The sequence below is a fragment of the Sphingomonas sp. 3-13AW genome, from assembly GCF_049311085.1.
GTDB lineage: Bacteria > Pseudomonadota > Alphaproteobacteria > Sphingomonadales > Sphingomonadaceae > Sphingomonas.
In genome coordinates, this window is sequence record NZ_JASNVZ010000015.1 from 1 (window position 1) to 56,977 (window position 56,977).

At 66.7% G+C, this 56,977-nt stretch carries 51 protein-coding genes, 2 tRNA genes and 1 pseudogene (1 of these 54 cut by a window edge); 32 read left to right on the forward strand and 22 right to left on the reverse strand.

Annotated elements, in window-relative coordinates; all coding sequences use genetic code 11:
* Window positions 1–212 precede the first annotated feature (212 nt).
* From QP045_RS14775 to aat, 5 genes are all read left to right on the forward strand, one after another.
* The gene (locus QP045_RS14775; protein ID WP_422515762.1) at window positions 213–674 is read left to right on the forward strand and encodes a DUF3597 domain-containing protein; all 462 of its coding nucleotides are present in this window, start codon (window positions 213–215) and stop codon (window positions 672–674) included.
* Window positions 675–687: 13 nt separating this feature from the next.
* A complete protein-coding gene (locus QP045_RS14780) occupies window positions 688–1,107 on the forward strand; it encodes a hypothetical protein (RefSeq protein ID WP_422515763.1) in 420 nt (139 codons plus the stop codon).
* Window positions 1,108–1,271: 164 nt separating this feature from the next.
* A complete protein-coding gene (locus tag QP045_RS14785) occupies window positions 1,272–1,625 on the forward strand; it encodes a hypothetical protein (protein WP_422515764.1) in 354 nt (117 codons plus the stop codon).
* 152 nt (window positions 1,626–1,777) lie between these two features.
* A complete protein-coding gene (locus tag QP045_RS14790; RefSeq protein ID WP_422515765.1) occupies window positions 1,778–2,161 on the forward strand; it encodes a hypothetical protein in 384 nt (127 codons plus the stop codon).
* A gap of 91 nt (window positions 2,162–2,252) precedes the next feature.
* Window positions 2,253–2,999 (forward strand): leucyl/phenylalanyl-tRNA--protein transferase, encoded by a 747-nt coding sequence (aat, locus tag QP045_RS14795; protein WP_422515766.1) that lies wholly within the window; start codon window positions 2,253–2,255, stop codon window positions 2,997–2,999.
* Window positions 3,000–3,034: 35 nt separating this feature from the next.
* Here the strand turns inward: aat and QP045_RS14800 are convergent.
* The 5 genes and pseudogenes from QP045_RS14800 to QP045_RS14820 all read right to left on the reverse strand — a co-directional run.
* A pseudogene (locus QP045_RS14800) lies at window positions 3,035–3,268 on the reverse strand (DUF2155 domain-containing protein); the annotation flags it as partial.
* A gap of 206 nt (window positions 3,269–3,474) precedes the next feature.
* Window positions 3,475–3,867 carry an NADH:ubiquinone oxidoreductase subunit NDUFA12 gene (locus QP045_RS14805; protein ID WP_422515767.1) on the reverse strand — a complete coding sequence of 131 codons (393 nt, stop codon included), beginning with the start codon at window positions 3,865–3,867 and terminating at the stop codon, window positions 3,475–3,477.
* 84 nt (window positions 3,868–3,951) lie between these two features.
* On the reverse strand, window positions 3,952–4,455 hold the full coding sequence (locus QP045_RS14810; RefSeq protein ID WP_422515768.1) for a DUF192 domain-containing protein: 504 nt from the start codon (window positions 4,453–4,455) through the stop codon (window positions 3,952–3,954).
* Window position 4,456: 1 nt separating this feature from the next.
* Entirely contained in the window at window positions 4,457–5,041 is a 585-nt protein-coding gene (locus QP045_RS14815) for a cold-shock protein (RefSeq protein WP_422515769.1), read from the reverse strand.
* Window positions 5,042–5,106: 65 nt separating this feature from the next.
* Window positions 5,107–5,649 (reverse strand): regulatory protein RecX, encoded by a 543-nt coding sequence (locus tag QP045_RS14820; protein ID WP_422515770.1) that lies wholly within the window; start codon window positions 5,647–5,649, stop codon window positions 5,107–5,109.
* 131 nt (window positions 5,650–5,780) lie between these two features.
* Here QP045_RS14820 and QP045_RS14825 point away from each other — a divergent pair, with 131 nt between their 5' ends.
* From QP045_RS14825 to nusG, 5 genes are all read left to right on the forward strand, one after another.
* Window positions 5,781–7,514: a fatty acyl-AMP ligase gene (locus QP045_RS14825; RefSeq protein ID WP_422515829.1), complete on the forward strand. Its 1,734-nt coding sequence runs from the start codon at window positions 5,781–5,783 to the stop codon at window positions 7,512–7,514.
* A 91-nt stretch (window positions 7,515–7,605) separates the two neighbouring features.
* Window positions 7,606–7,681 (forward strand) — tRNA-Trp (locus QP045_RS14830).
* 274 nt (window positions 7,682–7,955) lie between these two features.
* On the forward strand, window positions 7,956–8,534 hold the full coding sequence (locus QP045_RS14835) for a YqaA family protein (protein WP_422515771.1): 579 nt from the start codon (window positions 7,956–7,958) through the stop codon (window positions 8,532–8,534).
* Window positions 8,535–8,717: 183 nt separating this feature from the next.
* Entirely contained in the window at window positions 8,718–8,915 is a 198-nt protein-coding gene (secE, locus tag QP045_RS14840; RefSeq protein ID WP_422515772.1) for a preprotein translocase subunit SecE, read from the forward strand.
* A 10-nt stretch (window positions 8,916–8,925) separates the two neighbouring features.
* Window positions 8,926–9,462 (forward strand): transcription termination/antitermination protein NusG, encoded by a 537-nt coding sequence (gene nusG / locus QP045_RS14845; protein WP_229363680.1) that lies wholly within the window; start codon window positions 8,926–8,928, stop codon window positions 9,460–9,462.
* Window positions 9,463–9,573: 111 nt separating this feature from the next.
* Here the strand turns inward: nusG and nikR are convergent, their stop codons facing one another.
* Window positions 9,574–10,044 (reverse strand): nickel-responsive transcriptional regulator NikR, encoded by a 471-nt coding sequence (gene nikR / locus QP045_RS14850; RefSeq protein WP_422515773.1) that lies wholly within the window; start codon window positions 10,042–10,044, stop codon window positions 9,574–9,576.
* A gap of 103 nt (window positions 10,045–10,147) precedes the next feature.
* On the reverse strand, window positions 10,148–12,211 hold the full coding sequence (locus QP045_RS14855) for a TonB-dependent receptor (RefSeq protein ID WP_422515774.1): 2,064 nt from the start codon (window positions 12,209–12,211) through the stop codon (window positions 10,148–10,150).
* Window positions 12,212–12,550: 339 nt separating this feature from the next.
* Between QP045_RS14855 and QP045_RS14860 the strand changes: the two genes are divergently transcribed.
* The 5 genes from QP045_RS14860 to QP045_RS14880 all read left to right on the forward strand — a co-directional run bounded on the left by QP045_RS14860 (window position 12,551) and on the right by QP045_RS14880 (window position 18,220).
* Window positions 12,551–12,886, forward strand: coding sequence for a DUF6481 family protein (locus QP045_RS14860; RefSeq protein ID WP_422515775.1), 336 nt, complete (start codon window positions 12,551–12,553; stop codon window positions 12,884–12,886).
* Window positions 12,883–13,566 carry a spermidine synthase gene (locus QP045_RS14865; RefSeq protein WP_422515776.1) on the forward strand — a complete coding sequence of 228 codons (684 nt, stop codon included), beginning with the start codon at window positions 12,883–12,885 and terminating at the stop codon, window positions 13,564–13,566. Before QP045_RS14860 ends, QP045_RS14865 begins: the two co-directional genes overlap by 4 nt.
* Window positions 13,567–13,753: 187 nt before the next feature.
* Entirely contained in the window at window positions 13,754–14,185 is a 432-nt protein-coding gene (gene rplK / locus QP045_RS14870) for a 50S ribosomal protein L11 (RefSeq protein WP_422515777.1), read from the forward strand.
* A gap of 4 nt (window positions 14,186–14,189) precedes the next feature.
* Window positions 14,190–14,882: a 50S ribosomal protein L1 gene (gene rplA / locus QP045_RS14875; protein ID WP_422515778.1), complete on the forward strand. Its 693-nt coding sequence runs from the start codon at window positions 14,190–14,192 to the stop codon at window positions 14,880–14,882.
* 251 nt (window positions 14,883–15,133) lie between these two features.
* Window positions 15,134–18,220, forward strand: coding sequence for a TonB-dependent receptor domain-containing protein (locus QP045_RS14880; protein WP_422515779.1), 3,087 nt, complete (start codon window positions 15,134–15,136; stop codon window positions 18,218–18,220).
* Window positions 18,221–18,298: 78 nt separating this feature from the next.
* Here QP045_RS14880 and QP045_RS14885 read toward each other — a convergent pair whose 3' ends face one another.
* The gene (locus QP045_RS14885) at window positions 18,299–18,862 is read right to left on the reverse strand and encodes a L,D-transpeptidase family protein (protein ID WP_422515780.1); all 564 of its coding nucleotides are present in this window, start codon (window positions 18,860–18,862) and stop codon (window positions 18,299–18,301) included.
* Window positions 18,863–19,284: 422 nt separating this feature from the next.
* Between QP045_RS14885 and rplJ the strand changes: the two genes are divergently transcribed.
* Together rplJ and rplL are read left to right on the forward strand one after the other, a co-directional pair.
* A complete protein-coding gene (gene rplJ / locus QP045_RS14890; RefSeq protein WP_125960767.1) occupies window positions 19,285–19,806 on the forward strand; it encodes a 50S ribosomal protein L10 in 522 nt (173 codons plus the stop codon).
* 54 nt (window positions 19,807–19,860) lie between these two features.
* On the forward strand, window positions 19,861–20,241 hold the full coding sequence (rplL, locus tag QP045_RS14895; protein ID WP_422515781.1) for a 50S ribosomal protein L7/L12: 381 nt from the start codon (window positions 19,861–19,863) through the stop codon (window positions 20,239–20,241).
* A gap of 209 nt (window positions 20,242–20,450) precedes the next feature.
* Here the strand turns inward: rplL and QP045_RS14900 are convergent, their stop codons facing one another.
* A complete protein-coding gene (locus tag QP045_RS14900) occupies window positions 20,451–21,752 on the reverse strand; it encodes a hypothetical protein (protein WP_422515782.1) in 1,302 nt (433 codons plus the stop codon).
* Between the two features lie 373 nt (window positions 21,753–22,125).
* Here QP045_RS14900 and rpoB point away from each other — a divergent pair, with 373 nt between their 5' ends.
* The 5 genes from rpoB (at window position 22,126) to QP045_RS14925 (ending at window position 32,518) form a co-directional block, all read left to right on the forward strand.
* Window positions 22,126–26,271: a DNA-directed RNA polymerase subunit beta gene (gene rpoB / locus QP045_RS14905; RefSeq protein WP_422515783.1), complete on the forward strand. Its 4,146-nt coding sequence runs from the start codon at window positions 22,126–22,128 to the stop codon at window positions 26,269–26,271.
* 73 nt (window positions 26,272–26,344) lie between these two features.
* Window positions 26,345–30,610, forward strand: a complete 4,266-nt coding sequence (gene rpoC, locus QP045_RS14910) for a DNA-directed RNA polymerase subunit beta' (RefSeq protein ID WP_422515784.1) — start codon at window positions 26,345–26,347, stop codon at window positions 30,608–30,610.
* A 194-nt stretch (window positions 30,611–30,804) separates the two neighbouring features.
* Window positions 30,805–31,260, forward strand: a complete 456-nt coding sequence (locus tag QP045_RS14915; protein WP_422515785.1) for a hypothetical protein — start codon at window positions 30,805–30,807, stop codon at window positions 31,258–31,260.
* A gap of 16 nt (window positions 31,261–31,276) precedes the next feature.
* Window positions 31,277–32,017 carry a TorF family putative porin gene (locus tag QP045_RS14920; RefSeq protein WP_422515786.1) on the forward strand — a complete coding sequence of 247 codons (741 nt, stop codon included), beginning with the start codon at window positions 31,277–31,279 and terminating at the stop codon, window positions 32,015–32,017.
* Between the two features lie 90 nt (window positions 32,018–32,107).
* Window positions 32,108–32,518: a low affinity iron permease family protein gene (locus QP045_RS14925; protein WP_422515830.1), complete on the forward strand. Its 411-nt coding sequence runs from the start codon at window positions 32,108–32,110 to the stop codon at window positions 32,516–32,518.
* Window positions 32,519–32,585: 67 nt separating this feature from the next.
* On the opposite strand, the gene QP045_RS14930 is transcribed toward QP045_RS14925, so the two are convergent.
* Entirely contained in the window at window positions 32,586–34,088 is a 1,503-nt protein-coding gene (locus tag QP045_RS14930) for a S10 family peptidase (protein WP_422515787.1), read from the reverse strand.
* 80 nt (window positions 34,089–34,168) lie between these two features.
* Entirely contained in the window at window positions 34,169–36,040 is a 1,872-nt protein-coding gene (locus QP045_RS14935; RefSeq protein ID WP_422515788.1) for an ABC-F family ATP-binding cassette domain-containing protein, read from the reverse strand.
* Window positions 36,041–36,139: 99 nt separating this feature from the next.
* Between QP045_RS14935 and QP045_RS14940 the strand changes: the two genes are divergently transcribed.
* Genes QP045_RS14940 through QP045_RS14950 form a run of 3 tightly spaced genes read left to right on the forward strand, consistent with a single transcriptional unit; the run spans window position 36,140 to window position 38,770 of the window.
* Window positions 36,140–37,099 (forward strand): cation diffusion facilitator family transporter, encoded by a 960-nt coding sequence (locus tag QP045_RS14940; protein WP_422515789.1) that lies wholly within the window; start codon window positions 36,140–36,142, stop codon window positions 37,097–37,099.
* Between the two features lie 4 nt (window positions 37,100–37,103).
* Window positions 37,104–38,276, forward strand: coding sequence for an NAD(P)/FAD-dependent oxidoreductase (locus tag QP045_RS14945; protein WP_422515790.1), 1,173 nt, complete (start codon window positions 37,104–37,106; stop codon window positions 38,274–38,276).
* Window positions 38,240–38,770, forward strand: coding sequence for a DNA-deoxyinosine glycosylase (locus QP045_RS14950; protein ID WP_422515791.1), 531 nt, complete (start codon window positions 38,240–38,242; stop codon window positions 38,768–38,770). The genes QP045_RS14945 and QP045_RS14950 overlap by 37 nt, the downstream gene beginning before the upstream one ends.
* 7 nt (window positions 38,771–38,777) lie before the next feature.
* Here QP045_RS14950 and QP045_RS14955 read toward each other — a convergent pair whose 3' ends face one another.
* A complete protein-coding gene (locus tag QP045_RS14955; RefSeq protein WP_422515792.1) occupies window positions 38,778–38,951 on the reverse strand; it encodes a hypothetical protein in 174 nt (57 codons plus the stop codon).
* A 163-nt stretch (window positions 38,952–39,114) separates the two neighbouring features.
* Between QP045_RS14955 and QP045_RS14960 the strand changes: the two genes are divergently transcribed.
* The 3 genes from QP045_RS14960 to QP045_RS14970 all read left to right on the forward strand — a co-directional run bounded on the left by QP045_RS14960 (window position 39,115) and on the right by QP045_RS14970 (window position 44,248).
* Entirely contained in the window at window positions 39,115–40,524 is a 1,410-nt protein-coding gene (locus QP045_RS14960; RefSeq protein WP_422515793.1) for a L,D-transpeptidase family protein, read from the forward strand.
* Between the two features lie 146 nt (window positions 40,525–40,670).
* On the forward strand, window positions 40,671–43,175 hold the full coding sequence (locus QP045_RS14965; RefSeq protein ID WP_422515794.1) for a TonB-dependent receptor: 2,505 nt from the start codon (window positions 40,671–40,673) through the stop codon (window positions 43,173–43,175).
* Between the two features lie 71 nt (window positions 43,176–43,246).
* Window positions 43,247–44,248: a nuclease gene (locus tag QP045_RS14970; RefSeq protein WP_422515795.1), complete on the forward strand. Its 1,002-nt coding sequence runs from the start codon at window positions 43,247–43,249 to the stop codon at window positions 44,246–44,248.
* Between the two features lie 78 nt (window positions 44,249–44,326).
* Here the strand turns inward: QP045_RS14970 and QP045_RS14975 are convergent.
* Window positions 44,327–44,401, reverse strand: a tRNA-Val gene (locus QP045_RS14975).
* A gap of 74 nt (window positions 44,402–44,475) precedes the next feature.
* The gene (gene cpdR / locus QP045_RS14980; RefSeq protein WP_422515796.1) at window positions 44,476–44,853 is read right to left on the reverse strand and encodes a cell cycle two-component system response regulator CpdR; all 378 of its coding nucleotides are present in this window, start codon (window positions 44,851–44,853) and stop codon (window positions 44,476–44,478) included.
* 96 nt (window positions 44,854–44,949) lie between these two features.
* Between cpdR and QP045_RS14985 the strand changes: the two genes are divergently transcribed.
* Window positions 44,950–45,792: an N-formylglutamate amidohydrolase gene (locus QP045_RS14985; RefSeq protein ID WP_422515797.1), complete on the forward strand. Its 843-nt coding sequence runs from the start codon at window positions 44,950–44,952 to the stop codon at window positions 45,790–45,792.
* A 278-nt stretch (window positions 45,793–46,070) separates the two neighbouring features.
* Here QP045_RS14985 and QP045_RS14990 read toward each other — a convergent pair whose 3' ends face one another.
* Both QP045_RS14990 and QP045_RS14995 read right to left on the reverse strand, forming a co-directional pair.
* Window positions 46,071–46,841 (reverse strand): SapC family protein, encoded by a 771-nt coding sequence (locus QP045_RS14990; protein ID WP_422515798.1) that lies wholly within the window; start codon window positions 46,839–46,841, stop codon window positions 46,071–46,073.
* Window positions 46,842–46,871: 30 nt separating this feature from the next.
* The gene (locus QP045_RS14995; RefSeq protein WP_422515799.1) at window positions 46,872–48,317 is read right to left on the reverse strand and encodes an FAD-binding oxidoreductase; all 1,446 of its coding nucleotides are present in this window, start codon (window positions 48,315–48,317) and stop codon (window positions 46,872–46,874) included.
* Window positions 48,318–48,395: 78 nt separating this feature from the next.
* On the opposite strand from QP045_RS14995, the gene QP045_RS15000 reads away from it, so the two are divergent.
* The 3 genes from QP045_RS15000 to QP045_RS15010 all read left to right on the forward strand — a co-directional run bounded on the left by QP045_RS15000 (window position 48,396) and on the right by QP045_RS15010 (window position 50,614).
* Window positions 48,396–48,863 (forward strand): hypothetical protein, encoded by a 468-nt coding sequence (locus tag QP045_RS15000; protein WP_422515800.1) that lies wholly within the window; start codon window positions 48,396–48,398, stop codon window positions 48,861–48,863.
* A gap of 87 nt (window positions 48,864–48,950) precedes the next feature.
* Window positions 48,951–50,378, forward strand: a complete 1,428-nt coding sequence (locus QP045_RS15005; RefSeq protein ID WP_422515801.1) for a DEAD/DEAH box helicase — start codon at window positions 48,951–48,953, stop codon at window positions 50,376–50,378.
* Window positions 50,379–50,389: 11 nt separating this feature from the next.
* Window positions 50,390–50,614, forward strand: coding sequence for a DUF1289 domain-containing protein (locus tag QP045_RS15010; RefSeq protein ID WP_422515802.1), 225 nt, complete (start codon window positions 50,390–50,392; stop codon window positions 50,612–50,614).
* Between the two features lie 13 nt (window positions 50,615–50,627).
* Here QP045_RS15010 and QP045_RS15015 read toward each other — a convergent pair whose 3' ends face one another.
* The 6 genes from QP045_RS15015 to QP045_RS15040 all read right to left on the reverse strand — a co-directional run.
* Window positions 50,628–51,254, reverse strand: a complete 627-nt coding sequence (locus QP045_RS15015; RefSeq protein ID WP_422515803.1) for a glutathione S-transferase family protein — start codon at window positions 51,252–51,254, stop codon at window positions 50,628–50,630.
* A gap of 42 nt (window positions 51,255–51,296) precedes the next feature.
* On the reverse strand, window positions 51,297–52,175 hold the full coding sequence (locus QP045_RS15020; protein ID WP_422515804.1) for a dienelactone hydrolase family protein: 879 nt from the start codon (window positions 52,173–52,175) through the stop codon (window positions 51,297–51,299).
* 125 nt (window positions 52,176–52,300) lie between these two features.
* Entirely contained in the window at window positions 52,301–52,978 is a 678-nt protein-coding gene (locus tag QP045_RS15025) for a DUF1013 domain-containing protein (RefSeq protein WP_422515805.1), read from the reverse strand.
* A 140-nt stretch (window positions 52,979–53,118) separates the two neighbouring features.
* A complete protein-coding gene (locus QP045_RS15030) occupies window positions 53,119–54,891 on the reverse strand; it encodes a putative bifunctional diguanylate cyclase/phosphodiesterase (protein WP_422515806.1) in 1,773 nt (590 codons plus the stop codon).
* A 66-nt stretch (window positions 54,892–54,957) separates the two neighbouring features.
* The gene (locus tag QP045_RS15035; RefSeq protein WP_422515831.1) at window positions 54,958–56,631 is read right to left on the reverse strand and encodes a flotillin family protein; all 1,674 of its coding nucleotides are present in this window, start codon (window positions 56,629–56,631) and stop codon (window positions 54,958–54,960) included.
* Between the two features lie 35 nt (window positions 56,632–56,666).
* Window positions 56,667–56,977, reverse strand: the 3' portion of a protein-coding gene (locus QP045_RS15040) for an OB-fold-containig protein (protein WP_422515807.1). The gene runs 307 nt beyond the window's last position; 311 of the gene's 618 nt are visible here — the last part of the coding sequence; its start codon lies beyond the right edge, outside the window; its stop codon occupies window positions 56,667–56,669.

Consider the following 56,977-nt stretch of genomic DNA (forward strand, 5'->3'; position numbering starts at 1 on the left):
CCCATGCCGCCTGCAGCACCGCCCCCGCCGCCGCCGCCTCCGCCCGCTCCGCCACCGGCGCCGGTTCTCCCGCGTTCGCCCGCCGCGATCTGGAATCGGGAGCCCTGCCCCATCGCCGACAGCGACGGCGCGCCGCCCCGGCACGACGGGCGCGGTGAACTCCCCCCGTCCCCGGACGTTAATCTGGATAAGCTTCATCACGGGGACGAACCATGAGCATCTTCGGAAAGATCAAGACGGCCGTGTTCGGCAAGGACGGCGGCCCGTTTGGCGACAATTATTTCGGCCAGAAGGATCGCGCAGCGGCCAAGGCCGAGACCGTCACCCAGACCAAGACCGTGCCGGTCCATATTCCCGATCCCGTGCCCGGCACCAACGTGCCCCCGCAGACCACCGGCGCCGAGCCGACCAGCGGCCAGCCCGTCGATGTCGAGGCGGTGCTGAAGGCGCGCGAGGCCAGCCACCCCGGCCTCAACTGGCGCACCTCGATCGTGGATCTCATGAAGCTGCTCGACCTCGATTCCAGCCTTGAGAACCGCAAGGAGCTTGCAACAGAGCTCGGCTATACCGGTGCCAAGGACGGGTCGGCAGAAATGAACATCTGGCTGCACAAGGCGGTGATGCGCGAACTGGCGGCGAACGGCGGCACCGTCCCGGCTGATTTGCGCGACTAACGGAGAAGAAGGAATGGATAGCAGGAAGCTCAGCTTCGGCCTTGGTGTGTTCAGCCTCGCATTGGGGGCTGCCGAACTTCTCGGCGCACGCCGCATCGCCCGTTCGCTCGATGCGGACGGGCATGAGGGGCTGGTGCGGGCCTTCGGCGCGCGGGAAGTGGCGGCGGGCATCGGCCTGCTTCAGGCGCCCGCCCATTCCGCGCGCATGTGGAACCGCGTCGTCGGCGATGCGATGGACCTGACCGCCCTCGGCCTCGCCGCCACCAAGAGCCCGCGCAACCGCGCGATCTGGGGCGCGGTCGCCTTTGTGGTCGGCGCCATCGCGATCGATACCATCGCCGCGCTGGGGCTGGAGGCGAACGGCAGCAAGATCCTGCCCCGTCGCCGCGGCGGCGATCTCGACCACGACGACACCGCGACCGCCGGCGCCTGATCCGTCGGCTTCCGCTTCGCCCGCGTCCGTGCTCCTGCAGGGGGTACGGGCGTGGCGGGCGGCTGGCGGCGATGATGGCGCCTGCCTCGCGGGCACGCGCAACTCCGGAACCCCGCTCCCGCCCCGGCGGTTGGAACGGGCAAGACAAACCAGGAAGGACTTTCATGGCCAAGGCCAACGCTCCCCATCGTCCCACCCCCGCGCGCCCGCGCCTCCTCACCGCCGGCATCGGCCTGCTCGGGGTCGCGCTGGGTCTTGGTGGCTGGCTGTTCGCGCGTCAGCAGCGGGAGGTTCGCGCCGGCGACGTCGGCACCGGCGAGCATGTCCCCGTCGACCTCGCCCTCGACAAGCCGCATCCCGGCCCCAACGATCGCGCGCCAGAGGCATTCCGCCCCGATCCCACCGCGCCGGTGCCGCCGGGCGAGCGCGAGGCGCTGCGCCCCGCCACCGGCCCTGCCCCGACCCTGGTGCAGGATCGCGGCAGCATGCGCAGCCAGACGGGCAGCAGCAACGCCTGATTGCCGCACCAGCGAAGGGTACCGCTCCCACCGGGCGTGCCCTTCGTTCCCTCGGGAGGGCGGTCTTGTAATGTTGCGGTACAGCAATGACCGTGTTTTGTTATCTCCTAACGCTTGACGGGGGGTGCCGCATGCGCGAAGCAATCCCCGCTATGAAATCCACCCTGATCCAAACTGCCGCTGCGGCCCTCGCGCTTACCCTTCTCGCGGGCTGCGAACAGAAGACCGAGACCGTCGATGGCCGCGCGCCGGACCCGATGGCTTCCCAGCTCGCCAACGCAGCGCCGGTGGAACTGCCGCCTGCGGTCAAGGCGACCAGCACATTCCGCTGCAAGGACAACACGCTCGTCTACGTCGACTTCTTCTCGGGCGACAAGCTGGCCAACCTGCGCACCGAAAAGGGCGGCACCGCCGTCGCGCTCAAGGCTGAAAACGCTGGCGATCCGCTCGTTGCCGACGGCTACAGCCTGACCGGCGATCCCAAGGCGATCACCCTCACCCGCCCGGGCAAGCCGGCGCAGAGCTGCAAGGCCTGACCGGCCTTTCTTCCACCCGATGATCCGGGGCCGGTGGCAGCGATGCCGCCGGCCCTTTTCCTTTGTCGCTTCAAGGGTCTAGGCTCGCGCGATGGCCGGTCTCGCCCAACTCGATCCCCAGACTCTGCTGCGCGCCTACGCCATGGGCGTCTTCCCCATGAGCGACCACCGCACCGCCGAATCCGTCTATTGGGTAGAACCCCGCCGCCGCGGCATCCTCCCGCTCGACGGCTTCCACTGCTCGCGCTCGCTGCGAAAGACGATCGCCAGCGACCGCTTCCGCGTCACCACCGACCAGGCATTCGCCCGGATCGTCCAGCTCTGCGCCGAATCCGCCGCCGATCGCCCGGAAACCTGGATCAACGGCCCGATCGAGGACGTCTTCCTCCAGCTCCACGAACTCGGCTTTGCCCATTCGGTGGAATGCTGGGACGGCGATCGCCTCGTCGGCGGCCTCTACGGCCTCGCCCTCGGCCGCGCGTTTTTCGGGGAAAGCATGGTCAGCCGCGCCACGAACGCGTCCAAGGTCGCGCTCGCCTGGCTCGTCGCCCGCCTGCGAGTCGGCGGCTTCACCCTGCTCGACTGCCAGTTCCAGACCGACCACCTCGCCACGCTCGGCGCGGTGGAAATCGACCGCGCGGATTATTCGGTGCTGTTGGAAGCCGCGCTCGGCGCCGGGTTCACCGGTTCGCTCGGCGCAGCCGGAGCCGGCGCGGACGATTGGTCTGCCGACTTCTTCGCGCTGGAACGCGTGGCCGCACCGCCGCCGCCCGCCGGCACCGTCTCCGGCCCGGTTTCCGGGAAAGTCATCGTGCAGCTCTTGGGCCAGACGTCATAGATCGGGTGCTGGACGACGTTCAGCGATGGCCGTTCCTTGAACAACCAGCCCGAGAAAGCGCGGCGCCATTTGCGATCGCTACCGCGCACGTCCATCTGCACGAACGCGCCGGTATATTGCTCCTGCTCCCACGGCGCCGTGCGCTCGCAGGCACGTAAGCGCACAACGACATCGCCGATCCGCCGCGCCTCGCCCGGCTTCATGGTGATGTCGCGCGTGTCGCCGTTGCGCTTGTTGAGGAAGCCGATCACCGCAACCCGCTCCGCCATCGGCGTCGCACCCGGCACGGCAACGACGTCGCCGCTCGCCGCGACACTGACGACGTCGGCGGCAGGCGCCGCTCCGTCGCTCTCGAACGCCACCGCGTCCGGGTCGGGAGAACCGGCGCTACGCTCGCTACCGGGACGCAACAGGAACCAGGCCGCTGCCGCTACCAGTACTGCCAGTACCAGCCCGATCAGGGCCAGGCGGCGATTCACGCGTCGGGGCTCCACGCCTCATAATCGCCGGTTGCGCGCACGCGTTGACCGCCCTGGTCGAGCGCGCCCGGCGGCCGCCATGCGAGCGGCGTTCCGGTGTGGTTGCTCTCGGGCGGCTTTTCCCACGGACGGACCGGCGGCAAGACGTCGTCCGGCAAGCCGTCGATCTGGTGGTGCAGCCAGCTGAACCACTCGGGCGGGACCCGGCTCGCGTCATTGCTGCCCGAATAGATCACCCAGCGGCGGGGCTGGCCGTTCGTATCGCGGCCGCCCTCATAATAGACGTTGCCGAGCGAATCGGTGCCCATCTTTTTCCTGCTGCGCAGTGCAAGCGTGGTGCCGATGGTGGCGCCGTCCCACCAGGTGAAGATCGATTTGAGCATGCCCATGTGCTGCCGCTTACCCCTGCCGACGCTTGCCAGCAACCGGCTTCGCACCTGCGCGCCCGCGAAAGCCGTGGATCCCGTGCCGCATCATTTGGCGGGAACGTCCTTCCACTGCACCTTGTCGCCCTCGGCGATGCCGAGTTCCGCCGCGCGTCCGCCCCGAATCTCCAGGACCGCGCTCACCGGTTCACGCGACGCGACCGGCGTTTCGGAGAAGGGAATGGTGTTCTCGACCAGCGTGGCGACCGTGCCGTCGGGGCGAATGAACAGGATGTCCAGCGGCGACGGCGTGTTCCTCATCCAGAAGCTCGCGACCTTCGGCGCACCGCCACCTGCAGGATAAGGCGCGAACAACATTCCACCGTCCGCGGGAATGTTGGTCCGGTACATCAGCCCGTCCGCCTGCTCCTTGGCGGTCCGAGCGACCTCTACGTTGAAGCGGTGGGTACCCCCTGCGCTCTCCACCGTCACTTCCGTGCGCACCAGTCCAGCGGCGGCGGAATTGCCGGCTTCACCGCCGTTGCTCGTGCATGCCCCGCATAGCGACATCGCCGCTGCGACCAGCATCGCCTGCACGCTCTTCTTGATCACGCTATGCCCTCTCGACGACTACGGCGAGCAAACCACGCTCGCCCTCCACAACCCGCGCCTGAATCGGCTGTTCGGGTTCCAGTTCCTCGATACCACCGCGGCGCAGCGTTTCCATATGCACGAACACATCGGCCCCGTCGCGCTGGCGCAACAGGAAGCCATAGCCCTTCAGACGGTTGAACCATTTGACCGAAACCGGCTCGAAATCCCCTGCTGATGCGATCAGGTCGGTGCGATCCGTGCGGGGAGCGGGTCGCGGACGCCGCTCTTCCACGGCTTCGGAGAGGTCGATCGCAAGAATCTCGCGGGCCTGCATGCCGCGTTGCCGCTGTGTTGCGAGGCAATCGACCCGCGCCCCTTCCGGCAGAGTACGGCGTCCGTGCGTTTGCAGCACGGAGAAATGCACCAGCACGTCGCCATGCGCCGGATCATCCGCGACAATGAAGCCAAAGCCACGCGTCACATCGAACCATTTGACGACACCAGACACGGCGATGGCCACATCGGCCTCACCGGTCTCCACCCCATGATCTTCGCGCGCCTCGCCTTCGCGGTCGAGCGGTGCGCGCTGCGGTTCTGCACGCATGTCTTGTTCCCCCGAAGAAAGACCTATCACAGCTCCCGGCGCGATGGCGATGTTTTGTTTCGAGACTAGGCTTCGAATAGAAATGCCGTGTCTTCCCCGGGCGTAAGGCGCACGATTCGCCATGCCAGTGGGGGCGCGTGCCCTGCGCGAACCATGGCCCCGACTTGCTTTCGCATGAGTTCCTGCTCCGCAGCGGTTGTCGAAAATGGCCCTATTCTTCGGCGCTTGGCGAACTGCAGCGCGATTTGGACGGCCTCGGACGGAGATGTGGCCGCGGCCGCGTCCACATCCTCTGCCTCCACCCCGGCGTGCCGCAACGCCTCTGCTACCCGGCGCGCACCAAGGCCCCGTCGGCCCATTGAAGCAGCCTTGCTCTCGGCGAAGACACGGTCGTCGACATAGCGCAGCTCCGCCAGGCGTTCCGCCAGCGAATCGATCGGCGGAGCCTCCTCCCCTTCCCAGCCGCGCTCGCGCAGCTTACGGGCAAGATACTGACGCAACCGTGCTCGCGTGGTCGCGTAGCGCTCGACGTATCGCAGCGCCAAACGCTCCAATGCACCTGCATCGAGCGGCTTCGGCGAAGCGGTGGGGCGGCGAGCGTAGGACATGCGCCATGTTTGTGCCACACTAGGCAGTGATTTTGAACGGGATTGCGGTGACGCTGGCCGTCGTGCCTACGCGCGCTGGATGGCGTGCCGTCGCCGCAGGGAGGGCGCTTTTTTTGACGAAGAACACCGATATGGAAGCTATGGCACAGGGCGGCACGCCCACGAAGGATACGCTGCCGCGCCGCTTTGCCGACTTCGATACGTTGGGCGAGGCGCTGGATTACGCCGCCACCGGTGTTCGCGGACTGAACTTTCATGACGCGCGTGGCACGCTGGTGCGCGCCTATACCTATGCCGAGCTTCGCGAAGATGCGCTGGACCAGGCGCGCCGCCTGCTTGCCGCCGGCGTGCGCCCGCAAGAGCGGATTGCGCTCGTGGCAGAGACCGGTCCCGAGTTCGCGAGCCTGTTCTTCGGCGTAATCTATGCCGGCGCGTGGCCCGTGCCGCTGCCGCTGCCCACCTCGTTCGGCGGCCGCGAAGCCTATGTCGAGCAGTTGCGCGTGCAGCTTTCCAGCTGCGACCCGCGCATGCTGATCTTCCCGCCGGAGCTGGCGCAGATGGCAGCGGAAGCCGCACGTCTCGCCGGCGTCGAGGGCATCGACTGGTCCGAGTTCAGCATGCGTGCCGCCCCTGAAGCGCCGCTGCCGACCGCGCGGGGCGACGACATCGCCTATCTGCAATATTCCAGCGGATCGACGCGCTTTCCCCACGGGGTCGCGATCACCCATCATGCGCTGCTCAACAATTTGGCCGCGCACAGCCATGGCATGGAGGTCGTCGAGGGCGACCGCTGCGTTTCGTGGCTGCCCTGGTATCATGACATGGGGCTCGTCGGCTGCTTCCTGTCGCCGATCGCGAACCAGGTTTCGACCGATTACCTCAAGACCGAGGATTTCGCGCGCCGGCCGCTGGCATGGCTGGACCTCATCAGCCGCAACCAGGGGACGACCCTCTCCTACTCGCCGACCTTCGGCTACGATATCTGCGCCCGCCGCATGTCGAGCCAGACCAAGGCGTCGGACCGCTTCGACCTGTCGCGCTGGCGCGTGGCGGGCAATGGCGCCGACATGATCCGCCCCGACGTGATGCAGAGCTTCGTCGACGCGTTCGGCGACGCGGGCTTCCAGGCATCCGCCTTCCTGCCGAGCTACGGCCTCGCCGAAGCCACGCTCGCGGTGTCGATCATGCCCCCGGGCGAGGGCATCCAGGTCGAGCTGGTCGAGGAGACCGAGCTGTCCGGCGGCGACCGTGCGGGCGATCGGCCGCAGCGGTTCCGCGCGATCGTCAACTGCGGCAAGCCCGTGCGCGACATGGTCGTGCAGATCCGCGAGGAGGACGGCACCCCGCTGCCTGAGCGCGCGATCGGCAAGGTCTGGTGCAAGGGCCCGTCGGTGATGGTCGGCTATTTCCGCGACGACGCCGCGACCGAGGCGTGCATGTCCGACGGCTGGCTGGACACCGGCGACATGGGCTACATGTCCGAAGGCTATGTCTACATCGTTGGCCGGGCGAAGGACATGATCATCGTCAACGGCCGCAACCACTGGCCCCAGGACATCGAGTGGGCGGTGGAGCAGCTCCCGGGCTTCAAGGCCGGCGACATCGCTGCCTTCGCCATCACGACGCCCGGTGGCGAGGAAACCCCGGCGGTGCTGGTCCAGTGTCGCGCATCCGACGATGCAGAGCGCCAGCGCCTGCGTGAGGAGATCCGGGAGCGCGTGCGTGCCGTGACCGGCATGAACTGCGTGATCGAGCTCGTCCCGCCGCGCACCCTGCCGCGCACCAGCTCGGGCAAGCTCAGCCGTGCCAAGGCGCGCAATCTCTACCTCAATGGTGAGATCAAGCCCTACGATATCGCCGCCTGACACCCCTGACTGCCGGTCTTGGCAGTCACTGTTCGCCTTTTCCCGCTTGGGCCTTGCCCCGGGGCGAAACGGCGGATAGAGGGCGGGCAATAGGAGTGTAGCTCAGTTGGTAGAGCATCGGTCTCCAAAACCGAGGGCCGTGGGTTCGAGTCCCTCCACTCCTGCCAGCATCTTCCGCCGCCTCGCCTGAGGCGGCGGCAAGAGCCTCCCCGCAAGCCTATCGAGAAGCAGCGACAGATCCCGGCGCCTGTGTGCAGGTGCGGCAGTTTGTTCCTGTGGGGTGCGTAAGCGACTGCTTCCCCGCCGTGCCGCGGCCTCCATTCGTCCAGCCACCGCTTGCCCGCGTTCGCGCCGCAGCTTAGGAGGTCCGGGTCCTTCGCAGTTGCGAAGGGTTCCCTGGCAAGCCCTTCGGCGTGCCGCTAGCCCTTCGGGACTTCGTCGATGTTTCGCGCGCTCTACGACTGGACGCTTCGCCTCGCCAATCACCGCCACGCGGTCCGCAGCCTTGCGGTGGTGTCCTTTTGCGAAAGCTCCTTCTTCCCGATCCCGCCCGACGTGGTGCTCGTGCCCGTCGTCCTTCAGCACCGCGAGCGCGCCTATCGGATCGCCGCGATCTGCACGATCGCGTCGGTGCTGGGCGGCATCATGGGCTATGCGATCGGCTACTTCCTGTGGGACAGCCTGGGACAGTGGCTGATCCGCGTCTACGGCCTGCAGGACAAGGCCACCGAGTTCCACGATTGGTACGCCAAATGGGGCGCCGCGATCATCCTGATCAAGGGGCTGACCCCGATCCCGTTCAAGCTGGTGACGATCGCCAGCGGCCTCGCGAAGTTCAACTTCGCCGCTTTTGTGGCGGCAGCGGTGGTGACGCGCGGGTTCCGCTTCTTCCTGATCGCCTTCCTGCTCAAGCGCTATGGCGCGCCCGTGCAGGCGTTCATCGAGCGGCGGCTGAACCTCATCGGCATCCTGGTGCTGGTGGCGCTGGTCGGCGGGTTCCTCGCGGTCGGGCTGATCTGAACCACACCCGGCCGGGACCCTTGCGGAGGCCCGGCCAACCACCGCTTGCACGCTGCGGGCTTCGTCGCTAGATACTGGGCCCAATCCGACAGCGTGGATGGCCTGCGCCGGTTCCTTCGGAAGGAACCGGGCAGCGGACCCTTGCCTCGCGGTTGGTGACGCACAAGACATTCAGGTGAAACAGTGGCGAAGACATCTCCGGCAGAGTTCATCCGCCAGGTCCAGACCGAGACCAAGAAGGTCACGTGGCCGACGCGCCGCGAAACGGTGATGACGGCAGTGATGGTGGTCATCATGGCAATGGTGCTGGGTGTCTTCTTCTTCGCGGTGGACTCCGGGTTCGACGCGATCGTGAAGCTGCTGCTCAGCCTGACCGCCTAAAGGATTCTGCATGTCGCGCTGGTACATCATCCACGCCTACTCCGGGTTCGAGAACAAGGTCCGCGACCAGATCCTGTCGGACGCCACCCGCCTTGGCCTCGACCGGCTGGTCGAATCTGTCGAGGTGCCGGTGGAAACCGTGACGGAAGTCCGTCGCGGCAAGAAGGTCCAGTCCGAGCGCAAGTTCTTCCCGGGCTATGTCCTGGCCAAGCTGGACATGAACGACGACGTCTATCACCTGGTGAAGAACACGCCGAAGGTGACCGGCTTCCTGGGCTCGTCGGGCAAGCCGCAGCCGATCAGCGAGGCCGAGGCCGCGCGCATCCTGAACACCAAGCAGGAAGCCGCCGCTGCACCCAAGCAGAAGATCAAGGTCGATTTCGAGATCGGCGATTCGGTCAAGGTGCTCGACGGTCCGTTCGCGAGCTTCAATGGCCTGGTCGAGGAACTCGACTTCGACAAGTCGAAGGTCAAGGTGTCGGTGTCGATCTTCGGTCGCGCCACCCCGGTCGAACTCGACTTCGAGCAGGTCGAGCGCTCGAAGTAAGCCGCACGCGATTAGCAGACGCTAATCACGAAGCGGCGCACTTCCGTCGCGCCACACGAGAGACATGGAAAAGCCGGGGCGAAAGCTCCGGCTTTTTCGTGGATGCGCCGATCAAGCCAGGGGCGAGAGATGCTGATGTCCGGCATGCCCGTGGATATCGGCCTCATGATGCTCGTCATGATGATTGACCTGCAGCAGGTTGATCGAGCCGAACCGCACCCCCCGCTCGGCGCGGATGATGTCGGTGAATGCCCGCACCGCCTCCGTCCGACCGCGCAGGATCACGGTCTCCAGGCTGTTGAAGTGATCGAGCCGGACAATGGTGCTGGCTGCCACCAGATCGTGATGGGCGTGCTGTAGCTCGGCAATGCGCTGCGGCAGGGATCGCACGCGCCGATCCACGACATAGGACAGGCAGCCCACACAATAGGCCGCGGCAGGCGTCTCGCCGCGCCAGCGTTCGAGCCCTTCTCGAACCAGGTCGCGCATCGCTTCGGAACGGCTGGCATATCCGCGCGCAGCGGACATGTCGTCGAGGCTGGCAGCCAGAGGCTCATCGAGCGAGATGGTGATGCGTTGCATTCTGCAGCCATACATCGCGCCGGGCACGGGCGCACGATACGTAGAATGCCCCATGGTTGCAGCGGACGGTAATCAGCTCGCATCCCGATACCGGATCGCCGCATCAGTTGAAGCTGTATCGAAGCGAGGCGCGGACCTGGCGCGGCTCGACGGGGTGGAGGTGGTAATCCTCGACGCCCTCGCCTGGCTCGCCCGGCAAGCGCGAGGCGTAGAAGTAGGTAATGTCCGCCTTCCGGCTGTTGAACAGGTTGAGGACGTCGAGCCCGAGGCGCAGATTCCCGACCCGATAGTAGGCGCCGGCGTTGACCAGCGTCGTCGGATCCGACCGCGCGCTATTGTCCTCGACCAGCGGCGCGGCGCCGAAGTGTCGCAACCGTGCCGTCAGGGTGAGCGCAGGCACGGGCGTCCAGGTAATGCCTCCTGACAGGACCTCGCTGACCGCATTCGGGATGCGATCCTCGCCCTTGGGCACCCCGCGGAAGCGCGCGTGCGTGAGCGCACCTTGCGCATCCAGCACCAGCGTCGATCCCGCTCGCCAGAACAGGGTCGCCTCCGCGCCATAGCGCCGAGAGGCAGCACTAGGTTCGGTCGTGCCGGCGTCCCCCACAAACACGAGCTCGGACTGAAGGGTCAGGTGATAGGCTGCAACCGTCGCGCTGACCGCCCCTGTTTCCAGGCGGGCACCAAGCTCCTGGCCCCGCGCGCGGACGAGGAGTTGCACCGGGTCGGTTGCCGCACCGGTTGCCGGATCGATCCTTGTCGTCGCGCCGCGCGCATCGTTGGAATGATAGCTCTCCCCGTAATTGGCATAGAGTTCGAGCGCGGGAGCAATCCGCCACGCCAGCGCCGCCTTGGGGGCCAGGAGCGCGTCATTTCCCGAACCGGAATTTACCGGGAGGTCCGATCGCACGTCATAGCCATAGAGCGCCGCATTGGCGCCGAGCGTGAGCCGCAGCGATGGCGTGAGCGCCGCTTCGACCTCGGCCGACGCATTTCCGCTCACTTCGTCGACGCGGTCTTGCCGAATGGTACCCGTGCGGACCCCACCCCTGCTGGTGTAGACCCCGACCTTGTCGATGCGATCGTAGCGAAGGTCGGCGCCCATCGCCAAAACAGCCGGCACGCCGAACAGGGTCGTCTCGGGAAAGGCATGGCGCAGAGATCCGCCGAAAATCCCGCGCCGGTCCGCCTGCTGGAACTCGTCGCCGTTCACCGGATCATTGAGGAAGTAGGTGAAGTTCGAGGTCAGGCGAAAATCATAATAGGTCGCAAAGGCGCTCGCACGCGTACCACCGTCATGCCATTCGCCGCCCAGGTCTAGCCGGGTCGTCCGACCGCCCAGATCAGGATCGATGTAGCCGTACCGCGAAATCTCCCCGTTCTCGATCGAGCGCAGCGGTATCTGGTCGGTTGAGGCCCAGGTGGCGTGATAGCCGCTGAACTTCACGCTCCATCCTGCCGCCTCCGTGCCGCTCGTATAGTGCGCCAGGCCGTTCAGCTTGCGCAGGTCTTCGTCCAGCACCCACGGCCCGTTGGACAGCGTCCCGTCGAGCGCGAGCAGCAAATTGCCCTTGTCCAGGGCGGTACTGCCGGCTGCCAGCGCGCGAACATAGCCATAGCTGCCGACCGTGACCTCGGCGATCGGGGCCGGCAGGGATGCGGCTGTCCTGAAGTTTACCGTTCCTGCGGCCGAGAAGTCGCCCGCCTCGGCGCGGTAAGGGCCTTTCGAATAGTCGATGCGCTCGACCAGTTCGGGAATCAGGAAGTTAAGGTCGAGGTATCCCTGGCCGTGACCGTGGCTGCGCATGTTGATCGGCACGCCGTCGACAAAACCGGCCAGGTCGGTCCCGTGATCCAGGTTGAAGCCGCGAAGGAAATACTGGTTGGCCTTGCCGGTACCCGAATGCTGGGTGGCGATCAGTCCGGGCACGTTTTCCGCCAGTTCGCCGACGCGCGATACGGGACGATTGGCGAAATCGTCGTAGCCGACCGTGCCCTGCGACGCGCTCGTGGCGGTGCCGATCTGCGGCAGGGCACGGCCGTACACGATGATCTCGCCGCCATCCCGGGAGTCCTCACGGTCGTCCGAAGCTTCGCGTTGTTGAGCCGCTGCGTCTCCGACGAACAGCAGCGACGAGATGGCGGTCGCTACCACAGCCCGGGCCATCGTCCTCGACACATGCGCCTCCTTTCCCGCCGCGACGGACATGAGGGGTCGGCCGCCCGGAAGGCGTCCCGAGAACAGAGATTTGGGCGAACTCGGAGGTAAGCAGTTTTTCCTGCTTCTGCTTAACCAGACCACCCCGGGGCTCGTAATACGGACAAGCACGTACCGACCTCGGGGGTCGAAGGGGGCGAACCGATGCCATGCTGCGAAAGCCAGGATTCTGAGGCAATCCGACCCCGTTTCCGGCGCTGCATGGTACCCGGAGGAGACTCGGGGCAGTTTTGCGGTTAAAGGCGCCCTACCGAGGCTGCGGCGACCGCGGCCCTAAACGGATGTACCATGGCAGGATATAAGGCTCCCGACTTCAATCAACGTGCAGCATCGGCGCGAGCCGCCAAGGAAGCTGCACTCGAAAAGCTGCGCAACAAGCCCGTGGCCGATCCGGCCGCGATTGCGGCGCGCGAGGCAACCCAGGCTGCCCGCAAGGCCGCGGCGGCCGAACGCCGCGCCGAGCGTCAGGCAGCAATCGATGCTGAAAAGGCCGCCAAGGTTGCGGCCGCCGAAGAGGCTCGTCAGGCAGAGACCGCGGCTGCGCCCAAGGCCCCCAAGAGCGAGGAAGAGCTGAAGGCGGCGCGCGACGCGCGCTACGCAGCGCGCAAAGCCCGCAAGCGGTGACCCCGCGCGAGCTGATCGGGGTCGCCGAGGTACCCGGGGGACCGCCGCTACGGCTGGTCCGCCACGGCGGCGACTTCATCATCATGCTCGAACGCAACGAACTGATGAGCAGTCGCATGCGCGGTTCGGAAATCGCGCTCGGCACGATGACGTGCGCCCGCCTGGGCAAACTGTCGGCGCCGCGGCTGCTGATCGGCGGCTATGGCATGGGCTTCACGCTGCGGGCCGTCCTGGGCGCGGTGGATGCCGATGCCGAGATCATCGTCGCCGAGCTGGTGCCCGGCATCATCGAATGGGCGCGCGGGCCGATGGCTGCGCTGGCCGAGGGATGCCTCGACGATCCGCGCGTGACGATCCGGATGGGCGACGTGGGCGCGGCAATCGCCGAAGCCGCAGCTGGTCCGGTCAACGGACGATACGACGCGATCCTGCTCGACGTGGACAACGGCCCGGACGGACTGACGCGACAGGAGAACGACGGCCTCTATACGGCACGCGGCCTTGCACGGGCGCGCGCGGCGCTGCGGCCGGGCGGGATCCTGGCCGTGTGGTCGGCGGGAACCGACCCGGCGTTTGCCAAGCGGCTGGCGCAGGGCGGCTTTGCGGTCGACGAAGTGCGGGTGCGCGCACGGGAAAATGGCAAGGGGCCGCAGCACGTCATCTGGTTCGCCCAGGTCTGACCAGGCCCAGCCCCTGCCTCGCGCAGGACATTGCCAACGCGGCAGTTTTCGGCTAACGGCGCCGCTTCCAACGTCATGCGTGGAAACTTGTGCGGGAGGCGTCTGCCCTTTTTGGGGCGGCCGATCGAACCGCTAAACTTGAAACGGGCGAGGCCTTGGTGCCCTGCCCCGATACAGAGTGAGAAACATGGCAAAGAAGATCACCGGCTATATCAAGCTGCAGGTTGCAGCTGGTGCCGCCAACCCGTCGCCGCCGATCGGCCCGGCGCTGGGTCAGCGCGGCGTGAACATCATGGAATTCTGCAAGGCGTTCAACGCGCAGACCGGCGACGTCGAGAAGGGCACCCCCCTTCCCACCGTCATCACCGTCTATGCCGACCGCTCCTTCTCGTTCGAGACCAAGACGCCGCCGGCGACCTACCTTCTCAAGAAGGCAGCGAACCTGAAGTCGGGCTCGAAGGAGCCGGGCAAGGTGACCGCGGGTTCGATCAAGCGTTCGCAGCTGGCCGACATCGCCACCGCGAAGATGAAGGACCTGAACGCCAACGACATCGAGGCAGCGACCAAGATCATCGAAGGCTCCGCCCGCGCGATGGGCCTCGAAGTGGTGGAGGGCTGAGATCATGGCCAAGCTGACCAAGAAGCAGAAGACCTGGACGATCGACAGCGAGAAGCTGCACGGCGTTGACGAGGCAATCGCCCTGGTGAAGTCCAACGCGACCGCCAAGTTCGACGAGACCGTCGAAGTGTCGCTGAATCTGGGTGTCGATCCGCGCCACGCCGACCAGATGGTCCGCGGCGTCGTGACCCTGCCCAAGGGCACCGGCAAGACCGTCCGCGTGGGCGTGTTCGCTCGCGGCGCCAAGGCTGACGAAGCCACGGCAGCCGGTGCGGACGTCGTCGGCGCCGAGGACCTGATGGAAGCCATCCAGGGCGGCAAGATCGACTTCGATCGCTGCATCGCGACCCCGGACATGATGGGCCTGGTCGGCCGTCTCGGTAAGGTGCTGGGTCCCAAGGGCCTGATGCCGAACCCGAAGCTCGGCACCGTGACCATGAACGTCGCAGCCGCCGTCGAAGCCGCCAAGGGTGGCCAGGTCGAGTACCGCGTCGAAAAGGCCGGCATCATCCACTCCGGGATCGGCAAGGCATCGTTCCCGGCCGAGGACCTGCGCGCCAACTTCGACGCGCTGGTCGACGCCGTGGTCAAGGCCAAGCCGGCTGGCGCCAAGGGCAAGTACCTCAAGAAGGTTGCGCTCTCGTCGTCGATGGGCCCGGGCGTGAAGGTGGACGTGGCCGAGGTCGCAACCGCCTGATCCCTTCGGGATACGGACGAAACGAAGAGGGCCGGGAGCAATCCCGGCCCTTTTTCTTTGAACCCACGGCACGACGCGGCTTTCCCGTCGGCAGCCCAGGTTTTTGCCGAGGCTTCTCCAGCACTTCGCTGACCCTATACGGAACAGTACGTATGTCTTTCGCCGCCCGGACGGGTGGATGCTCCCCTTCCAGAACAAGCGCCGGCCGATGAGGACCGGCAGGCCCTGAAACGGGGCAGAAGGGGACAATAATGACACGCATCCGCGTTCCGATGGCCGTGCTGCGGCTTGCCGCGTCCACCCTTGCGATCGCGCTGGCCGGCAGTGCCGCCGCGCAAACCTCCACACCCGCGGATGCGGATACGCCAGCGGCCGACCAGAACCAGATCGGCGCGCCCCAGACCGAAGCCCCGGATCCCCAGCAGGAGGACACCGGCGGGGAAGTGGTCGTCACCGGCTCCCGCATCGCCCGCCCCACCCTCGATTCGCCGATCCCCGTCACCAGCCTGACCGGGGCGGATCTGACCCGAACCGGCTCGATCGCGGTGGGCGACGTGCTCAACGACCTTCCGCAGCTGCGCTCGACCTACAGCCAGGCGAACTCCACCCAGTTCATCGGCACGTCGGGCCTGAACCTCCTCGATCTTCGCGGCCTCGGCGTCACCCGCACGCTGGTGCTGGTCAACGGCCGCCGCCACATCACCGCCTCGGAAGGGGACTTCCTGGTCGACGTCAACACGATGCCGACCGACCTGCTGGAGCGGGTCGACATCGTGACCGGCGGCAGTTCGGCCGTCTACGGCTCCGACGCGATGGCCGGCGTCGTCAACTTCGTGATGAAGCGCGACTTCGACGGCGTCACCCTGAACGCGCATGGCGGCGTCAGCGATCGCGGCGATCGCGGGACCTATCGCCTCTCAGGCACCTTCGGAAAGAACTTCTCAGAGGGTCGCGGCAACGTCGCGGTCGACCTCGCGTACAACCAGCAGAACCTGCTGACCTATCTGGACCGGCCCGGCCTGACCGGCGCCTTGACCGGTCGCCGCCAGTTCCAGCTCGTCAACAATCCCGCGCTCGATGATAACCTGCCGGACCGCGTCTACCTCAACCGGGTTCACAGCTACGGCTACGACAACGGCGGCAACTTCATCGCGTATAACGGGTCCAGTTCCCGTGCGTGCGGAGGCGGCGTCGCCGGGGCCTGCCTCCCCAATGGCTTCCCGCGGATCTTCGGCTTCAACCCGAGCGGCGGCCTGTACGAATATAACTACGGGGAGGACTTCCGGCCCGCCGGCTCCAACAACAACAACAACGGCGACGGCGCCATTCTCAACGATCGCGGGACGCTGACCCCTTCGCTCAAGCGCTACGTCGCCAATCTCTTCGCACATTACGACGTCTCCGACGCCTTCAAGCCGTTCCTGGAAGCCAAGTTCGTGCGCGTCGAGAGCTTCAACCAGGGCACGCCCACGTTCGGCACGGGCGGATCGCAGGGTGCTACGGGTGAAGGAGAGACCTTCCTGGGATCGGGTGTTCCGATCTACTTCGACAACCCGTTTCTTCAGCCGGCTGCCGCGGCTACGATCCGCTCGCTGCTGCCCGCGGGGTCGGAGTATTTCCGCCTGAACCGCAACAACAACGATCTCGGCACGAGGGACGAGTACGACCGCCGCGACACCTACCGCGTCGTGGTCGGCGCCGAGGGCACGTTCAACGAGGACTGGAAGTACGACTTCGCCGTCAATTACGGCGAATTCCACAGCCGTTCGCGCTTCTACAACAACCGGATCGAATCCCGCTTCCTGAACGCAGTCGATGCGGTCCGTAACGCGGCCGGACAGATCGTTTGCCGGATCAATCAGGTGACGGTGACAGATCCGGGCTGCGTGCCCTTGAACCTGTTGGGCAATGGTGCGCCCAGCCAGGCAGCGCGGGACTATATCAACACCACGTCCAGGCGCCGGGGCAAGGCGACCGAGCTCGACATCAGCGCCAACCTGGTCGGCGACAGCTCCCAGTGGTTCGAACTGCCCGGCGGGCCGGTCCGGTTTGCGGTGGGAGCAGAGTATCGGCGGGAGACCGCAAGCTACTCCTATGATGACCTCGTCAAGTCGGGCGACACCTTCCTGAACGCCATTCCCGACTTCGACCCGCCGTCCTTCGCAGTCAAGGAAGCCTATGGCGAGCTCGAGCTCCCGATCCTTCGCAACGTGCGCTTTGCTGACGAACTCACGATCAACGGCGCGGTGCGCGTAGCGGACTATAAGGGGGCGACCGGGACGGTCTGGGCCTGGAACGCCGGCGGCATTTACGCGCCCATCCCCGACATCAAGTTCCGCGTGAACTATTCGAAGTCGGTCCGCGCTCCCACGCTCAGCGACCTCTACGCATCCCCGTCACAGGACTTCAACCTGCTGAACGACCCGTGCGACGTGAACTTCATCGACACCGGGCGACCGAGCCGGCCGGCGAACTGCGCTGCCGCGGGCGTACCGGTAGGCTTCGTCAACGACATCGCCCGCGCCGGAAGCATCGAGTTCCTGTCAGGCGGCAATCCCAATCTGGAAGCCGAGCGTTCGCGCAGCTGGACCTATGGCTTCATCGTCCAGCCTCGGTTCGCGCCGGGCCTCGCGATCACGGCGGACTATTACAACATCCGCATCAAGAACGTGATCAGTCCGGTCGATGCGCAGACGATCCTGGATGCCTGCTACGATGCGCCGTCGCTGGACAATGCGTTCTGCTCGCTGATCTTCCCACGCCAGCCCAACAGCTATTTCGCACGCCCGGCACTGCTTCAGAGCACGGTGAACTTTTCGGCGCTGGTGGCGAAGGGCATCGACCTCGACATATTGTACAACCATCGCTTCGACGGGGATAACCGCCTGGCCCTGCGGGTCATCGGCAACTGGGTGCAGAACCGCACCGACTTCCCTTACATCGACAATCCGGAACAGCCGGACCGAGTGAAGGGCGAGTTGGGCGACCCGATCTGGAACGTGAACTTCTCGGCCGACTTCACGCACAAGCAGTTCACGCTCGGCTATCAGCTCCGCTACATCGGGCGTCAGTCGATCACCGATTGGGAGGCGCAGCATGCCTATGACGGCAACCCGCCGCTCGATCCGGACTATGCGAACGTGGTCTACTATCCGCGCGTGTTCTACCATGCGCTGCGCGCCTCGGCGGAGGTGAACAACAATTTCCGCTTCTATGGCGGCGTCGACAACCTCACCAACAAGCGGCCGCCCTATGGGCTGCTCGGCAATGGTGCGAACGACGCCATCTTCGATAACGTCGGCCGGTTCTTCTACATCGGCGCATCCGTCAAGATGTAGGCGGGACCACGTCAGCGGACGCAAGACCGGCAGGAGTATCGTCCTGCCGGCTCTTTCTTGCGGGCGCGCCCGGCCGTTCTACTTCGCTGCAAACCGCACGCCCTCGGTACCATATACCTCCGGCATCCAGTCCCGGGTCACCAGGACGGTGTCGCCCTTCCGGACCTGTGCGAAGAGGAGGGCGGCGAATTCGTCGGGAACGCCGATGCAGCCGTGGGTCGCGTAGCGGCCATCGACGTCCTCGCCCGATCCGTGGATGGCGATCCCGTCCCAGGTGAGCCGCAGCATGTACGGCATGGGCGCGTTGTAGAGGTTGGAAACATGGTCGCGATTCTTCTCGAGGATCGGGAAGCTGCCGGTGGGCGTAGGCTTGTGGTCGGCCCCATAGATGAGCAGCGTCCGCCCGATCTCCACCCCACCCCGATAGACGTAGAGCCGCTCGCGGCGCAGATCGGCGACGATGGCAAGCTTTCCCGGCGGCACGCCTTCTGGGGCCCAGAGATATTCGCCGGGTTGAAGCGTGCCGCCCGTTTCCATGACGCTCACCACCCGTGGCTGCGCAGGTGCGGCGCGCGCCGGCACCGCCAACAGCGCGCCGCCGGCGAGCATGGAAGCAAGAAGAAGGGAACGGGCAACACGCATCGAACAGGCTCCGGGCCGCGGCACCACACCGCGGGCGCAGCTCTTAACGGTTTGTTTACCAGTTTTGCTCCGCCGCGCACCTGTCGGTGCCAAGCCGTTGGCGCTGCCCTGTTTCACCGGGGGACAGCTGACGGTTTTGCTTGCTTCGTCGCGCCGGTCTGCTATGGGCGCCAGCTGATCCGGCACGCGCTTGCGTCCGGCTCGCCGTCCGAGACAGCAGGTGCCGGCTTCCGGCTTAATGTCCTGCCTAGACGGGGAATGCGATTCTTTCCTGGTTCCGCGCAAGCGGCGCCGGGTCCGCCATCGGGTTGATCCGTTGGCACCAGAGCCCATGCCCCTCGGACACGTCGCCCCCGGTGGTTCGCCACCGGGACATGTACCGGGCTGTGCCTCGCGCTCAGCCCATTTGTGAGGAGAACGGCATGGATCGCGCTCAAAAGAGTGAGCTGGTATCCGAGCTGAACCGCACCTTCAACGAGGTCGGCGTGGTGGTCATCACCCGCAACCTCGGGATGACCGTCGCCCAGTCGACGGCACTCCGCACGAAGATGCGCGAAGCCGGCGCCAGCTACAAGGTCGCGAAGAACCGCCTTGCCAAGATCGCAGCGGAAGGCACCGATTACTCGGTTATCGCCGACCTGCTGACCGGGCCGACCGCGCTTGCGACGTCTGCCGATCCCGTGGCTGCTGCCCGGGTCGTCAACGACTTCGCCAAGACCACGGACAAGCTCGAGATCGTTGGCGGGGCGATGGGCGGCCAGCTTCTCGACGCGGAAGGCATCAAGGCTCTGGCCGGGCTGCCGTCGCTCGACGAGCTGCGCGCAAAGATCGTGGGGCTCATCGTGGCACCTGCGACCAAGCTCGCGACCATCACCCAGGCACCGGCGGCTCAGATCGCCCGCGTGCTTGCGGCGCATGCGGACAAGGAACAGGAGGCCGCCTGATCGGCGCCCCTGCCCTGACTATCAACCCGAACTATCTGTTTTTGGAGACTACACATGGCTGACCTGAACGCGATCGTCGACCAGCTGAGCGAACTGACTGTCCTCGAGGCCGCTGAGCTCTCGAAGCTGCTCGAAGAGAAGTGGGGCGTCTCGGCCGCTGCTGCGGTTGCAGCTGCTCCGGCTGCTGGCGGCGCTGCTGGCGGCGCTGCTGCTGCTGAAGAGAAGACCGAGTTCGACGTGATCCTCACCGGCGACGGTGGCAAGAAGATCAACGTCATCAAGGAAGTCCGCGCGATCACCGGCCTGGGCCTGACCGAAGCGAAGGCTCTCGTCGAGGGCGCGCCGAAGCCGATCAAGGAAGGCATCGCCAAGGACGAAGCCGAGAAGATCAAGGCTCAGATCGAAGGCGCCGGCGGCACCGTCGAAGTCAAGTAAGCGACGTCCGGCATACGCCGGACGGCACTTGCCGACACAGGAAGGGGCGGTTCCGCAAGGAACCGCCCCTTTTCTTGTGCGTGCAAGGCCCACGAAGAGTAGAGCGTCGGGACGAGGGTTGAGGACGCCGCCGCCCCACGGGGAAGATACGGCCAGAACCGCGCAGGGGTTGGGAGACGCCCCGAACCCTCAGCGCGACAATGGGACGGTCAGTCCCGCCGCACCTCGCCGTGCATGCGCGCTTCGAGGCGGTCGACCATGCGATCACCGCGATCGACGAACACCGGCGCAAGCTTTTCGCTGTCGGCGATCTGCCGGCCGACCACAAAGGCGACGCGAGTGCGGGCTTCCTGACCGTCTGCCCAGCGATAGCGCGCGTCGATGGCCATGACCGGCACGAAGAAGCGCCGCTCGCCCGCGGTGAGCACCGCCACATTGGCGAGCGGCAGGGAAACGGTGGCCTCCACCTTGCGGGCCTCGTGCGGCTCCAGCGGGAACGGCTGCAGCATCGCGTGCGGCGGCACCTCTGCAAAGAAGCGCTCGATCAGTGCGTCCTGATCCGGGCTGGCGCTGAACATGGCGGTCGCGAAGCGCAGCTCGGACACGGCCATGTCGGTCGGGTTCCCGGCGCCGAGCTCGAACCGCACGACCGCCTTGTCGCCCTCGGTCCCCATCGCGAAGGGAAGGAAGGAGAAGTCGAGCGGCGGATGCTCGACCTTCGGCGCGGGCGGCGGCGTGCGGAACGCGGTCGACACGACAAGGCCCTCCGGCTCGGCGACTGGCCGCGTGAGGAAGCTGGGCGTGGCCGGCAGCGACTCCGGCTGCACCTCCGGAGAAGCGGGCACGCTTGCGGGCGTCGTCTCGACCGGCCGCTTCAGGAAGCGCGGCTCGGCAGGAGCAGGATCGACCGGCGCGACGGGCTCCACCTTTGCGACGGCAGGCGCGACTGGGGCGACCGGGGTAGCAGGAGGCGCGGCTTCAACGACCTCTTCCACTTCGTCCTCGGGTTTGCGACGGCGCCAGAACAGCAAGGCGGCGAGTGCCGCGACCGCCCCTACGGCAAGCAGGACCCACAGCAGCGAACTGCGCGAGCCGCCCTCCGCAGGCTCGATGGGCGCAGCAGGCACCACGTCCATTTCGGGCGTGGGCTCAGCCACGGGCTCAGGCGCGGCTTCGATTACCGGTTCCGGTTCGGGCCCGACCGCGGGGGCTGCGACGGGAGCCGGCTCCGACGTGGCTGTTGCGACCGGGCTGGGTGTCGCCGCCGGCGTCGGGCGAGCGCGCGGAGCCGGGGTCGCAGCAGGTGCCGGGGTCGGTTCGGCAGCTGCGCGGGGAGCCGGGGTCCGCCGGCGAACCGGCTCGGCCGGCGACGGCTGGGACTCCGGATCGGTCACGCTGTTACCCGGCGGCAGCGTCCAGGGCAGCGGGATCGGTGCGGGCGCGGCGTCCTGCGCTGCGGCGGCCACGGGCATGAACAGAACGGCGGATGCAGCAAGGGCGCGGATGGTCATGCCCCGCCAACGCCGATCCGCGCGCTCGCCGCCAGCACCTCCGACACCCGTGCGCGACGAACCGTGCCATCTCCGCGCCAGATTGAAGTCGGTGGCAGGACGCCGGATAAAAGCAGGTAGGGCGCGTTTCGATTTCCAAGCGCGCGATTTCATTGACACTTTGTCCCTGCTCTCCTATATCGCGGCTCTGCCTCACGATCGGGAAATGATGCGTCGTCGCGCAACGCATTGGACGAATGGATCGGCCGAGGTCTTTCGAGACGCCCTGAAGCTGCGGTCCCACCGGGGATGACGCGGCTTTTTGCGTCTCGTTTGCGCACCTGCCCGGGCTTTCTCGGGCGCGAAATTTGACCAAGCGAGGCGACCTACTCCCATGGCGACCAAGGCAATCGAGAACGGCACCGCGAAGCGCCGTATCCGCAAGGTGTTCGGCAACATCCACGAAGTGGTGCAGATGCCGAACCTGATCGAGGTCCAGCGCGAGAGCTACGAGCAGTTCCTGCGTTCCGATCCGTCGACGGGCTATGTCTCGGGCCTCGAGAAGACGCTGCGCAGCGTCTTCCCGATCCGCGACTTCGCCGGCACGGCCGAACTCGACTTCGTGACCTACGAGCTCGAGTCGCCCAAGTTCGACGTGGAAGAGTGCCGCCAGCGCGGCATCACCTATGCGGCGCCGATGCGCGTGACGCTTCGCCTCATCGTGTTCGAGGTCGATCCCGATACGGAAGCCCGGTCGGTGCTCGATATCAAGGAGCAGGACGTCTACATGGGCGACATGCCGCTCATGACCGAGAACGGCACCTTCTTCATCAACGGCACCGAGCGCGTCATCGTCTCGCAGATGCACCGGTCGCCGGGCGTGCTGTTCGACCATGACCGTGGCAAGACCCACGCGTCGGGCAAGTACCTGTTCGCCGCGCGCGTCATCCCGTACCGCGGCTCGTGGCTCGACTTCGAGTTCGACGCCAAGGACATCGTCAACGTCCGCATCGACCGCAAGCGCAAGCTGCCGGTGACGACGCTGCTGTACGCCCTGGGCCTCAACAGCGAGGAAATCCTCAACCACTTCTACAACCGCGTGACCTTCGTCCGCGGCCAGGGTGGCTGGCAGATTCCGTACGCGGCCGAGAATTGGCGCGGTCAGAAGCCGGCGTTCGACATCGTCGACGCGAAGTCGGGCGAGGTCATCTTCCCGGCCGGCCAGAAGATCAGCCCGCGCGCCGCGAACAAGGCAGTCAAGGACGGCCTGACCGACCTGCTGATCCCGACCGAGGAAATCTTCGGCCGCTACAGCGCGTTCGACCTGATCAACGAGCAGACCGGCCAGATCTACATCGAGGCGGGCGACGAAGTGTCGGCCGAGAACCTCGAGCTGCTCGACCAGGCCGGCATCGATCGCATCGAGCTGCTCGACATCGACCATGTCACCACCGGTCCGTGGATCCGCAACACGCTCAAGGTCGACAAGGCCGAGGAGCGCGAGCAGGCCCTGTCCGACATCTATCGCGTCATGCGCCCCGGCGAGCCGCCGACGCTGGAAACCGCGGAGTCGCTGTTCGGCGGCCTGTTCTTCGATCCCGAGCGCTACGACCTGTCGGCCGTGGGCCGCGTGAAGCTGAACATGCGCCTCGACCTGGACGCCGATGACACGGTGACCACGCTGCGCACCGAGGATCTGCTGGCCGTCATCAAGACGCTGGTCGACCTGAAGGACGGCAAGGGCGAAGTCGACGACATCGACAACCTCGGCAACCGTCGCGTGCGTTCGGTGGGCGAACTGCTGGAGAACCAGTATCGCGTCGGCCTGCTCCGCATGGAGCGCGCCGTGAAGGAGCGCATGAGCTCGGTGGACGTGTCCACCGTGATGCCGAACGACCTGATCAACGCGAAGCCCGCGGTTGCCGCGGTGCGCGAGTTCTTCGGTTCGTCGCAGCTGTCGCAGTTCATGGACCAGACCAACCCGCTTTCCGAAGTGACGCACAAGCGTCGCGTTTCGGCGCTCGGGCCGGGCGGCCTCACGCGTGAGCGTGCAGGCTTCGAAGTCCGCGACGTTCACCCGACCCACTACGGCCGTATCTGCCCGATCGAAACGCCGGAAGGCCCGAACATCGGTCTGATCAACTCGCTGGCGAGCTTCTCGCGCGTCAACAAGTATGGCTTTATCGAGACGCCGTACCGCAAGGTCATCGACGACCGGGTGACCGACGAAGTCGTCTACCTGTCGGCAATGGAAGAGCAGAAGCACACGGTCGCGCAGGCGAACGCAGAGCTCGACTCCGAGGGACGCTTCGTCGAGGAGCTGATCTCGGCTCGCCAGGGCGGCGAGTTCCTGATGGCGATGCGCGATCAGATCACCCTGATGGACGTCAGCCCCAAGCAGCTGGTGTCGGTCGCGGCCTCGCTCATTCCGTTCCTGGAGAACGATGACGCGAACCGCGCGCTGATGGGTTCGAACATGCAGCGTCAGGCCGTACCGCTGGTACAGGCCGAGGCTCCGTTCGTGGGCACCGGCATGGAAGAGACCGTTGCCCGGGATTCCGGCGCTGCGATCTCGGCCAAGCGCGCCGGCGTGGTGGACCAGGTCGATGCGACCCGCATCGTGATCCGCGCCACCGGCGACGTCGACGCGAACGAGAGCGGCGTGGACATCTACACGCTGATGAAGTTCCAGCGTTCGAACCAGTCGACCTGCATCAACCAGCGTCCGCTGGTGAAGGTGGGCGACGTGGTGAACGCCGGCGACGTGCTGGCCGACGGTCCTTCGACCGAGTTCGGCGAGCTGGCGCTGGGCCGCAACGCGCTCGTCGCGTTCATGCCCTGGAACGGCTACAACTACGAGGACTCGATCCTGATCTCCGAGCGCATCGTGAAGGACGACGTGTTCACGTCGATCCACATCGATGAGTTCGAGGTCATGGCCCGCGACACCAAGCTCGGGCCCGAGGACATCACCCGCGACATCCCCAATGTCGGCGAGGAAGCGCTTCGCAACCTCGACGAAGCGGGCATCGTCTATGTGGGTGCCGAGGTCGAGCCGGGCGATATTCTCGTCGGCAAGATCACGCCGAAGGGCGAAAGCCCGATGACGCCGGAAGAAAAGCTCCTGCGCGCCATCTTCGGTGAAAAGGCCTCCGACGTTCGCGACACCTCGCTGCGCCTGCCGCCGGGCGTTGCCGGCACGATCGTCGACGTTCGCGTCTTCAATCGCCACGGCATCGACAAGGACGAGCGCGCGATGGCGATCGAGCGCGAGGAGATCGAGCGCCTGAAGAAGGACTCGGACGACGAGCGCACGATCCTCAACCGTGCGACCTGGAGCCGCCTGCGCGAGATGCTGCTCGACCAGACCGCCACTGCAGCGCCCAAGGGCGTCCGCAAGGGCGTGGTGATCGACAGCGAGGTGCTCGACAGCGTCGATCGCCACGAGTGGTGGAAGTTCGCGGTTGCGGACGACACCGTCCAGTCGAACCTGGAAGCCGTGAAGGCCCAGTACGACGAGGCTGCCCGCAAGATCCGCGAGAAGTTCGAGGATCGCCGCGAGAAGCTGGAGCGTGGTGACGAGCTACCGCCGGGCGTGCTCAAGATGGTCAAGGTCTTCGTCGCGGTGAAGCGCAAGCTGCAGCCGGGCGACAAGATGGCCGGCCGTCACGGCAACAAGGGCGTCATCTCGCGCATCCTGCCGCAGGAGGACATGCCGTTCCTGGAAGACGGCACCCCCGTCGACCTGGTGCTCAACCCGCTGGGCGTGCCGTCGCGCATGAACGTCGGTCAGATCTTCGAGACCCACCTGGGCATGGCCGCACGCGGTCTTGGCCGGCAGGTCACCGAAGCGCTGGAGCAGTGGCGTGAGGCCAATCCGAACCCCGCGACCGGCGCGATGCCGGATGCGGTCAAGGATCGCCTCAAGGTCATCTACGGCGAGCAGTACCACGCCGAGATCGACGCGCGGGACGGCGAGGAGATCGTCGAGCTGGCGCAGAACCTGAAGAACGGCGTGCCGATGGCGACGCCGGTGTTCGACGGGGCGCGCGAGCCGGACGTGTCGCGGATGCTGGAACTGGCAGGGCTCGACCCGTCGGGTCAGGTCACGCTCTACGACGGGCGCACCGGTGACGCGTTCGACCGCAAGGTGACCGTGGGCTACATCTACATGCTGAAGCTCCACCACCTCGTGGACGACAAGATCCACGCGCGTTCGATCGGGCCGTACAGCCTCGTCACCCAGCAGCCGCTGGGCGGTAAGGCGCAGTTCGGCGGCCAGCGCTTCGGCGAGATGGAGGTCTGGGCCCTGCAGGCGTATGGCGCAGCCTACACCTTGCAGGAGATGCTGACGGTGAAGTCCGATGACGTGGTCGGCCGCACCAAGGTCTACGAAGCGATCGTCAAGGGCGACGACACCTTTGAGGCCGGCATTCCCGAGAGCTTCAACGTGCTCGTCAAGGAAATGCGGTCGCTGGGCCTCAACATCGAGCTCAAGGCACTCGAGGAAGACGACGGTCTCGCCGAGGCGGCGGAATAACGGCCAGGGGCGCTGCCAACGCGGCGCCCCTCCCCGTTTCGCCCGGAGTTTTGCCCCCTAGAGGGATTACGACATGAACGAACTGACCAACTTCGCGAATCCGGTCCAGAAGCCGGAGACCTTCGACCAGATCCAGATCGGCATCGCCTCCCCGGAGCGCATCCGTTCCTGGTCGTTTGGCGAGATCAAGAAGCCCGAGACGATCAACTATCGCACGTTCAAGCCCGAGCGTGACGGCCTGTTCTGCGCGCGCATCTTCGGTCCGATCAAGGACTATGAGTGCCTGTGCGGCAAGTACAAGCGCATGAAGTACAAGGGCATCGTCTGCGAGAAGTGCGGCGTCGAGGTCACCGTCTCGAAGGTCCGCCGCGAGCGCATGGGCCACATCGAGCTGGCCGCACCGGTCGCCCACATCTGGTTCCTGAAGTCGCTGCCGTCGCGCATCGGCCTGCTGCTCGACATGCAGCTCAAGCAGCTGGAGCGCGTGCTCTACTTCGAGAGCTACATCGTGATCGAGCCGGGCCTGACCAGCCTCGAGAAGTACCAGCTCCTCACCGAGGACGAGCTGCTCGAGGCGCAGGACCAGTTCGGCGAGGACGCCTTCTCCGCCGGCATCGGCGCCGAGGCGGTCAAGACCATGCTCATGGAGCTCGACCTCGAGGGCGAGCGCGAGGACCTTCTGAAGGAACTCGCCGAGACCAAGTCCGAGCTGAAGCCCAAGAAGATCATCAAGCGCCTGAAGGTCGTCGAGAGCTTCATCGATTCCGGCAACCGCCCGGAATGGATGATCCTGGACGTCGTTCCGGTCATCCCGCCCGAGCTGCGCCCGCTGGTGCCGCTGGACGGCGGTCGCTTCGCGACGTCGGATCTGAACGATCTGTATCGCCGCGTGATCAACCGTAACAACCGCCTCAAGCGCCTGATGGAGCTGCGTGCGCCGGACATCATCGTCCGCAACGAAAAGCGCATGCTGCAGGAAGCCGTCGACGCCCTGTTCGACAACGGCCGTCGCGGCCGCACGATCACGGGTGCCAACAAGCGTCCGCTCAAGTCGCTGTCCGACATGCTCAAGGGCAAGCAGGGCCGCTTCCGTCAGAACCTGCTCGGCAAGCGCGTCGACTATTCGGGTCGTTCGGTCATCGTGACCGGTCCGGAGCTCAAGCTGCACCAGTGCGGTCTTCCCAAGAAGATGGCGCTCGAGCTGTTCAAGCCGTTCATCTACGCACGTCTCGATGCCAAGGGTCTGTCCATGACCCTGAAGCAGGCGAAGAAGTGGGTCGAAAAGGAGCGCAAGGAAGTCTGGGACATCCTGGACGAGGTGATCCGCGAGCATCCCGTGATGCTCAACCGCGCACCTACGCTCCACCGTCTCGGCATCCAGGCGTTCGAGCCGGTGCTGATCGAGGGCAAGGCGATCCAGCTGCACCCGCTCGTCTGCTCGGCCTTCAACGCCGACTTCGACGGTGACCAGATGGCCGTCCACGTGCCGCTTTCGCTGGAAGCCCAGCTCGAAGCGCGCGTGCTGATGATGTCGACCAACAACATCCTCAGCCCCGCGAACGGCAAGCCGATCATCGTGCCGTCGCAGGACATGGTCCTGGGTCTCTACTACATCTCCATGGAGAAGCAGAACGAGCCCGGCGAAGGCATGATGCTGTCGGACATGGCGGAGGTGCACCAGGCACTGCACGCCGGCGCCGTCACGCTGCACACCAAGATCATCAGCCGCGTTCCGCAGACTGATGAGAACGGCGTGCAGTACATGAAGCGCGTGGAGACCACCCCGGGCCGCATGCTGCTGGGTGAGACGCTGCCGAAGTCGTCGAAGGTCCCGTTCGAGACCGTCAACCGCCTCCTCACCAAGAAGGACGTGGGCGACGTGATCGACGAGGTCTATCGTCACACCGGCCAGAAGGAGACCGTGCTGTTCGCCGACGCGATCATGGCACTGGGCTTCCGTCACGCGTTCAAGGCGGGCATCTCGTTCGGCAAGGACGACATGATCATTCCGGACGCCAAGGTCGGCCTCGTCGATGAGACGCGCGCGCTCGTGAAGGATTACGAGCAGCAGTATCAGGACGGCCTGATCACGCAGCAGGAGAAGTACAACAAGGTGATCGACGCCTGGAGCCGTTGCGGCGACCAGGTGGCGGCAGCCATGATGGACGAGATCCGGGCGGTGAAGCATGACGAGAACGGTCGTGAGAAGCCGGTCAACGCGATCTACATGATGGCGCACTCGGGTGCTCGTGGTTCGGCAGCGCAGATCAAGCAGCTGGCGGGCATGCGCGGCCTGATGGCCAAGCCTTCGGGCGAGATCATCGAGACGCCGATCATCTCGAACTTCAAGGAAGGCCTGACCGTCCTTGAGTACTTCAACTCGACCCACGGCGCTCGTAAGGGCCTCGCGGATACCGCGCTGAAGACCGCCAACTCGGGGTACCTCACCCGCCGCCTCGTCGATGTGTCGCAGGATTGCGTCATCATGGAAGAGGATTGCGGTACCGAGCGTGCGCTCGAAATGAAGGCGATCGTCCAGGGCGGTTCGACCATCGCGTCGCTCGGCGAGCGCATCCTGGGCCGCACCACGGCCGAGGACGTGGTCGACACCAAGACCGGCGAGGTCGTCATCCCTTCGGGCACGCTGCTCGACGAGGCGATGATCACGCAGATCGAGGCGCTGAACGTCCCGGGCATGAAGATCCGCAGCCCGCTCGTCTGCGAGGCCAAGATCGGCGTGTGCGGCAAGTGCTACGGGCGCGATCTCGCCCGCGGTACGCCGGTGAACATCGGCGAAGCGGTCGGCGTCATTGCGGCGCAGTCGATCGGTGAGCCGGGCACGCAGCTGACGATGCGTACCTTCCACATCGGCGGTGCGGCACAGCTCAACGAGCAGTCGAACCTGGAAGCGCCGGTCGACGGCAAGGTCGAGTATCGCGACCTGCGCGTCATCATGGACCAGCGTGGCCGCCGCGTGGTGCTCAGCCGTTCGGGTGAGCTCGCGATCGTCGACATGGACGGCCGCGAACTGTCGGTGGATCGCATCCCGTACGGTGCTTACGTACTGTGCGACGATGGCCATATCGCGAGCGCGGGCGACCGCATCGCGGAGTGGGATCCGTTCACCATGCCGGTGATCACCGAGAATCCGGGTACCGTGAAGTACCAGGACCTCATCGACGGCAAGACCCTGACCGAACAGGCCGACGAAGCGACGGGCATCACCCAGCGCGTCGTCACCGAATATCGCGGCAAGTCGAAGGAGGATCTGCGTCCTCGCCTGACCCTGCTCGACGAGAATTCGGGTGAGGCCGGCCGCTACATGCTGGCGGCAGGCGCCACGCTGTCGGTCGAGGATGGTGCGCAGGTTCAGGGCGGTGACGTTCTGGCCCGTGTCAGCCGCGAGGCTGCCAAGACCCGCGACATCACCGGCGGTCTGCCGCGCGTCGCCGAGCTGTTCGAGGCACGCAAGCCGAAGGAGAATGCGATCATCGCAAAGGTCTCCGGCCGTGTCGTGTTCGGCAAGGACTATAAGGCGAAGCGCAAGATCGGCATCCAGCCGGAGGACGGCGGCGAGGTCGTCGAGTATCTGGTGCCGAAGTCCAAGGTGATCGACGTCCAGGAAGGCGACTACGTCAAGCGTGGCGACAACCTGATCGGCGGCAGCCCGGATCCGCACGACATTCTTGAGGTGCTCGGCATCGAGCCGCTCGCGGAATATCTCGTGTCGGAAATCCAGGAAGTCTATCGACTGCAGGGCGTGAAGATCAACGACAAGCACATCGAGGTGATCGTTCGCCAGATGCTGCAGAAGGTCGAGATCACCGACGGTGGCGACACCACCCTGCTCGCGGGCGAACAGCTCGACCGCGACGAGATGGACGAAGCCAACGAGAAGCTGGCCCCGGGCCAACAGCCGGCGCAGGGCAAGCCCATCCTGTTGGGCATCACCAAGGCGTCGCTGCAGACCCGCAGCTTCATCTCGGCCGCCTCGTTCCAGGAGACGACCCGTGTGCTCACCGAGGCTTCGGTGCAGGGCAAGATCGACTCGCTGAACGGCCTGAAGGAAAACGTGATCGTCGGCCGGCTCATCCCGGCGGGTACCGGTGCAGGCATGAACCGCCTGCGCGTTGCGGCTACCAGCCGCGACGTGGCGCTCCGGGCGCAGCAGCGTGCGCTCCAGGCCGCGCTGATCGCGCCCAACAGCGCCGAGGAAGAGCGTGCCGCAGAACGCGCACGCTCGGTCCGCGACGACCAGGGCACGACCGAACCGCTGGCGGCAGTGACGCCCAGCGGCCACGGCACCGACGAAGATGCCGGTGAGTATCTGAACGACTGATCCTTCCAGATCAGACGGAACAACGAAGCCGCTGTCCGGGAGACCGGGCGGCGGCTTTTTTGTTATGTTTTGTGGCTGCAGCGGTGAAACGAGCCATGCCGGCGACGAACTGAGTCGCAGGTTTGCCCGCGCCGACCGGTTTTCCTAATGCCAGCCTCAAAGGGCGGATCGCTCCAAGAAAGGATTAGGAGACCATGTTCAGCACGCTTCTCGTCGCAATGACTCTCAGCACCAACACCATTCCGCTGACCCACGAAGTTCCCGTGGAGGGCACCCCCACCCCGCTGTCGCTGCGCTACGAGGCAGACGTCGCCATCCAGCATCGCCAGGTCGGCACGGTAGCTCCCGGCGGTCGCGGCGACACGCTGCGCTGCCACTGGACGGCCGGCGGCGATGTTCGCCGCACGCTGGTCGGCACCACCGAGGGAGCCGCCACCCGGCAGCTTCCCCTCGCGTCCACTGGTGCGCTCAAGCCGATGAAGGGGCAGCGTCCCGGCTGGTGCGAAACCAACCGTGCCGCTATCGCAGCCTCGGTCGAAGCTGGCATCCCTGCCCTTCGCACGCAGCTGGTCGCGTTCGCCGAGCGCGATCGCACGACCCTGTCCTCGGAGATCAACGATGCGCACGCGCTGTTCCGCACCGGGAGTTAACTCCCGTTCTTTCCTCTTGATCGGCGGCGCCCTGCTTTCATTAGCAGCGGCGCTTCCGGCGTATGCGCAAAGCGAGACGAACCGCTCCACGCTTTCCGTCGAACTCACCACCGATGACCGCCAGCGCGGGATCAGCTGGAGCGACGGCGATGCGAGCCTGCGCGGGTCCGCGAACATCCCGCTCGGCGGGCAGGGCTTCTCGGTGAACGCGTCCGTCGCCACGCTGAACGACAGCCCGCGTCATGGCGGTGCGGCGGTCGGCATCGACCTCGGCGCCAGCTACGCCCAGTATTTCGGGCCGTTTCGCGTCGATGGCGTCATCACCGGCCATTTCTTCCCGGGAAGCGACCGGGCACTCAACTATCTGGAGGTCGGTGGCGGTGCCGGCTTCGCGCTCGGCCCGGCACAGGTCGACGGGTTCGTCCGCTACGCGCCCGATCAGTCGGCGATCGGCGGCGACAATTTCTATGTCGGCGCAGAAGGCCGCATGGGCATACCGGTGACCCCGTTCACGGTCATAGCCGGGATCGGTCACAGCTCGGGCAGCGTGGACAACGCCCAGCGCGCAGCGCGGCTGCGGCCGGGCGGCAGCTATACCGACTGGCGATTGGGCGTGGAGCACGTAACCGGCCCGCTGGTGATCGGCGTCGACTATGTGGACACCGACATTTCGGACCGCGCGATCGTCGCTTCTCGCTATGCGGACGGTCGCAACAGCGACAGCCGGCTGCTCGCCCGGGTCGGCCTCAACTTCTGATCGCAGGTGCGGGGCGTCTAGAGGCGCCCCGCACCAACCCGGCGCGATTGCCTTGCATTTCAGTCGGTTCGAGCGCTGGATGCGCGGATGCTGGACCGCATCTTCACGGCTGTCTCTACCCGGATCGCTGCCGCTGCGGGAAAGCCGCTCACCTTCATGGTCGCGATGGTCGCCATCGTCATCTGGGGCATCACCGGGCCGATCTTCGGCTACTCCGATACCTGGCAGCTGGTGGTCAACACTGCGACCACCATCGTGACCTTCCTGATGGTGTTCCTGATCCAGAATTCGCAGAACCGCGACGCTGCCGCGATGCAGGCGAAGCTCGACGAATTGATCCGCGCGCTGGAAGCCGCGAGAGGCGAGTTCATCGGCATCGAACACCTGACCGACCTTGAGATCGAGAGCATCCGCGCCGCACTTGAGGATGAGGCGCGCGAGCTGTCGGGCAAGGATGGCACTGCCGACGACAGCGTGGGGGCGCTGCTCAAGCGCCGCTAACGGGCTTGCCCGGGCCGGTCGGGCCCCAAGGAGGCCGCGACCGGATCATCCCCGACGAGCGCCAGGATCAGCGATACAGGGCCTGGGCATCCTGCTTGAACGCGGCGCCGCTGTCGTTGCGGCTATAGAACATGTGCCCGCCGGGATAGACGCGCAGCTGGACGCGCTCCGCCTGCCCGAACGCCGGCATCTGGTCGACGATCAGCCGTGACGCGAAGAAGGGGCACGAGAGGTCGTCCCAGCCGTGGACGATCATCACCCGCATCTTGGGATCGTTGGCGATCGCCTTGCGCAGATCGGTGACCGGGGAATCGTCCGGCTTGCCGCGGTCCCAGGCGCGGTTCACCTCATAGGAGAGCGCGTGATAGCGGGCATCGGTCTTCCAGCCGACCTCCCGCGTGACGAAGTCGACCATGGCGCTGGTGGTCGGCGCGATCAGCGCGTCGAGGATCGGGTCGTTGGACTGCTGCTGCGCCGCCCAGGGGAAGGGATCGAAGGCAGTGACGTTGGAGTCATAGACGCTGCCGATCATGCCCTGGCTGCGGTGGATCTCACGCAAGTAGGTGCGGCTGTCGACGCGACCGCCCAGCTTCTGCACCAACGCGGGGTCTAGCCCGGTCAGTTCGGTCACGCGGCGGACGATGCGCGCGGTCGCCTCCGCATCCGAACGGCCGCGCAGCAGGTCGCGGGCATAGTCACCGCGCACATAGTCTTCGACCTCGGCCATCGCCTGGGGCGTCAGTCGCCCCTGCCGCTCCAGGTTCGCCGCCGCCATCGAGGGCAGCTCGATCATCCACGGCAGCGGGGAAAGCGCGGTGGCGTTGTCGCCGGACGCGGGATCCAGGTACGGCGACACCATGATCAGCCCGTTGATGCCGACGCCGATCTGGGACTGGAGTTCATAGGCGATGCGTGGCGCGCGATAGCCGCCATAGCTTTCGCCCATCACATATTTGGGAGAGCGCAGCCGGCCTTCCTTCACCAGCCAGTCGTAGACGACCTTGGAAAGGTACTTGATGTCCGGCTCGTTCGCGTGGAACGCCTTCTTGGTCTCCGCCTCGTCGACCAGGCTGCGGCTGAAGCCGGTGCCGATGGGGTCGATGAACACCAGGTCGGTAAAGTCCAGCCAGCTGTTGGGATTGTCCGTCGCGATCGGAGCGTCAGAGGGCGCATCGCCCTGCCCGCCGAACTGCACCCGCTTGGGCCCAATCGCTCCCAGGTTGAGATAGACCGACGCCGCCCCCGGGCCCCCGTTGAAGGCAAAGGTGACCGCGCGCTGCGCATCGCGGCCGGGCACCGTATAGGCGGTATAGGTGACCTGGCCGATCTCCTTGCCCTTGGCATCGCGCACCGGGATCGTGCCCACTGTCGCCTTGTACGAGAGGGTGCGCCCGCCGATGCGCGCCGACTGGCTGATCGTCTTGTCCTTGGGGAGCGGCGGCAGGCCGGTCTCGTCCTCGGCCTCTTTCTTCTCGACGGTGGTGGTGGTTTCCGCCTTCTGGGCGTGGGCAATGCCGCTCGTGCAGGCAAGCAGCAGGGCGGCGGCAGATACGCGCAGAATCGATCGCAAGTGTTGGGCTCCCCTTCGCAAGGGGAGGAATGTTGCAGCACGGCGACGGCGAGGCAATGGCTCGCGCGCCGCCGCCTGCATCATGCGGCGGCGGCAGTCTCCAGCGCCTCGGACGCTTCCATCCAGCGCACTTCCGCTGCCTCGATCCGCTCCACCAGTTCGGCGCGGCGCTTCATCAATTCCGTCATCGTGAGCTTGGCGAGCGCAGCCGGCGCGTCGGCGGGCGAGAACATCGCCTGGTCGAGCTCGGTGCGCTCCGCGGTGAGCCTTGCCACCTCGCGCTCGGCGGCCTGCGCCTCCTTGCGCAGCGCCTGGCCGCGCTCGCGCGCTTCGGCGGCGGCGCGGCGGTCTTCCTTGCGGTTGGCCTTGCGCTCCGCCTTGTCGGCCTTGCTCCCGCCGCCCAGCACCAGCGCGATATAATCGTCCAGGCTGCCATCGAAGTCGCGCGCGGTACCGCCGTCGACCAGCACCAGCCGGTCGGCCGTCGTCTCCAGCATGTGGCGATCGTGGCTGACCACCACCACGCAGCCGGTATAGGCGTTGAGCGCCTGGATCAGCGCCTCGCGCGCGTCCACGTCGAGGTGGTTCGTCGGCTCGTCGAGGATCAGCATGTGCGGCGCGTCACGGGTGATGAGCGCCAGCGCCAGCCGCGCACGCTCACCGCCGGAGAGCTTGCCGACCAGTGTCGTCGCCTTGTCACCGGAGAAGCCGAAGCGGCCGAGCTGCGCGCGCACTGCCGAGGGCGTCTTGCCCTTCATCAACCGGCTCATATGCTCAAGCGGCGTGTCGCGGGCGTCGAGCTCCTCGACCTGATACTGGGTGAAATAGCCGACCCGCATCTTGGACGAGGAAGCCATGTCCCCCTCCATCGGCGTGAGCTGGGCGGCAAGCAGGCGCGCGAGCGTCGTCTTGCCGTTGCCGTTGCGGCCGAGCAGGCCGATCCGGTCGTCCGGGTCCAGCCGCAGGTTCAGGCGCTTCAGGATCGGCGTGTCGCCATAGCCCACGCTCGCCATGTCGAGCGTCACCAGCGGCGGACGCAGCTCGTCCGGCGCGGGGAAGTCGAAGGACAGCGACGGATCCTCGGCAGCCGATGCGATCGGCGACATGCGCGCCAGTGCCTTGATGCGCGACTGGGCCTGCTTCGCGGTCGAGGCGCGCGCGGAATTGCGGGCGATATAGTCCTGCAGCTTCGCGCGCTGCGCCGCCTGGTTCGCGCGTGCCGCCTCCAGCTGCGCAAGCCGCTCGGCGCGCTGCCGCTCGAACGCGTCGTATCCGCCCGGATAGAGGGTCGCCTTGCCGCCCTGCAAATGGAGGATGTGGTCCACGACGTTATTGAGGAAATCGCGCTCGTGGCTGACGATCAGGATCGTGGCGCGATAGCTTTTCAGGAAATCCTCGAGCCACAGCACCGCCTCCAGGTCGAGGTGGTTCGAGGGCTCGTCGAGCAGCAGCACGTCGGGCTGGCTGAACAGCAGCGCGGCGAGCGCGACGCGCATCCGCCAGCCGCCGGAAAAGCCGTCGAGCGGCGATTGCTGCATCGCTTCATCGAACCCCAGGCCGACGAGGATACGGGCTGCACGCGCCGGCGCCGCATGGGCGTCGATCGCGAGCAGTCGCTCGTGCACCTCGGCCAGCCGGTGCGGGTCCTGCGTGGTCTCGCTCTCCGCCATCAGCGCCGCGCGCTCGGTGTCGGCGGCGAGCACCGTCTCGAACGGGGTGGCGCTGCCCGCGGGTGCTTCCTGCGCGACATAGCCGAGCCGGCTGCCCCGCGGCATCTCGGCGACGCCGCCGTCCGGCTCCAGTTCGCCCGCGATCACGCGTACCAGCGTCGACTTGCCCGCACCGTTGCGGCCGATCAGGCCGACCCGGCTGCCGGGGGGCAGTGCGGCCGACACGCCATCGAGGATTAGCCGCCCACCGAGGCGCACCGTGATTCCATTAAGATTCAGCATCGCTGCCGCCTAGCAGCACAAGCGCGTCTGCGCGAGGGCTGGCGGGAACCACTTGTGCCGCCTAGGCACTCTGTGCATCCGCACAGGCAGGGACGGTCCATGGCGAGCGAAGGCGCGGGCGCGCATATCCGGCACAATATCGTTCTCTATGGCGCGCTGGCGGCGAACCTTGGGATCGGCGTCGCGAAGTTCGTCGCGGCCGGCATCACCGGCTCCTCCTCCATGCTGACGGAGGGGGTCCACTCCGTCGTCGACAGCGGCAACCAGGTGCTGCTTCTCTATGGCCAGAAGCGCGCGCGGCGACCGGCGGATGCCAAGCACCCGTTCGGCTATGGCCGCGAGCTGTACTTCTGGGCATTCGTGGTGGCGCTGCTGATCTTTGCGGTGGGTGCGGGGGTCTCGATCTACGAGGGGTATCTGCACATCCTCGACCCGGAGCCGCTTCGCGATCCCCTGATCAACTATATCGTGCTCGGCATCGCCGTGCTGCTGGAGGGATCATCCTGGACGATCGCCGTGCGGGCGTTCAACGCCAAGCGCAACGGCGCGGGCTGGTGGCAGGCGATCCATGATTCCAAGGATCCGGCCGGGTTCATCGTGCTGTTCGAGGATTCGGCAGCGCTGATCGGCCTGGCGGTGGCGGCCACTGGCGTCTGGGCAAGCCATTATTTCGACGATCCTCGCATCGACGGCGTCGCCTCGATCGTGATCGGCCTGATCCTGGCCGGGGTGGCCGGGTTGCTGGCGCGCGAGGCAAAGGGCCTGTTGATCGGCGAGCGCGCCGACCCGGTGCTGATCGCCCAGGTCCGAAGGGTCGTCGAGGCCAAGCCCGGCATCTCCAGCGTCAACCATATCCGCACCATCCATACCGCGCCCGACGCGGTATTCGTGGCGATCAGCGCCGATTTCGACGATGCGCTGCCGATGGGCGCAGGCGAAACGCTGATCGAGGAGATCGAAACGGAATTGAAGGCGGCGATCCCCACCCTCACCTCGATCTATATCCGACCCGAAAAGCGCGAGCAGGCAATGCTCTCGTACCCCAATCCTGCTGGCTGAATTGATGAACAACCTAGACGCAATCGTGCTCGGCGCAGGCGGCGCCGGACTGATGGCCGCAGCCGTGGCCGGACAGCGCGGCCGCCGGGTCGTGGTCCTCGACCACGCGCCCGAGCCTGGCCGCAAGATCCTGATCTCCGGCGGCGGCCGCTGCAACTTCACCAACCTTGGCACCGCACCCGATCGCTACCTGTCGGCCAACCCGCACTTCGCCAAGTCGGCCCTCGGTCGCTACACCGCGCAGGACTTCCTGGAGATGGTCGAGCGCCACGGCATCGCCTGGCACGAAAAGACGCTCGGGCAGCTGTTCTGCGACGGCTCCGCGCGGCAGATCCTGGCGATGCTGCTGGACGAGTGCGCTGCGGGCGACGTCGCGATCCGGCTGGGCGCGCCGATCCGCGACGTGTCGCATGCCGACGGCCGCTTCACCGTCGTCCACGGCGACACCAGCCTTACCGCGCCGGCGCTGGTGATCGCGACCGGCGGCCCCTCGATCCCCAAGCTCGGCGCGACCGGCTTTGCCTATGATCTCGCCCGCAAGTTCGGGTTGAAGGTGGTGGAGCCGCGCCCGGCGCTGGTTCCCCTGACGCTTCCGGCGGAAGAGGCGCTGTTCCGCTCGCTTTCGGGCGTCGCTACCGAAGTCGTCGCGCGCTGCGGCAAGGCGGCGTTCCGGGAGGCGGCGCTGTTCACCCACCGTGGCCTTTCCGGCCCCGCGATCCTGCAGGTTTCCTCCTATTGGCGGCATCGGGAATCCGTGGGCATCGACTTTCTCCCGGACCGGCGTCCGGGCTGGCTGCTCGAAGCCAAGCGCACGCGCCCGCGCGCCGGGCTGCGCTCGATACTGGGCGCGGCGTTGCCGGACCGGCTGGCGGAAACGCTGGCGGAGCGGCTGGCCATCGCGGGCGAACTCGGCAACCAGAGAGACGCGACCCTGCGAGAGGTGGAGCAACGGCTTTCGGACTGGCGCTTCGTCCCCGACGGGACGGAGGGCTTCGCCAAGGCGGAAGTGACGGTGGGCGGCATCGCCACCGATGGGCTGTCCTCCCGGACGATGGCGGCGCGCCACCTGCCCGGGCTCTACGTCGTCGGGGAAGCCATGGACGTGACCGGCTGGCTTGGCGGCTACAACTTCCAATGGGCGTGGGCGAGCGGCTGGGCAGCGGGCCAGGCGCTGTGAGCGACGGGCTGAAGCGCAGCTTCCCGCCGGTCGTGGACGCGGCCACGCGCGTGCTGGTGCTGGGCAGCCTGCCGGGCGAGCGTTCGCTGGCGGCGCAACGCTATTACGCGCACCCCCAGAACCAGTTCTGGCAGTTGATGTCGCCGGTCGCGGGGCAGGACCTGGTACCCCTCGACTATGCGGCGCGGTTGTCGGCGCTGCTCGCGGCCGGGATCGGCTTGTGGGACGTGGTCGCGCAGGCGCGGCGGACCGGCAGCAGCGACGCGGCGATCCGCGACCTTGCCGCCAACGACCTCGCGTCCCTGGTGGAGACGCTGCCGCGGCTGCGTGCGATCGGTTTCAACGGCGCCACGGCGCTCCGCCACGGGGTGGCGCAGCTCGGCGCGGCGGCGAACACCTACGCGATCGTCGCACTGCCTTCGAGCAGCCCGCTGCACACCGTCGGCGTCGCGGCCAAGCAAGCGGCCTGGCGCGCGCTCGCCGACTATCTCTGAAGGCGGATCAGCGCCCGCCCGGCTGCGGCTTGCCGACGTCGCCGGCGGGATCGAAGTCCCTGGCCGGGTGTACCTCCCCGGCCGGCTTGTCGAGCGTATCGCTCGGAAGGGCGGCGTCCCCGGTCTTTTGATGCTCGGTGGACAGATTGTGGTCGGGCGTACCCATGTCGCGGTCGGCCATGCTGCGTCTCCTTTGCTGCTTCTCCAACCGACGAACGGCGCCGCGGTTGCCGCGCGCGTCCGCAGCCGCTGCGGAGCGAAACCGGCGCGGCGGCGTTATCTCCTCGCAAAACAGCTAGGAGAAGCGGGTGCGCGTCGGTCTTATTGGTTCATCGTTGCTCGCGATGTCGCTCATGCTGTCAGCCTGCAACGTCAACACGGCACCCGGTAACGAGACCCAGACCAGCGAAAGCGCGCAGGGCGCGAAATGGTCCAAGTCGACCGCCGGGCAGCTGCGCGATGCGCTCAACAAGCGCGCCGAGCATGGGCTCGACAAGATGAACTTCGAAGTGGCGGGCGAGCCCGACAGTGCCGAGGGCGACGCATCGCTGACCAAGGCGGCGCTCGCCTATGCCGGGGCGCTGGCGCGCGGTGCGACCGATCCCACCAAGCTGTACGACGTCTATAACGTTCCGCGGCCGAACCCCGACCTGCAGCAGGGACTGGCGCAGGCGCTGCAGCAGGGCAAGCTTGGCGAATGGCTCGAAAGCCTCGCGCCGCAGGACGCCAATTACCGCAAGCTGTCCGCCGCCTATGTGGCGCTGCGCAAGCAGGGCCAGGCGGCAACTCCGGCTATCCCCGACAAGGGCGAGCCGCTGAAGCCGGGTGCGACCGACGCGCGCATCCCGATGATCGCCAGCCAGCTGGTCGCAGCCGATTATCTCGATCGCGCCGCCGCCGGCGGCAACCGCTACACGCCGGCAATGGCGGTCGCGGTCAAGCGCATGCAGGCAGACTATGGCATCAAGCCGGACGGTGTGATCGGCAGCGACGCGCTCGCGATCCTCAACCTGTCCGATGCCGATCGCGCGCGCGCCATTGCGGTCAACATGGAGCGGCTGCGCTGGCTGGAGCGTACCCCGCCCGGCACGCGGATCGACGTCAACGTGGCGGCCGCACGGCTGAGCTATTGGCGCGACGGCAAGCTGGTCAACAGCCGCAAGGTCGTGGTGGGTGAACCGGATACCGAGACGCCGCAGCTCGGCTCGCCGATCTTCCGCCTGGTGGCCAACCCGACCTGGACCGTGCCGCGCTCGATCCAGGAGAAGGAGATCGCGAGCAAGGGCGCGGACTATCTGCGCCGCAACAACATGGAGTGGAAGGACGGCTCGGTCGTCCAGCAGTCCGGTCCCAAGAATTCGCTGGGCCTGGTCAAATTCGACATGCAGAACGATCACGCGATCTACCTGCACGATACGCCGGCCAAGCCGCTGTTCAATGAAGTCCAGCGCCAGCGCAGCCACGGCTGCGTGCGCGTCGAGGATGCGCTCGGCTTTGCCGCAATGCTCGCCGAGGACGAAGGCGTGACCGACGAGTGGAACAAGGCCCGCGCGACCGGCAAGGAGACCTTCGTCAAGCTGCCGCGCCAGATCCCGGTGCGGATGCTCTACCAGACGGTGTTGTTCGATGAGGCCGGAGAACCCGTGATCCGCAACGATCCCTATGGCTGGAACGACCGCGTCGCCCAGGCTCTCGGCCTCGGCACCACCACCAATTATCGCGTGAAGCCCGAAGGCGTCGACGTCGGGCCGTAAACAACAAACGGGGCCGGCGTGGGAGCGCGCCGGCCCCGCATCCCGCGCACGATGCGTTACGGTGGCGTAACGCAGCTGTCATAGATTGGTCTTAGCGGCACCCCCGACCAGCGCCCGCCAGTGGCGACGTCGATCAAAGGGGTACCATGCCGAACATCAAGTCGCTTGCCTATGCCGCCCTCCCCGCGCTGTGCTTCGTCGCAGCGCCTGCCTGGGCCCAGGATGCCGACCGCACCACCGCCGGAATGGACGCGGAAAACACCCAGACCGCCCCCGACGTTTCGCCGGAGGAGATCATCGTCACCGGCTCCACCCGCGCCCAGCGGCGGTTCGACGCGTCCTACGCGATCAATACCATCTCGCAGACCGACGTCGAGAAGATCGCCCCGGTCAACTTCGCCGACCTGATCGGGCAGCTGCCTGGGTTCCAGACCGAGATCACCGGCGGCGAGGTCCAGAACATCTATCGCATCCGCGGCCTGCCGAACGATGGCGGCTTCGTGAGCTTCCAGCAGGACGGCCTGCCGCTGTTCCACGAGAATGACGGCGTCTTCTTCCGTGGCGATGCGATCCTCAAGCAGGATCTGATGACCGACCATGTCGAAGTGGTCCGCGGTGGGCCGGCGCCGGTCTATGCGAGCTATTCGGGCGCGATCATCAACGCGCTGACGGTTACGGGGGACGAGGTCTCGCGCGGCAAGGCGCAGCTTACCCTGGGCGATACCGGCCTCTACCGGCTGGACGCCTATCAGGCCGGGCCGATCGCCAAGGATACCTATTACGCCATCGGCGGCTTCCTGCGGCATCACGACGGCTATCGCGACAACGGCTTTCCCAACGACAAGGGCGGCCAGATCCGCGCCAATATCAAGCATGATCTGGAGAACGGCTCGATCAAGCTGAACCTCAACTACGTCAACGACCACAACGTCTTCTATCTGCCGATCCCGATCGCCGACCCGCGCGACCCCGGCGTCTCGCTCGACCCGTATATCGACTATTTCACGGGCACGATGAACTCGCCGGCGCTGCGCAACGTCAACCTGAAGTATCGTGACGGCGCGGGCGTGATCCAGAGCCGCACCAGCGACCTTTCGGACGGCCGCCACATGCGGATGGTCAATTTCGGCGCGCAGTATGAAGCGGACTTCGACGGCTGGCTGGTATCCGCCAAGGGCGGCTACACCCAGGGCCAGCTCAACTTCACCGCCTTTTACTCGACCACCAATCCTGCGGACGCGGACACATTCGCCAATGGCTTCCTGGGGCGTGCGACCACCGCATTCGGCCCGGTCAGCCGCTTTGGCTATGTGCTGGCAGGGACCACCACCGCCTATGATCCGGACGCGGCGTCGGGTCTGGTCATGCAGGGCCAGTACCGCGACATCCGATCGAACTTCTACTCGGGCCAGGCAAACCTGACCGTCGCCAAGAAGTTCGAGACGGGCTTCGGCAGCCACGACATCAAGCTTGGCGTCTATGGCAGCCTCTATGGCGAAGACAGCCGCACGCTCTATCAGAACTATCTGATCGAGGTGGCGGGCGAGCCGCGCACGCTGGACCTGGTCGCCTATTCGGCGACGGGTGCCGAACTCGGCCGCGTGACCGACAATGGCGTGCTCAACTATGCCGCCACGCTCAACCAGGGCGATTCCGACGCCAAGATGTTCGCGTTGTTCGCCAACGACACCTGGGAGATCGTGCCGGGCCTGCGCCTCGACACCGGCATCCGCCACGAGCGCTATCGCTACAAGGGCTGGGCCGCCCTTACCGAGCAGGCGAACCTGGGCGACGGCACCACCCTGGCGGACGATGCCACGCGCGCCTTCACCGGGGCGATCCTCAACCAGAAGCTCAAGCCGCACGCGACCAACTGGACGCTGGGTGCCAATTACGACTTCAACAACCATGTCGGCGTCTATGGCCGCGCGTCGCACTTGGAGACGCCGCCCAACGTCCAGACGGTGATGAGCATCAACCCGACGATCATCAAGACGGTCGCCGACCAGTATGAGCTGGGGCTCAAGCTCGCCGCCGGCCGCTCCTACCTCTATGTCACCGGCTTCTACACCAACTTCGATCCGCTCAACGCCTCGTTCCTGGCGTTCGATCCGACGACGGGCCGCAACGACGTGAACGTGCCGTTCGTGGGCCAGGCCAAGGTGAAGGGCGTCGAGTTCGACGGCGCCTGGGCAGTGACGCCGTGGTTCACACTGAACGGCGCGCTCACCATCAGCGACCCCAAGTACAAGAGCTTCCAGAGCGCGACCGGTGCCGATCCGGAACTGGTCGAAGGCAACCAGATCGTCCGCCAGCCCAAGATCTACGGCAACGTGCGGCCGAGCTTCGACTTCAGCACGGGCGGGACCGACATCTCGGTCTATGGCCGCTACACCTACATGGGGAAGCGCTACGTCGACCTCTACAACAACACGGCGCTGCCGGCCTATGGCACAACCGGCGCGGGCGTCACGCTGCGCCGCGATCGCTGGCAGGTGCAGCTGGTGGGGGACAATCTGTTCAACGCGCACGGCCTGACCGAGGGCAACACCCGCACCGACTCCCTGAGCGGCCAGGGCAGCAGCGAGGCGATCTACGGCCGTCCGATCTTCGGCCGCAACTTCCGCCTCGTCGTGTCCAAATCGTGGTGAGGGCCTGCGTGCCCCTCTCCCGTCTCGGCGCGCGTCGACCCGCTCGACCCCTGATCGCCCGGAGAACCCCCATGCGAAACCTGCTGATCGCGCTCGGCGCGACCCTTTCCACGCTGCCCCTGCTCTCCTCTCCGGCGCTCGCATGGGGCCACCGCGCCCATGCGGTGATCGACCGCGCCGCCATCGACGCGCTCCCGGCGGACAGCCCCCAGTTCCTGCGCGCCTATGCCGACGACATCGCGACGCTCGCGACCATGCCGGACAGCTGGCGATCCGCCTCCGAGCCGTTCGCCAAGATCGCGGAGGATCCCAACCACGGCTGGTTCCGGGAGCAGTTCGCCTTCCTCAAGCCCGTGCCGCGCTCACGCTACGAATTCATGCTCGCGCTGTACCGCGAGCACCTGCGCATCAAGGACAGCGATCCGGAAGCCGCTCAGCGCACCAATGTGCGCTGGACCGGCACGCTGCCCTATGCCGCGATGGAGAGCTATGGCCGGCTGGTCGTGTGCATGCGGCAGCTCCGCGCCGCGCAGGCCGCCGCCAGCCCGGAGGCTCGGGTACGGGAGCGGCAGTGCGCCTATGAGGTGGCCGTGATGGGTCATTACATCGGCGACGGGGCCCAGCCGCTGCACGATTCGGTCAACAGCGACGGCTGGCGCGGTGACAATCCCAAGGGTTACACGCGTGAGCGGTCCATCCACGGCCGTTTCGAAAGCGACTTCGTCGACGCGATCGCGCTCGACAAGAAGGACATCGCCGGCCGCATCGCCAGGCCTGCGCGCCTCACCGGCGATCTGTTCGACGCCGTGCTCGCGTTTCTCGACGACGCCGGGGACCGAATGGAGACGGTCTACCAGCTCGAACGCCGCGACGGCTTTCGCAACCCCAGTGACAAGGACGTACGCGAACTCGTCTACGCCCGCACCGCCGCGGGTGCCGCGATGCTGCGGGACATGATCTATCGCGCCTGGCTGGAGAGCGCGTCGCCACCGGCGAGCGTGCAGCCCTCCCCGCTCGACATGGCCTCGCCTGCCTTCAACCCCGAAACTGGCTCCGCACCGCCGCAGCGATGACGCAACACCTCGGCGAAACCACCGGGAACCCCGAAATGAAAAAACCCGCCAACGCGAATGCGCTGGCGGGTTTTTCCGTGGTGGGCGTGGCAAGGATTGAACTTGCGACCCCTGCGATGTCAACACAGTGCTCTACCACTGAGCTACACGCCCTCCGGGAGTGCGGCCTCTAGCGGGGTGCGCTGGGGTGCGCAAGCTCCGAAAGCGGCCTATGTCAGAAAAATTGTTCAGCTGTGCGAGGGAACCGTGTCGTCGGCGAAAAGCTGGTCCACTTCGCGCACCAGGTCGCGCAGATGGAACGGCTTGGACAGCACGCGCGCCTGGGGGACAGCCTTGCCGGCCTTCAGCGTCACCGCTGCAAAGCCGGTGATGAACATCACCCGCATGTCGGGCGCGATCTCCTGCGCGCGCTGGGCCAGTTCGATACCGTCCATTTCGGGCATGACAATGTCGGTCAGGAGCAGGTCGAACGATTCGCTTTCCAGCAACGGGATCGCCTCGGTCCCGCGGTCGACCGCCGCCACCTGATAGCCGGATCGCTCGAGCGCACGCGCGAGATACTCGCGCATCACCTGGTCGTCCTCGGCCAACAAAATCCTGTACATGCGTATCCCTTGTCCGAGCGCGCCCGGTCTATGGGCCAAGCCTTGCAGTAATTCCAGCGCGTTGCTCCGGGGCGATGTGGGGCCTAGCATCCCCGCGTGACCGCCCTGCCCCTCCCCTATGAACGTCACGGGCCAGCCGAACCGCTAACCCCGATCGTGCTGTCGGTGCCCCATGCCGGCCGCATCTATCCCGCGGCGATGCAGGACCTGTTGCGCGTCCCCGTGGCGGCCCTGCTGCCGCTGGAGGACCGGCTGGTGGACCAGGTGGCGCTGGCTGCGCGGGGGCATCACACGCTGTTCGTCGCCACGATGCCGCGCGCCTGGATCGACCTTAATCGCGGCGAGCAGGAGCGCGATCCCCGCGTCGATGCCGGCGCGGATCCTCTCGCCCAGACTTCGGCGCGGGTGCGCAGCGGGCTGGGACTGGTACCGCGCCGCGCGAGCAGTGCCGCCGACATCTGGAAACGCCGGCTCACGAACGAGGAGGTGACCGCACGCATCGTCGGGCAGCACCGCCCCTACCATGCCGCCCTTGCCGCCGCGCTTGCCGCCGCCCACGCCCGCTTCGGCGTCGCGGTGCTGCTCGACATCCACTCGATGCCGTCGCTGCCGGGCATGTCCCCGGCGCAGCTGGTACTGGGGGACCGGCACGGGCGTTCGGCAGCCCGGCCGCTGGTGATGGCACTGGAAGCGACCGCGCGCGCCGCCGGGCTCCGGGTCGCCCGCAACCAGCCCTATGCCGGCGGGCATGTAGCAACCACCCACGGCGCCCCGGCGCGCAACGTCCATGCCGTCCAGATCGAGCTCGATCGCAGCCTCTATCTCGATCCCACCCTTACGGAGGCGGGGGTCGGCCTGCCGGCGCTCGTGGCCGCGCTCTCGCGCATGATCGCCGCGGTTGCGGAGGAATGCCTGCCCCCGGCCCTCGCCGCCGAGTAAAGCCCATAAAAAAACCACCCCGTGCAGAAGCACGAGGTGGCCTAGGTTCAGGGAGGAGACACGCTGAAAGCGTGTCGCACGATCCCGCGAAAGGGGGGAACACGAGATCGCGTACACTGAATATAGACGGCGGGCGCAAAGGTTCAAGACATCACAGGCACTTGCGACGCATCGAATGTCGCATACGACGAAACGCCGCCCGCCGGGGTCGGCGGACGGCGTTCTCGATCATGCTCCGATAGCAGCTCCGGCGGCGCGCGGCCGCCGGAATGCCGACCTCAGGCCGTCGGCTGCGCGGTGAGGCCCGCACGCACCTGGCGCGCGAACAGGTCGCGCATCAGCGACAGCGAGAAGATGTGCGCATAGAGCAGCGGCAGCATGCCGTTCTGCTGGATCTTGCGCAGCTGGTCGCCGCGAAGCTCGTTGAGCTTGTTCTCGTCGACCATCTGGAAGCCGCGATAGATGAACGGCTGCTCGGCGCCGTCCGGCTGGATCGAGACTTCGCCGTCGATCAGCAGGCCCAGGTCCTTGAGCTCCTTCATGAACATCGCGGTGCGCTGGCCGGCCTGCTCGAACTGCTCGTTGAACTGCAGGATCTGCTTGGTGGTCTCGCTGGGCTCGGTGCCGTCGAACAGCGGCTCGCCGTCCTCGAACTCACCGATGGTGTCGGCGGTCGGGTCGAAGCACAGCGACAGGTCCTCGCTGTCGGGACGCAGGCGCGCCAGCATATAGGGGTAGCGGCGGACATAGGCCGGGACGTAGACTTCCGGGTCGATCAGCCGGCCCTCGGCGTCGATGAAGGTGTTGACGCCCTCGTTCAGGCCCATCAGCGCCAGCGGCACGGGATCCTCGCCCACCGAGAAGACGATCGGCATGCGACGCTGCACCAGCGGGAATTCTTCCACCGTGACCGGCACGGCATGCTCGTTGACCAGGAACGGCGCGCGGTCCGCAACGCGGATCTTGTAGTTGGCGTGCTGCTGGCTCGAAAGCGGTTCGAGCTGGTTGTAAAACAGAGGAAGCCCGTTGTTCGTCGGCGCCGTGGCCATTCTTGATCTCCTGGAACTCAGCCTTTGCGTCTATTTCGCCCCGTCGACCGGCGCAAGCGTCACCAGCTTGTGCGGATTGAACAGGTTCAGCGGGTCGAGCCCGCGCTTGATCGCGCGCAGCGCCGCCAGCCGCGCAGGTGGCCCCAGTCGCGCAAGCTCGTCGCGCTTCATCTGGCCGATGCCGTGCTCCGCCGAAATCGAGCCGCCGGCCGCAACCACCAGGTCGTGGACGAAGGCGGTGATGCCGGGCGCGGCCTCTGCCATCCAGCGCGCCGGATCGGCTCCGGCAGGCGCCCGCACATGGAAATGGACGTTGCCATCGCCCAGGTGGCCAAAGGCGGTCGCGTGCGTTCCGGGGAAGCGCGCCTCTGCCGCTGCCGCCGCTTCGACCATGAAGCGCGGCATGCGGTCGACAGGCACGGAGATGTCGTGCTGCACCGCAGGCCCGGCGGCGCGCTCGGCCGCCGATAGCGAATCCCGCAGCCGCCAGAACGCCTCCGCCTGCGCCTCGGAAGCGGCGATCACCGCATCGGCGGCGAGGCCGGCCTCCAGCGCATCGCCGAGCAGCCGTGCGAGCAGGACATCGGGTGCCTCGTCCTCGGGGGTGGCCGCCACAGCCTCGATCAACAGGTGCCACGGGTGGGTGCCGGTCAGCGGCGCACGCGCGTCGGGCAGATAGTCGAGCACGCGCTCGAGCGTGTCGCCCGGGACGATCTCGAAGCTCTCGATCGCATCGGTCGCCGCCTGCATCCGGCGCAGCAGCGCGAGGCCCGCCTCCGGATCGGCGATCCCGACCCAGGCGACCGCGCGCGCCAGCACCGCCGGGGCCAGCCGCAGGGTCGCCGCCGTAACGATACCCAGCGTCCCTTCCGCCCCGATCATCAACTGGTCGAGGTCATAGCCCCGGTTGTCCTTGGGCAGCGGCGTCAGCCCGTCGTGGACGCTGCCGTCCGGCAGCACCGCCTCCACTCCGGTCACCAGCCGGCGCATATTGCCCCAGCGGAGCACCTGCGTGCCGCCGGCATTGGTCGAGACCAGGCCACCGATGGTCGCGGTGCCGCGCGAACCGAGCGTGAGGGGAAAGCGACATCCCACCTCGGCCGCGCGCTCGTGCAGCGTCTGCAGGATCACGCCCGCCTCTGCCACCGCCAGCCTTGCCTCCGGATCGAGCCGGCGGATGCGGTTCAGCCGGCGAGTCGACAGCAGCAATGCCGATCCGTCCGCCGGTGGCGTTGCCCCGCCGACCATCGAGGTGTTGCCTCCCTGCGGGACCAGCGGCACGCGATATTCCCCCGCCAGGCGCACCATCGTCGCCACGTCCTGCGTGGAAGCGGGGAGCAGCATGGCGTCCGCAGCGCCGTGGAACCGGCCGCGCCAGTCGGTCAGCAAAGGGGCGATGCGCTCGGCGTCGGTCGTGACGCTGCGCTCGCCAAGCGCGCTGCGGATCGCATCGATCAGGCGGGTCTGGGCAGTCATGTCCTGCGGCTACCATGAGCGGGAGGCTTGCCGCCAGTTCATCCAGGGTTAAAACCCCTGGGTCGAAAAGAGTACCAAATGCCTATTCCGAAGCCTGTTCCCGCGCTTCTGCTCTTGTTCCTCGCTGCCCCCACGGGCGCGCAGCAGCAGCGCATGGGTCCTCCCCAGGGCGAGACGGTACGTACCGAGGTGCGCATCCAGCGGATCATCGTACGGGTACCGCGCATGGACCTGACGGCTGCCTCGGCCGCGCCGGCGCTGCCCGCCATCACCTGGGTGGAGAAGCGCACCGATCGCTGCGTGCCGGTGGCAAATCTGGCCGCGGTGTCGGTCACCCGGCCCGACAGCGTCGACCTGATGCTGGCAGGCGGCAAGCGGCTGCGCGCGCGGCTGGAGGACGATTGCCCTTCGCTCGCATTCTACTCCGGCTTCTATGTCAAACCGACCTCGGACGGGATGATGTGCGCGTCCCGCGACTCGATCCGCTCGCGATCGGGCGGACAGTGCCGGATTTCCTCGTTTCGGATGCTTGTTCCGAGCCGCTAAAACGCGTTCTGCTTGACAATTCGGCCGAAATCCGCGAGGCGCCACGTGCATTCCGGTGCCGCGACGGCGCCGTTTTCCGGAAACCACATGAACTTTGCCGATCTCGGTCTTTCCGATGAACTGCTGCACGCCGTAACAGAGGCGGGCTACACCGAGCCGACGCCGATCCAGGCGAGCGCAATCCCGTCCGTGTTGATGATGCGCGATCTGATCGGCATCGCCCAGACCGGGACGGGCAAGACGGCCGCCTTCGTGCTGCCGATGATCGACATCCTGGCCCAGGGCCGCAGCCGGGCGCGCATGCCGCGCTCGCTGATCCTGGAGCCGACCCGCGAGCTCGCAGCCCAGGTTGCCGAGAATTTCGAGAAATACGGCGCCGGCCACAAGCTTTCGATGGCGTTGCTGATCGGCGGCGTGTCGATGGGCGACCAGCTGGCCGCGCTTGAAAAGGGCGTCGACGTCCTGATCGCGACGCCGGGCCGCCTGATGGACCTGTTCGGCCGCGGCAAGATCCTGCTGACCGGCTGCAACCTCCTCGTCATCGACGAAGCCGACCGCATGCTCGACATGGGGTTCATCCCCGACATCGAGGAAATCTGTACCAAGCTGCCCAAGCAGCGCCAGACGCTGCTGTTCTCGGCAACCATGCCGCCGCCGATCAAGAAGCTGGCGGACAAGTTCCTCGACAATCCCAAGACGATCGAGGTGTCGCGCCCGGCGTCGACCAACCTCAACATCACCCAGCGGGTGGTGCATGTCGCGGCGGCCAAGAAGCGCGACGTGCTGCGCCGGCTGCTGCTGACCGAGGCGGTGAAGACCGCCATCGTCTTTTCCAACCGCAAGACCACCGTGCGCGAGCTCAACAAAATGCTGCAGCGCGCGGGCTTCCGCTCGGCGGAGATCCATGGCGACATGGACCAGTCCGCGCGGATCGCGGAGCTGGAGCGGTTCAAGAACGGCGATGTGAACATCCTCGTCGCGTCCGACGTCGCTGCGCGCGGCCTGGACGTGAAGGGTGTCAGCCATGTGTTCAACTATGATGCGCCCTGGCATCCCGACGATTATGTCCACCGCATCGGCCGCACCGGCCGCGGCGGTGCGACGGGCATCGCCTATACCTTCGTCACGCCCGATGATGCCGAGAACATCGCCAACATCGAGAAGCTGACGGGCCAGAAGATCGAGGTCCTCGATCTGGACGCGCTGCCCACGCCGGCAGCGTCGGAAGAGCCCGAAGCGCGCGCACCGCGCCCCGAGCGCACCCGCGAGCGCCGCGGCCGGGAAGAGCGTGCGCCGCGGGCTGCCCGTGAGGAGCGCGCGCCGCGGGAGGAAGCACCGGCGCGGGCTTCGGAAGAACGGCCGGTCTACGCCGAAGCACCGCGCCGCGGCCGTGACGAGCGCGCGCCGCGGACCGAGGAACCCCGGCATCGCCGTCATTCGGAGGATCTGGGCCCCGACGACGGCGGCTGGAACGGCCCGATCCCCGCGTTCCTGGACGTCCGGCTCACCGTCTGACGGCGTCCGGCGTGGACGACTTCATCGAATATGTCGCGCCCGTCGGGATCGAGAGTCCGTGCGTGCTGGTATGCACGCTCGACCTCGACAGCGGCTGGTGCTTCGGCTGCGGCCGCACCAGCGCCGAAATCTCCGGCTGGACTTCCATGACCGCCGAGGAGCGCGACGCCGTGACGGCCGCCCTTCCCCAACGCTGCGCGCTGCTCGATCAGCGGTTGGCGGCAACCTCCCGCTGATCGAGCGCAGGGTTCAGGCCGCGACCGGCGCCCCGATCAGGGCGTCGTCAGCCTGCGCTGCCCGGGCAAAGGCGGGGCGATTGGCAAGGCGGACGGCATAGGCACCAAAGGCCGGCCGATCGGGCAGCGACCCGAACCGCAGCCCCCACATCACGTGCGAGCCGACATAGACATCTGCGGCGGTGAACCGGTCGCTGGCGATATACTCGTTCCGGCCGACCGCCTGCTCAAGCACGTCGACCACCCGGTCATAGCTGCCATAGCCGACCATCCGCCCCTGCTCCGCGTCCACGGTGATGCCGCGCGCCTTTTCGGTCACCGCCGCTTCCACGGGGCCGGCGGCAAAGAACATCCAGCGATAATAGTCCGCGCGCTCGACCGGCGGCGGCGCCAGCCCGGCTTCTGGAAAGGCATCTGCCAGATAGGCACAGATCGCCGCGCATTCGGTGACGACCTTGCCGCGGTGTACGATCGCCGGCACCTTCCCCATCGGATTGATCGAAAGGTACGGCGCGTCCTTCATGCCGCTGGCATAGTCGAGCACCTCGACGCGATAGGGGACACCCACCTCTTCGAGCATCCAGCGCGCGATCCGCCCGCGCGACATGGGGTTGGTGTACAGGACCAGTTCGTCTGCCATCGCCGTTCTCCTTATCTGGAACAGATAAGGAACGGTTCAGCCTCACCCGTCAAGCCGCGTGTGCAGAAACTGCGTCGTGCGATCCCATGCCAGCTTCGCGGCAGCCGCGTTGTAGCGCTCGACAGACGTGTCGTTGTTGAACGCATGGTCGACGTCCGGATAGACATAGGCGTCCACCGGTTTGCCGGCCGCGTTCAGCGCCTCTGCCCAGGGAAGTCCGGTCGCGTTCACGCGCTGGTCCTTGCCGGCATAGTGCAGCATCAACGCCGCCTGCACCCGGCTTGCCTCTGATGGTGAGGGCGCTGGCCCGTAATAGGCGACGCCCGCCGTCAGCGCGGGCCCTGCCGCGACCGCCAGCCGGTTCACGAAGGCGCCGCCCCAGCAGAAGCCGACTGCCCCGACCTTGCCCGAGCCGTCGCGCTGCTCGGCCGCGCTCGCCAGCGCGGCCTGCGCCTGACGGAGCGCCAGGTCCATGTCGGTCGACGCGATCATCTCGCGGGCACGATCCTCGTCGGCGGGGGTGCCGCCCTGCGGTGCCAGGAAATCGGGGGCCACCGCGCGGAAGCCGGCCAGTGCCAAACGCCGGGTCACGTCGCGGATGTGCTCCGTCAGCCCGCGATTTTCGTGGATCACCAGCACGGTGCCGAGCTTGCGCCCACCGGCGTCGCCGGGCACCGCGACATAGGCGGCGGCAGGCTTGCCCGCTTCCACGCCGGTCGCGGTTTCGGTGCGCAGCCGGGGATCGTCCGGCTTCACCTGCTGGGCGGCCGCGGGCGAGGCTGCGATCGCCGCCACCAGCGCTTCGGCGGCGACGGCCGAACCGGTCAGCGCCATCATCTCGCGCATGAAGGCGCGGCGGTCCCGATGCTCATGGGTAAAGGCGTCATAGAGCGCGACGGCACGCTCGCGAAGGTCGGTCATGCATCTCTCCCGATTCGAACGAGAGAGGCTAACCGGCTTTCGGGTTCAGCAGAAGCGGATCACGGTCCGCGACCGGGCGCCGCCATCCCCCCGGCAGCGACCGGGGGGATGCGACGGGAGCGCGATCAGCGCTTGAACGGGTCGATGAACGCCGGGACCGGCTGCGCGGTCTCGCCATTGGCCAGCGCCTCGGCATCGCGCGCTGCCTGCTGGCGCTCGTTGCGCAGCTGCTCGAGCAGCGCCTCGCGGTCGCCTTCCAGGCGCGTGTCGGTCGGCGCTTCCATGCCGGCCGCCTTGGCCGCCTTGGTCACCAGCGCGTCCAGCTCACGCTGCGAGCACAGGCCCAGCGTCACCGGATCCTTGGGCGTGATGTTGCCGATGTTCCAGTGGCTGCGGTCGCGGATCGCGGCGATGGTGGTGCGGGTGGTGCCGATCAGCTTGCCGATCGCGCCGTCCGAGATTTCCGGATGGTTGCGGATGATCCAGGCGATGCCGTCCGGCTTGTCCTGACGCTTCGACACCGGGGTGTAGCGCGGCCCCTTGGTGCGGCGGACCTGCTCGGGGCCCTTCTGGATCTTTAGGCGATAGTCGGGATCGGCCTGCCCCTTGTCGATCTCGTCCTGCGTCAGCTCGTGCGCACGGACGGGATCGCGACCGGTCAGCTTGGTCGCGGCGGTGTCATCGGCAATCGCCTGCACCTCTAGGATGTGCAGCCCGCAGAAGTCGGCGATCTGCTCGAACGACAGCGAAGTGTTGTCGACCAGCCAGGAAGCGGTCGCATGCGGCATCAACGGCTGGGCCACGGCAGTTCTCCAGAAACAATAAGGGCCACCCCTCGCGGGGTGGCCGTATCCGGAACAGACTTAGTGCGCGATGACGAGGGAGGCAAGCCGCGCCGCCGGTAAACCGCGAAGGCCGTGGTGCTTTCCGCTCCGAAAGCGCGTCAGGCTGCGTCGCGGGGTTGCACGGCTCCCGTCCCGGCCAGCCAGGCGGGAAAGGCTTCCACCGCCAGCGGCCTGCTGAAATAATAGCCCTGCGCCTCATCACAGCCCATCGCCCGCAGCAGGTTCGCGACCCGCTCCGTCTCGATCCCTTCGGCCACCACGCGGCAGTTGAAGGCACGGCCCATCACCATCATCGACTGCACCAGCGCCTGTTCCCGCTCGCCCGCCTCCATCTCCCGGATGAAGCTCTGGTCGATCTTGATGACCCCGACGGGCAGGTGCTGGAGATAGGCGAGACTGCTGTAGCCGGTGCCGAAGTCATCGATCGCCAGCGCAATGCCGGCAGCGTCCAGCAAGCGCAGCTGTTCCAGGGCGCGACCAGCATGTTTCATGGCGACGCTTTCGGTGACCTCCAGCTCGATCATGCCGGGCGCGATGCCATGCCGTTCCAGGGCTGCGACTACACGATCGGCAAAGTCGCTTTCCTCCAGGTTGCTCGCCGACACGTTGATCGACAGCGGCACCGCGGTGCCGCGCCGCTGCCACTGCGCCAGCTGGCGCAGCGCCGCTTCGAGCACCCATTCGGTCAGCCCGCGCGCGGTCGACGACTGTTCGACGATCGGCACGAATTCACCTGGCGAGACGTCACCCAATTCAGGATGCTGCCAGCGCAGCAGCACCTCGGCGGCAACGCACTGCCGGGTGGCGAGGGAAACGCGCGGCTGGACCACAATGCGCAGCTGGCCGTCCGGCCGCTCCAATGCTGCGGCGAAATCCTGCAACAAGCGGAAACGGCGCTGGTGCGCGTCGTCGCTGGTGAAGGAGTGAACGCTCACGCCACTCTCCTGCAGGCGCGCGTCCTGTGCAGCGCCATGCAACGTGCGCAGTACGTCCACCGGCCCCATCCTGCCGGTGATGAAGGGCGCGATGCCAACCACCGCGGTGGTAACAAAGCGCGAGGCGGAGTTCGCACGAAGCTTCGCAAGGCTACGGGTCACCGCTGCGACGCACTGCTGCTGGCTATAGGTCTCCGGCAGCAGGAAGGCGAACTGCGTGGCCGCGATATGATAGAGCTCGGTCCGCGTCAGCAGCCAGCGGACGTTGCGTGCCGCGTCCCGCACCATTTCGTCGAGATGCGCCGAGCCCAGGACCCGGACGATGTCATCGATCTGGTCCGTGCGGGCCAGGTCGATCAGCACGGCGAACCGCTGCGCGCCCGGCGTGTCGCGTCCCAGGTCCGCGAGATCATCCAGGAACTGGTGACGATTGGCCATTTCGCTGACCGGATCGACGCGCCCGAACGCATGCTGCAGCTCAATCTGGGCCATGACCATCGCGGCCAGATCCCGCAGCGCCGCCATCTCGCCCTCGGTTACCGTCCGGGGCTCAGTGCCGATCACGCAGAGCGCGCCCAGGCCATAGCCCTCTCGCGTGATCAGCGGCGCGCCCGCGTAGAAACGCGCGCCGGTGCCGGCAAGGACGCTGTCCGCGTACCCGGCATCGGCGCGAAGGTCCTCGACCACCATCGGCTTCCCCTGCTCGGCCACCGCCGCACAGGGCGCCCGGTCGCGCGGGATCGACTGGTGGGCGACGCCGACGCGGGACTTGAACCACTGGCGATCCTGATCGGTCAGCGACACCGCCGCGATCGGCAGGTCGAAGATCTGGCTCGCCATGCGCGTGATCCGGTCGAAGCTCTCGCTTGCCGGAGTATCCAGCAAGTTGAGTTGCCGCAGCGCATCGATCCGCGCCGATTCGTGAGTGTCCGACATGCCCCACCACAACACGAACCGGCTTAACGACTTGATAAATCCCCCGGGATTCTTCCGAGGGCAACGCTATTCGGCTGCCTTCACCCCCACGCTGTTTTCGCGCGCATCCGCGCCCTCTTCCCCGATGGCGCCCTTGACCATGCCGTCGAACGAACTGCCGTCGAAGCCCAGCTCCTTCATCAATCCGTCGATCATCGGCGCCTGGGCGCGATAGCGGAGCGCGGCCTGCACGGCCGAATTGGCCAGGTTGCGATCCCCGCCGCCATCGCCCGACGCCGCGCTGCCGGACCCGCCGCCCGCGCCGGTGAGCCCGTCGACCTGGACGATCTTGATGCTGTCGATCGCCTCCATCGGCTTGGCAGCCTCGCGGATCATCTCGGGCAGCACCTTGAGCAGCGCGAGCTTGGTCTGGAGCGATATCTGCGCCGACGATAGCAGATTCGCGGCCTCGTTCACCGCCCGCTGCCCGGCCGCTTCCACCTCGAAGCGCACGCGATCGGCCTCGGCGCGGAGCTTGGCCGCTTCGGCCTCGCCCTCCGCGCCAAGCCGGGCCGCCTCGGCGCGGTCGGCCGCTGCCTGTTTCTCCGCCTCAGCCTGAACGCGGATGCCGATGGCGGCGCGCTCCGCCTCCCGCGCGGCATCGATCAGTTCGATCCGCTTGGTACGCTCGGCAATCTCGGTCTCGCGGCTGGTCGACACCTGCTCTTCGGCGGCGACCGCCTCGGCACGCGCCTTGTCGGCCTCCGCCTTGGCCTGGCTTTCGTCGCGGCTCTTGTTCTGGATCGCGATCTGCTGCTCCTGGCGGGCGAGTTCGAGCGCCTGCTCCTGCGCGATGCGTGCTTCCTTGATCGCGCGATCCGCCTCGATCTGCTGCGCGTCGATCTGGCGCTTGGCGTCGATGCGGGCGGCGTCGGCCTCACGCTGGCGGGCGGCCTGCTCGCGGGCGATCTCGGCCGTCTGCTCGGCGCGACGCACCTCCAGCTCGCGCTCCTGCTCCAGCCGTGCGAACTCCGTGTCGCGGCCCAACAGGAAGGATTGGCGCGCAGCCTCCAGATTCTTGGTCTCGATCTGGACGCGCGTGTCCTGCTCGATGTCGTTGCGCGCCTTCTTGCGCAGCTCGATCTGCTCGGTGAGCTTGGTCAGACCCTCGGCATCAAAGGCGTTGTTGGCGTTGAAATGCTCGATCGAGGTCTGGTCGAGGCCGGTCAGCGACACGCTCTCCAGCTCGAGCCCGTTCATGGCGAGGTCGGCGGAGGAAACCTGCTGCACCTTTTGCACAAAGTCGCTGCGCTGCTCGTGAAGCTGCGCCATCGTCATTCCGGCGGCGACCGAGCGGAGCGCGTCGACGAACTTGCCCTCGACCAGCTCCTTCAGCGCGTCCGGGTGCATGGTGCGCATGCCGAGCGTCTGGGCCGCGATCGCGATCGACTGGGCATCGGGCTTCACCCGGACGTAGAACTCGGCTTTCACATCGATGCGCAGCCGGTCGAGCGTGATGAGCGCGTCGCTGTTCTTGCGCTCCACCGCCAGCCGCACCGTATTCATGTTGACGGGCATGGTCTCGTGAAACACCGGCAGCACCAGCGCGCCGCCGTTGATCACGACCTTTTCGCCACCGGCACCGGTCCGAACGAAGCCGATCTCCTTCGATGCGCGCTTGTAGAGCTTGGCGATCAGCAGGCCGATCACCAGCAGCAGCAACAGCCCGGCACCTGCCACGATGCCGACGGTGGTCAACATTCCGGACTGGTGCACAACCACGTCGGTATTCATCGTCAGGCTCCTAGCTGCGGCAGTTTGTGGTCGCCGCGGGAAATGGCGCGAAACAGGTCCTGCTGGCGGCGGACGAGCAGCACCTGCTCGCCCTCTTCGAAAATCTGTCCGGGGTTGTCGGGCTCAACCATCACGTAATGGAGCTGGCCATGGCGATCCTCGACGCGCGCGCGTGCCGGCGCACCGGGTGCGGCACGGCCGATCACGATCCGGGCAAAGCGCCCGACCAGCTCCTCAAGCTCGATGGCGGTGGTGTGATCCTGCGGCATGACGCGCGCGAGAACCCGGGCGGCAGCGCCCGTCAGGGGGAGTG

Coding starts and splice junctions, on each gene's coding strand:
- QP045_RS14775 (WP_422515762.1), top strand. CDS start 213: ATGAGCATCTTCGGAAAGATCAAGACGGCCGTGTTCGGCAAGGACGGC.
- QP045_RS14780 (WP_422515763.1), top strand. CDS start 688: ATGGATAGCAGGAAGCTCAGCTTCGGCCTTGGTGTGTTCAGCCTCGCA.
- QP045_RS14785 (WP_422515764.1), top strand. CDS start 1,272: ATGGCCAAGGCCAACGCTCCCCATCGTCCCACCCCCGCGCGCCCGCGC.
- QP045_RS14790 (WP_422515765.1), top strand. CDS start 1,778: ATGAAATCCACCCTGATCCAAACTGCCGCTGCGGCCCTCGCGCTTACC.
- aat (WP_422515766.1), top strand. CDS start 2,253: ATGGCCGGTCTCGCCCAACTCGATCCCCAGACTCTGCTGCGCGCCTAC.
- QP045_RS14805 (WP_422515767.1), bottom strand. CDS start 3,867: ATGGGCATGCTCAAATCGATCTTCACCTGGTGGGACGGCGCCACCATC.
- QP045_RS14815 (WP_422515769.1), bottom strand. CDS start 5,041: ATGCGTGCAGAACCGCAGCGCGCACCGCTCGACCGCGAAGGCGAGGCG.
- QP045_RS14820 (WP_422515770.1), bottom strand. CDS start 5,649: ATGTCCTACGCTCGCCGCCCCACCGCTTCGCCGAAGCCGCTCGATGCA.
- QP045_RS14825 (WP_422515829.1), top strand. CDS start 5,781: ATGGAAGCTATGGCACAGGGCGGCACGCCCACGAAGGATACGCTGCCG.
- QP045_RS14835 (WP_422515771.1), top strand. CDS start 7,956: ATGTTTCGCGCGCTCTACGACTGGACGCTTCGCCTCGCCAATCACCGC.
- nusG (WP_229363680.1), top strand. CDS start 8,926: ATGTCGCGCTGGTACATCATCCACGCCTACTCCGGGTTCGAGAACAAG.
- nikR (WP_422515773.1), bottom strand. CDS start 10,044: ATGCAACGCATCACCATCTCGCTCGATGAGCCTCTGGCTGCCAGCCTC.
- QP045_RS14855 (WP_422515774.1), bottom strand. CDS start 12,211: ATGGCCCGGGCTGTGGTAGCGACCGCCATCTCGTCGCTGCTGTTCGTC.
- QP045_RS14860 (WP_422515775.1), top strand. CDS start 12,551: ATGGCAGGATATAAGGCTCCCGACTTCAATCAACGTGCAGCATCGGCG.
- rplK (WP_422515777.1), top strand. CDS start 13,754: ATGGCAAAGAAGATCACCGGCTATATCAAGCTGCAGGTTGCAGCTGGT.
- rplA (WP_422515778.1), top strand. CDS start 14,190: ATGGCCAAGCTGACCAAGAAGCAGAAGACCTGGACGATCGACAGCGAG.
- QP045_RS14880 (WP_422515779.1), top strand. CDS start 15,134: ATGACACGCATCCGCGTTCCGATGGCCGTGCTGCGGCTTGCCGCGTCC.
- QP045_RS14885 (WP_422515780.1), bottom strand. CDS start 18,862: ATGCGTGTTGCCCGTTCCCTTCTTCTTGCTTCCATGCTCGCCGGCGGC.
- rplJ (WP_125960767.1), top strand. CDS start 19,285: ATGGATCGCGCTCAAAAGAGTGAGCTGGTATCCGAGCTGAACCGCACC.
- rplL (WP_422515781.1), top strand. CDS start 19,861: ATGGCTGACCTGAACGCGATCGTCGACCAGCTGAGCGAACTGACTGTC.
- QP045_RS14900 (WP_422515782.1), bottom strand. CDS start 21,752: ATGACCATCCGCGCCCTTGCTGCATCCGCCGTTCTGTTCATGCCCGTG.
- rpoB (WP_422515783.1), top strand. CDS start 22,126: ATGGCGACCAAGGCAATCGAGAACGGCACCGCGAAGCGCCGTATCCGC.
- rpoC (WP_422515784.1), top strand. CDS start 26,345: ATGAACGAACTGACCAACTTCGCGAATCCGGTCCAGAAGCCGGAGACC.
- QP045_RS14915 (WP_422515785.1), top strand. CDS start 30,805: ATGTTCAGCACGCTTCTCGTCGCAATGACTCTCAGCACCAACACCATT.
- QP045_RS14935 (WP_422515788.1), bottom strand. CDS start 36,040: ATGCTGAATCTTAATGGAATCACGGTGCGCCTCGGTGGGCGGCTAATC.
- QP045_RS14940 (WP_422515789.1), top strand. CDS start 36,140: ATGGCGAGCGAAGGCGCGGGCGCGCATATCCGGCACAATATCGTTCTC.
- QP045_RS14945 (WP_422515790.1), top strand. CDS start 37,104: ATGAACAACCTAGACGCAATCGTGCTCGGCGCAGGCGGCGCCGGACTG.
- QP045_RS14955 (WP_422515792.1), bottom strand. CDS start 38,951: ATGGCCGACCGCGACATGGGTACGCCCGACCACAATCTGTCCACCGAG.
- QP045_RS14960 (WP_422515793.1), top strand. CDS start 39,115: ATGTCGCTCATGCTGTCAGCCTGCAACGTCAACACGGCACCCGGTAAC.
- QP045_RS14965 (WP_422515794.1), top strand. CDS start 40,671: ATGCCGAACATCAAGTCGCTTGCCTATGCCGCCCTCCCCGCGCTGTGC.
- QP045_RS14970 (WP_422515795.1), top strand. CDS start 43,247: ATGCGAAACCTGCTGATCGCGCTCGGCGCGACCCTTTCCACGCTGCCC.
- cpdR (WP_422515796.1), bottom strand. CDS start 44,853: ATGTACAGGATTTTGTTGGCCGAGGACGACCAGGTGATGCGCGAGTAT.
- QP045_RS14990 (WP_422515798.1), bottom strand. CDS start 46,841: ATGGCCACGGCGCCGACGAACAACGGGCTTCCTCTGTTTTACAACCAG.
- QP045_RS14995 (WP_422515799.1), bottom strand. CDS start 48,317: ATGACTGCCCAGACCCGCCTGATCGATGCGATCCGCAGCGCGCTTGGC.
- QP045_RS15000 (WP_422515800.1), top strand. CDS start 48,396: ATGCCTATTCCGAAGCCTGTTCCCGCGCTTCTGCTCTTGTTCCTCGCT.
- QP045_RS15005 (WP_422515801.1), top strand. CDS start 48,951: ATGAACTTTGCCGATCTCGGTCTTTCCGATGAACTGCTGCACGCCGTA.
- QP045_RS15015 (WP_422515803.1), bottom strand. CDS start 51,254: ATGGCAGACGAACTGGTCCTGTACACCAACCCCATGTCGCGCGGGCGG.
- QP045_RS15020 (WP_422515804.1), bottom strand. CDS start 52,175: ATGACCGACCTTCGCGAGCGTGCCGTCGCGCTCTATGACGCCTTTACC.
- QP045_RS15030 (WP_422515806.1), bottom strand. CDS start 54,891: ATGTCGGACACTCACGAATCGGCGCGGATCGATGCGCTGCGGCAACTC.
- QP045_RS15035 (WP_422515831.1), bottom strand. CDS start 56,631: ATGTTGACCACCGTCGGCATCGTGGCAGGTGCCGGGCTGTTGCTGCTG.